The organism is Paraburkholderia bengalensis (assembly GCF_037126505.1).
Lineage (GTDB): Bacteria > Pseudomonadota > Gammaproteobacteria > Burkholderiales > Burkholderiaceae > Paraburkholderia > Paraburkholderia bengalensis.
The window spans coordinates 1-56488 of record NZ_JACFYJ010000036.1 but is presented as its reverse complement, the minus strand read 5'-3'; the positions used below and the strand labels follow the sequence as shown (position 1 = coordinate 56488).

51 protein-coding genes, 3 pseudogenes and 1 riboswitch (1 of these 55 cut by a window edge) are annotated in these 56488 nt (G+C 64.2%); of the genes and pseudogenes, 31 read left to right on the top strand and 23 right to left on the bottom strand.

Features of this window, described 5'->3' with window-relative positions; genetic code table 11:
- The 6 genes in view from H3V53_RS21355 to H3V53_RS21330 are tightly spaced (at most 51 nt apart) and all read left to right on the top strand, a layout consistent with a single transcriptional unit that may run on beyond the window.
- On the top strand, positions 1–479 hold the 3' portion of the coding sequence (locus H3V53_RS21355) for an IclR family transcriptional regulator (RefSeq protein WP_336599650.1). Its footprint begins 355 nt before the window's first position; the window shows 479 of its 834 coding nt (coding positions 356–834); its start codon lies off the left edge, out of view; the stop codon is at positions 477–479.
- Entirely contained in the window at positions 476–961 is a 486-nt protein-coding gene (locus H3V53_RS21350; RefSeq protein WP_336599649.1) for a MaoC family dehydratase, read from the top strand. The genes H3V53_RS21355 and H3V53_RS21350 overlap by 4 nt, the downstream gene beginning before the upstream one ends.
- A gap of 14 nt (positions 962–975) precedes the next feature.
- Positions 976–1839: a sugar phosphate isomerase/epimerase family protein gene (locus H3V53_RS21345; RefSeq protein ID WP_336599648.1), complete on the top strand. Its 864-nt coding sequence runs from the start codon at positions 976–978 to the stop codon at positions 1837–1839.
- A gap of 12 nt (positions 1840–1851) precedes the next feature.
- Positions 1852–2313 carry a MaoC family dehydratase gene (locus H3V53_RS21340; protein WP_336599647.1) on the top strand — a complete coding sequence of 154 codons (462 nt, stop codon included), beginning with the start codon at positions 1852–1854 and terminating at the stop codon, positions 2311–2313.
- Between the two features lie 51 nt (positions 2314–2364).
- Positions 2365–3981: an acyl CoA:acetate/3-ketoacid CoA transferase gene (locus tag H3V53_RS21335; protein ID WP_336599646.1), complete on the top strand. Its 1617-nt coding sequence runs from the start codon at positions 2365–2367 to the stop codon at positions 3979–3981.
- On the top strand, positions 3978–4883 hold the full coding sequence (locus H3V53_RS21330; RefSeq protein WP_336599645.1) for an aldo/keto reductase: 906 nt from the start codon (positions 3978–3980) through the stop codon (positions 4881–4883). The genes H3V53_RS21335 and H3V53_RS21330 overlap by 4 nt, the downstream gene beginning before the upstream one ends.
- Positions 4884–5305: 422 nt before the next feature.
- Here H3V53_RS21330 and H3V53_RS21325 read toward each other — a convergent pair whose 3' ends face one another.
- Both H3V53_RS21325 and H3V53_RS21320 read right to left on the bottom strand, forming a co-directional pair.
- Positions 5306–6217 (bottom strand): alpha/beta fold hydrolase, encoded by a 912-nt coding sequence (locus tag H3V53_RS21325; protein ID WP_336599644.1) that lies wholly within the window; start codon positions 6215–6217, stop codon positions 5306–5308.
- Positions 6218–6242: 25 nt separating this feature from the next.
- Positions 6243–6620: pseudogene (locus tag H3V53_RS21320) on the bottom strand (alpha/beta fold hydrolase); the annotation flags it as partial.
- On the opposite strand from H3V53_RS21320, the pseudogene H3V53_RS21315 reads away from it, so the two are divergent.
- Positions 6618–6907, top strand: a pseudogene (locus H3V53_RS21315) (MerR family DNA-binding protein); the annotation flags it as partial. The pseudogenes H3V53_RS21320 and H3V53_RS21315 overlap by 3 nt on opposite strands.
- Before the next feature lie 56 nt (positions 6908–6963).
- Here the strand turns inward: H3V53_RS21315 and H3V53_RS21310 are convergent.
- Both H3V53_RS21310 and H3V53_RS21305 read right to left on the bottom strand, forming a co-directional pair.
- Complete coding sequence (locus H3V53_RS21310; RefSeq protein WP_336599643.1) at positions 6964–8364, bottom strand: MFS transporter; 1401 nt, start codon at positions 8362–8364, stop codon at positions 6964–6966.
- Between the two features lie 49 nt (positions 8365–8413).
- On the bottom strand, positions 8414–9118 hold the full coding sequence (locus H3V53_RS21305) for an SDR family NAD(P)-dependent oxidoreductase (RefSeq protein ID WP_336599642.1): 705 nt from the start codon (positions 9116–9118) through the stop codon (positions 8414–8416).
- Positions 9119–9378: 260 nt separating this feature from the next.
- Between H3V53_RS21305 and H3V53_RS21300 the strand changes: the two genes are divergently transcribed.
- From H3V53_RS21300 to H3V53_RS21275, 7 genes are all read left to right on the top strand, one after another.
- Positions 9379–9966, top strand: coding sequence for a nuclear transport factor 2 family protein (locus H3V53_RS21300; RefSeq protein WP_336599641.1), 588 nt, complete (start codon positions 9379–9381; stop codon positions 9964–9966).
- On the top strand, positions 9966–11051 hold the full coding sequence (locus H3V53_RS21295; RefSeq protein WP_336599640.1) for a maleylacetate reductase: 1086 nt from the start codon (positions 9966–9968) through the stop codon (positions 11049–11051). Before H3V53_RS21300 ends, H3V53_RS21295 begins: the two co-directional genes overlap by 1 nt.
- An 11-nt stretch (positions 11052–11062) precedes the next feature.
- On the top strand, positions 11063–11929 hold the full coding sequence (locus tag H3V53_RS21290; protein WP_336599639.1) for an intradiol ring-cleavage dioxygenase: 867 nt from the start codon (positions 11063–11065) through the stop codon (positions 11927–11929).
- 44 nt (positions 11930–11973) lie between these two features.
- Entirely contained in the window at positions 11974–12783 is an 810-nt protein-coding gene (locus H3V53_RS21285; protein ID WP_336599638.1) for a sugar phosphate isomerase/epimerase family protein, read from the top strand.
- A 36-nt stretch (positions 12784–12819) separates the two neighbouring features.
- Positions 12820–13620, top strand: coding sequence for an IclR family transcriptional regulator (locus H3V53_RS21280; protein ID WP_336599637.1), 801 nt, complete (start codon positions 12820–12822; stop codon positions 13618–13620).
- 84 nt (positions 13621–13704) lie between these two features.
- Positions 13705–14034, top strand: a complete 330-nt coding sequence (locus tag H3V53_RS43680; RefSeq protein ID WP_419539531.1) for an aldo/keto reductase — start codon at positions 13705–13707, stop codon at positions 14032–14034.
- Positions 13955–14683 carry an aldo/keto reductase gene (locus tag H3V53_RS21275; RefSeq protein ID WP_419539533.1) on the top strand — a complete coding sequence of 243 codons (729 nt, stop codon included), beginning with the start codon at positions 13955–13957 and terminating at the stop codon, positions 14681–14683. Before H3V53_RS43680 ends, H3V53_RS21275 begins: the two co-directional genes overlap by 80 nt.
- Positions 14684–14735: 52 nt before the next feature.
- Here H3V53_RS21275 and H3V53_RS21270 read toward each other — a convergent pair whose 3' ends face one another.
- Both H3V53_RS21270 and H3V53_RS21265 read right to left on the bottom strand, forming a co-directional pair.
- Positions 14736–15005, bottom strand: a complete 270-nt coding sequence (locus H3V53_RS21270; RefSeq protein ID WP_336599635.1) for a hypothetical protein — start codon at positions 15003–15005, stop codon at positions 14736–14738.
- A gap of 393 nt (positions 15006–15398) precedes the next feature.
- Positions 15399–15803 carry a hypothetical protein gene (locus tag H3V53_RS21265; protein WP_336599667.1) on the bottom strand — a complete coding sequence of 135 codons (405 nt, stop codon included), beginning with the start codon at positions 15801–15803 and terminating at the stop codon, positions 15399–15401.
- Positions 15804–16067: 264 nt separating this feature from the next.
- Here H3V53_RS21265 and H3V53_RS21260 point away from each other — a divergent pair.
- A pseudogene (locus tag H3V53_RS21260) lies at positions 16068–17562 on the top strand (MFS transporter).
- A 588-nt stretch (positions 17563–18150) separates the two neighbouring features.
- Positions 18151–18429, top strand: coding sequence for a DUF2158 domain-containing protein (locus tag H3V53_RS21255; RefSeq protein WP_054925483.1), 279 nt, complete (start codon positions 18151–18153; stop codon positions 18427–18429).
- Between the two features lie 117 nt (positions 18430–18546).
- Here H3V53_RS21255 and H3V53_RS21250 read toward each other — a convergent pair whose 3' ends face one another.
- From H3V53_RS21250 to H3V53_RS21240, 3 genes are all read right to left on the bottom strand, one after another.
- Positions 18547–19179 (bottom strand): LysE family translocator, encoded by a 633-nt coding sequence (locus H3V53_RS21250; RefSeq protein ID WP_336599634.1) that lies wholly within the window; start codon positions 19177–19179, stop codon positions 18547–18549.
- Positions 19180–19218: 39 nt separating this feature from the next.
- Positions 19219–19316, bottom strand: a riboswitch (ZMP/ZTP riboswitch).
- 101 nt (positions 19317–19417) lie between these two features.
- Positions 19418–20572 carry an epoxide hydrolase family protein gene (locus tag H3V53_RS21245; RefSeq protein ID WP_336599633.1) on the bottom strand — a complete coding sequence of 385 codons (1155 nt, stop codon included), beginning with the start codon at positions 20570–20572 and terminating at the stop codon, positions 19418–19420.
- 81 nt (positions 20573–20653) lie between these two features.
- Positions 20654–20962 carry a superinfection immunity protein gene (locus H3V53_RS21240; protein ID WP_336599632.1) on the bottom strand — a complete coding sequence of 103 codons (309 nt, stop codon included), beginning with the start codon at positions 20960–20962 and terminating at the stop codon, positions 20654–20656.
- 196 nt (positions 20963–21158) lie between these two features.
- Here H3V53_RS21240 and H3V53_RS21235 point away from each other — a divergent pair, with 196 nt between their 5' ends.
- The 3 genes from H3V53_RS21235 (at position 21159) to H3V53_RS21225 (ending at position 25214) form a co-directional block, all read left to right on the top strand.
- A complete protein-coding gene (locus tag H3V53_RS21235) occupies positions 21159–22619 on the top strand; it encodes a M20 family metallopeptidase (RefSeq protein ID WP_336599631.1) in 1461 nt (486 codons plus the stop codon).
- 97 nt (positions 22620–22716) lie between these two features.
- A complete protein-coding gene (locus H3V53_RS21230) occupies positions 22717–23832 on the top strand; it encodes a malate/lactate/ureidoglycolate dehydrogenase (RefSeq protein ID WP_336599630.1) in 1116 nt (371 codons plus the stop codon).
- 503 nt (positions 23833–24335) lie between these two features.
- A complete protein-coding gene (locus tag H3V53_RS21225; RefSeq protein WP_054925493.1) occupies positions 24336–25214 on the top strand; it encodes a crotonase/enoyl-CoA hydratase family protein in 879 nt (292 codons plus the stop codon).
- A gap of 244 nt (positions 25215–25458) precedes the next feature.
- On the opposite strand, the gene pdeR is transcribed toward H3V53_RS21225, so the two are convergent.
- From pdeR to H3V53_RS43675, 3 genes are all read right to left on the bottom strand, one after another.
- A complete protein-coding gene (gene pdeR, locus H3V53_RS21220; protein WP_336599629.1) occupies positions 25459–27462 on the bottom strand; it encodes a cyclic di-GMP phosphodiesterase in 2004 nt (667 codons plus the stop codon).
- Between the two features lie 467 nt (positions 27463–27929).
- Positions 27930–31121, bottom strand: coding sequence for an Lhr family helicase (locus tag H3V53_RS21215; RefSeq protein WP_419539532.1), 3192 nt, complete (start codon positions 31119–31121; stop codon positions 27930–27932).
- Complete coding sequence (locus H3V53_RS43675; RefSeq protein WP_419539530.1) at positions 31024–32397, bottom strand: DEAD/DEAH box helicase; 1374 nt, start codon at positions 32395–32397, stop codon at positions 31024–31026. The genes H3V53_RS21215 and H3V53_RS43675 overlap by 98 nt, the downstream gene beginning before the upstream one ends.
- 455 nt (positions 32398–32852) lie before the next feature.
- On the opposite strand from H3V53_RS43675, the gene H3V53_RS21210 reads away from it, so the two are divergent.
- The gene (locus tag H3V53_RS21210) at positions 32853–33917 is read left to right on the top strand and encodes an aldo/keto reductase (RefSeq protein ID WP_336599628.1); all 1065 of its coding nucleotides are present in this window, start codon (positions 32853–32855) and stop codon (positions 33915–33917) included.
- A 117-nt stretch (positions 33918–34034) separates the two neighbouring features.
- On the opposite strand, the gene H3V53_RS21205 is transcribed toward H3V53_RS21210, so the two are convergent.
- The 5 genes from H3V53_RS21205 to H3V53_RS21185 form a co-directional block, all read right to left on the bottom strand.
- Positions 34035–35381 (bottom strand): cation:proton antiporter, encoded by a 1347-nt coding sequence (locus H3V53_RS21205; protein WP_336599627.1) that lies wholly within the window; start codon positions 35379–35381, stop codon positions 34035–34037.
- A 30-nt stretch (positions 35382–35411) separates the two neighbouring features.
- On the bottom strand, positions 35412–35861 hold the full coding sequence (locus H3V53_RS21200) for a DUF3175 domain-containing protein (protein WP_336599626.1): 450 nt from the start codon (positions 35859–35861) through the stop codon (positions 35412–35414).
- A 99-nt stretch (positions 35862–35960) separates the two neighbouring features.
- Positions 35961–36458 (bottom strand): PRC-barrel domain-containing protein, encoded by a 498-nt coding sequence (locus H3V53_RS21195; protein WP_054925517.1) that lies wholly within the window; start codon positions 36456–36458, stop codon positions 35961–35963.
- Between the two features lie 154 nt (positions 36459–36612).
- Complete coding sequence (locus H3V53_RS21190; protein WP_336599625.1) at positions 36613–36750, bottom strand: hypothetical protein; 138 nt, start codon at positions 36748–36750, stop codon at positions 36613–36615.
- A gap of 115 nt (positions 36751–36865) precedes the next feature.
- On the bottom strand, positions 36866–37540 hold the full coding sequence (locus tag H3V53_RS21185; protein WP_336599624.1) for an HAD family hydrolase: 675 nt from the start codon (positions 37538–37540) through the stop codon (positions 36866–36868).
- A gap of 355 nt (positions 37541–37895) precedes the next feature.
- On the opposite strand from H3V53_RS21185, the gene H3V53_RS21180 reads away from it, so the two are divergent.
- Both H3V53_RS21180 and H3V53_RS21175 read left to right on the top strand, forming a co-directional pair.
- Entirely contained in the window at positions 37896–38168 is a 273-nt protein-coding gene (locus H3V53_RS21180; RefSeq protein ID WP_336599623.1) for a hypothetical protein, read from the top strand.
- 291 nt (positions 38169–38459) lie between these two features.
- Complete coding sequence (locus H3V53_RS21175; protein ID WP_054925525.1) at positions 38460–38753, top strand: hypothetical protein; 294 nt, start codon at positions 38460–38462, stop codon at positions 38751–38753.
- A 12-nt stretch (positions 38754–38765) separates the two neighbouring features.
- Here the strand turns inward: H3V53_RS21175 and H3V53_RS21170 are convergent, their stop codons facing one another.
- A complete protein-coding gene (locus tag H3V53_RS21170; protein ID WP_336599622.1) occupies positions 38766–39977 on the bottom strand; it encodes a DNA topoisomerase IB in 1212 nt (403 codons plus the stop codon).
- A 220-nt stretch (positions 39978–40197) separates the two neighbouring features.
- On the opposite strand from H3V53_RS21170, the gene H3V53_RS21165 reads away from it, so the two are divergent.
- Genes H3V53_RS21165 through H3V53_RS21155 form a run of 3 tightly spaced genes read left to right on the top strand, consistent with a single transcriptional unit; the run spans position 40198 to position 41648 of the window.
- Positions 40198–40749 carry a type 1 glutamine amidotransferase domain-containing protein gene (locus H3V53_RS21165; protein ID WP_336599621.1) on the top strand — a complete coding sequence of 184 codons (552 nt, stop codon included), beginning with the start codon at positions 40198–40200 and terminating at the stop codon, positions 40747–40749.
- 21 nt (positions 40750–40770) lie between these two features.
- Positions 40771–41298, top strand: a complete 528-nt coding sequence (locus tag H3V53_RS21160) for a DUF4142 domain-containing protein (protein ID WP_336599620.1) — start codon at positions 40771–40773, stop codon at positions 41296–41298.
- A gap of 8 nt (positions 41299–41306) precedes the next feature.
- The gene (locus H3V53_RS21155) at positions 41307–41648 is read left to right on the top strand and encodes a DUF1488 family protein (RefSeq protein WP_054925544.1); all 342 of its coding nucleotides are present in this window, start codon (positions 41307–41309) and stop codon (positions 41646–41648) included.
- A 94-nt stretch (positions 41649–41742) separates the two neighbouring features.
- Here H3V53_RS21155 and H3V53_RS21150 read toward each other — a convergent pair whose 3' ends face one another.
- The gene (locus H3V53_RS21150) at positions 41743–42114 is read right to left on the bottom strand and encodes a hypothetical protein (RefSeq protein WP_336599619.1); all 372 of its coding nucleotides are present in this window, start codon (positions 42112–42114) and stop codon (positions 41743–41745) included.
- A gap of 206 nt (positions 42115–42320) precedes the next feature.
- Between H3V53_RS21150 and H3V53_RS21145 the strand changes: the two genes are divergently transcribed.
- Entirely contained in the window at positions 42321–42773 is a 453-nt protein-coding gene (locus H3V53_RS21145) for a PA2169 family four-helix-bundle protein (RefSeq protein WP_336599618.1), read from the top strand.
- A gap of 123 nt (positions 42774–42896) precedes the next feature.
- Here H3V53_RS21145 and H3V53_RS21140 read toward each other — a convergent pair whose 3' ends face one another.
- Complete coding sequence (locus tag H3V53_RS21140; protein ID WP_054925532.1) at positions 42897–43235, bottom strand: BON domain-containing protein; 339 nt, start codon at positions 43233–43235, stop codon at positions 42897–42899.
- Positions 43236–43718: 483 nt separating this feature from the next.
- On the opposite strand from H3V53_RS21140, the gene H3V53_RS21135 reads away from it, so the two are divergent.
- A complete protein-coding gene (locus H3V53_RS21135) occupies positions 43719–45191 on the top strand; it encodes an RNA polymerase factor sigma-54 (protein ID WP_336599617.1) in 1473 nt (490 codons plus the stop codon).
- Positions 45192–45299: 108 nt separating this feature from the next.
- Here H3V53_RS21135 and H3V53_RS21130 read toward each other — a convergent pair whose 3' ends face one another.
- Positions 45300–46463, bottom strand: a complete 1164-nt coding sequence (locus H3V53_RS21130) for a TIGR03118 family protein (protein ID WP_336599616.1) — start codon at positions 46461–46463, stop codon at positions 45300–45302.
- A 210-nt stretch (positions 46464–46673) separates the two neighbouring features.
- Positions 46674–47825 (bottom strand): FUSC family protein, encoded by a 1152-nt coding sequence (locus H3V53_RS21125; RefSeq protein WP_336599615.1) that lies wholly within the window; start codon positions 47823–47825, stop codon positions 46674–46676.
- Positions 47826–48145: 320 nt separating this feature from the next.
- Here H3V53_RS21125 and H3V53_RS21120 point away from each other — a divergent pair, with 320 nt between their 5' ends.
- From H3V53_RS21120 to H3V53_RS21105, 4 genes are all read left to right on the top strand, one after another.
- A complete protein-coding gene (locus H3V53_RS21120; protein ID WP_054925539.1) occupies positions 48146–49738 on the top strand; it encodes an MFS transporter in 1593 nt (530 codons plus the stop codon).
- An 84-nt stretch (positions 49739–49822) separates the two neighbouring features.
- Entirely contained in the window at positions 49823–51562 is a 1740-nt protein-coding gene (locus H3V53_RS21115) for a VRR-NUC domain-containing protein (RefSeq protein ID WP_336599614.1), read from the top strand.
- Entirely contained in the window at positions 51559–53823 is a 2265-nt protein-coding gene (locus tag H3V53_RS21110) for an ATP-dependent DNA helicase (protein ID WP_336599613.1), read from the top strand. The genes H3V53_RS21115 and H3V53_RS21110 overlap by 4 nt, the downstream gene beginning before the upstream one ends.
- A 166-nt stretch (positions 53824–53989) precedes the next feature.
- Positions 53990–54478, top strand: a complete 489-nt coding sequence (locus tag H3V53_RS21105; RefSeq protein ID WP_336599666.1) for an SRPBCC family protein — start codon at positions 53990–53992, stop codon at positions 54476–54478.
- Between the two features lie 72 nt (positions 54479–54550).
- On the opposite strand, the gene H3V53_RS21100 is transcribed toward H3V53_RS21105, so the two are convergent.
- Positions 54551–56488, bottom strand: a 1938-nt coding sequence (locus tag H3V53_RS21100; protein ID WP_419539529.1) for a mechanosensitive ion channel domain-containing protein, incomplete at its 5' end; no start/stop codon positions are given.

Below are 56488 nucleotides of genomic sequence, written 5' to 3'. Positions count from 1 at the left end.
CGGGCCTGCGTTATGACCCGGACAGCGGTGCGGAAGCCCCCTTGTTCTGCTCGGCATCCGGGCTGGTCTGGCTTGCCACCATGAGCGACGAGGAAGCGCTCGCCCGGGTGATGAAGACCGGCTTCGGACGCGATGAGGATTACGGCCCGAACGCACCGCGCACACCGGAGGAATTTCTCAAGCAATTGCGCCGCGCTCGCGCGAACGGCTACGCGACGGTCAGCAATAGTGTCGAAGTGGCAACGGCAGCAATGGCCGCGTTGATTCGCGGCAAGGATGGCGAGCCGATCGGCGTGCTGACCATCGCGGGTCCGATGTTCCGCATGACGACGAAGCGCATGCAGGAACTCGCGCCGCTGCTGATGCGCGCAACGGCGGCGCTTTCGGAAATCAACGTTTCCACGTTCGCAATGCCGCCGATGCATCTGCACGGTGAACGCGCTACCTATCCTCCAAACGGGAAGGAGATACGACAATGAGCGACTCTGTCGCAATTGACACGCGGCGCCTGCTGAAGCCGGGCCTTTACGGATTGAACGATATCGAGGCAGGCGACTATTACCTGACCGCGGGTGTCACCGTGACCGAGACGCACGTCGTCAATTTCGCGGGCGTGTCGGGCGATCACTACGACATTCATGTCGACGACGTCGCCGCACAGGAAGCGGGCTTTCCAGGGCGCATCGCGCACGGCCTGCTCGGCCTGTCGCTCGCCGACGGACTGAAGACGCGCTGCCCTGTGCTGCTCAAAGGGCTCGCGACCCTCGGCTGGAACTGGTCGTTTCGCGCGCCATTGATGATCGGCGATCGCATTCACGTCGATATCGAAGTCATTGGCAAGCGTCTTACAAAGCGGCCGGATCGCGGGATCGCAACGCTGCGCCTGAAGGTGCTGAATCAGCGCGGCGAAGTCGTGCAGGAAGGCGAGACACTGATGATGATGCCAACCAACGTCGCATGATAGAAGCGATAGTCATGCGCGATCTTTCACAACATCTGGAACACTTTGCCCTCAACACAGCGACGCTCAAACAATGGCCGCTGGAGCGCATCATCGATGGCTGCGCGCGTCGTGGCATTCGCGCGATCGCACCGTGGCACGCCGACGTCGAGCGCGTCGGCGTTGCGCAGACGAAGCGCCTGTTGCGCGAAGCACAGATCGAGTTGTGCGGTTATTGCCGTGGCGGCCTGTTTCCGGTCGCGCATGCAAGCGAACGCGATGCGGTCTTCGACCGCAACCGGCGCGTGCTTGATGCCGCGCGCGAACTTGACGCGCCCTGCGTGGTGCTGGTCGTCGGCGGCTTGCCGGGCGCGATGGAGGGCGAACCGCAGAGCCGCGATCTGGCCGGCGCGCGCGAGCAGGTGAAGGAGGGCATAGCCCGCCTGCTCGACTACGCGAAGTCACTGCACATGCCGCTCGCGATCGAGCCGCTGCATCCGATGTACGCCGCGGACCGCGCATGTGTGAATACGCTCGAACATGCACTCGATCTGTGCGACGCACTCGACCCTTCGATGCAAGGCGATCTCGGCGTCGCAGTGGATTGTTATCACGTGTGGTGGGACCCGAAAGTCGATGCGCAGATTGCCCGTGCCGGTAAACAGCGGCTGCTTGGTTTTCACGTATGCGACTGGCTCGTGCCGACCCGCGACATGCTCAATGATCGCGGCATGATGGGCGATGGCGTAATCGACATCGCGCGGCTGCGCCGTCAGGTCGAGCAGGCGGGTTTCAATGGTTTCATCGAAGTGGAAATTTTCTCCAGCGACAACTGGTGGAAGCGCGACGGCGACGACGTGCTGGACACCTGCGTCGCACGTTATCGAACTGTGGTGTAAAGGAGTGACAGCATGGAGCAATCCGGTCTCGACTTCGTCGAAGTGGGGCAACGCTATACCTTCGGCAAGACCGTGTCTGAAACCGATGTGATGCTGTTCGCCGGCATCACGGGTGATTTCAGCCCGACGCACGTCAACGAGCAGTACGCGCGCGAGAAGTCGAATCTCGGCGGACGCATCGCGCACGGCGCCCTCATGGTGGGCTACATGTCGACCGCCTCGACGCTGTCGATCGAACATGTGATTCACAAAGAGAATCTCACTGATTTCCCGGTCTCGTCGGGCTACGACAAGCTGCGATTCCTGAAGCCGGTCGCGCTCGGCGATACGATCACCGTCGTCTATGAAGTGATCAGGGTCGATAAGGAAAAAGGCCGCAGCATCGCGAAGAACGAAGTGTTCAACCAGCGCGGCGAACTCGTCGCTGTCGGCGAACACGTCATGCGCTGGGCGAAGAAACTGAAGGGTGAGTAAGCAGGGAGAGGGCAGATAAGATCGCATTGCAGCGGATCATCGGACAACATCATGCAGATCATTACAGCAGAAGAAGCGGCCTCGCTCGTGAGAGACGGCGACACGGTGCTCATCAGCGGGTCGGGCGGTGGGCACGCGGTGCCAGACGCGCTGGTGGCGGCGGTTGGAGAGCGGTTCAAACGGGAAGGGGCGCCGCGCGGCATCACGTCGATGAGCATCGTCGGCGTTGGCGATCGTGCGGCACTGGGCGCGAGCCATCTCGCGCATGAAGGCTTGCTACGACGCGCAATCACAAGTGCACTGGTCGATTCACCCGGTCTCGTGACGCTTGCGGCAGAGAACAAGATCGAGGCATACACGCTGCCGCAAGGCGTGATGTCGCAACTGATGCGCGAGATGGCGGCAGGGCGTCCCGGCCTGATTACGAAAACGGGCCTGCACACCTTTGTCGATCCGCGGCAGCAGGGGGCGCGGCAAAGCCCTTGTACGCCAGCTGATTTTGTCGAAGTGATCCAGCTGGACGGCGACGAATATCTGCGTTTCAAGCCCTTGCCGCTGAACGTGACCTTCATTCGCGGCACAACCGCGGACGAAGACGGCAACGTGACAATGGAAGAAGAAGCCGTGCTCGGTGAAATGCTGGCGATGGCCCAGGCGACGCGCCGTGCGGGCGGCGTCGTGATCGCGCAGGTCAAACGTGTCGCGCGGCGCGAGACGTTGCCGCCGAAACAGGTGAAAGTGCCGGGCATTCTGATCGACTTCGTCGTGGTAGTGCCGGATCAGCCGCAGACGTACGCGACCTCATACGATCCGAGTTACGCGGGTGAACTGCGCGTGCCGCTCTCGGCGATCAAGCCGTTGCCATTTGGGCCGCGCAAGGTGATCGTGCGACGGGCGGCGCTTGAACTCTATCCCGGCGCAGTGTGCAATCTCGGCGCAGGCGTTTCAACGGGACTGTCGACGATCGCCGCCGAAGAAGATCTGCTCGGCGCAGTCGTACTGACCAACGAGCAAGGCATTATCGGCGGCGCCCCGCTGACGGGACGCGATTCGGGCGGGGGCCAGAATTTCGCCGCGATGATCGAGCAACCGTCGCAATTCGACTTCTACGACGGAGGCGGCCTCGACCTGGCGTTTCTGTCGTTCGCCGAAGTCGACGCACAGGGCAACGTCAACATCAGCCGTTTCGGCGACAAGATCATCGGGGTCGGCGGTTTCATCAACATCAGCCAGAATGCGAAGTGCGTGATATTCAGCGGCACGCTGACGGCAGGCGGTCTCGATGTCGGGTGGGAAAGCGGCCGGACCGTCGTCCGCAGCGAGGGGCGGCATCGTAAATTCGTCGAATCGATCGAGCAGGTCAGCTACAGCGCGGCGTTCGCGCGCGAGCGCGGGCAGACTGCGCTGTACGTTACCGAGCGTGCCGTGTTCCGGCTCGCAGACGATGGCCTCGAGTTGATCGAGATCGCGCCAGGCGCCGATCTGGAGCGCGACGTAATCGGACAAATGGCGTTCCGCCCTCGGGTCGCAGCCGATCTCAAAACCATGGATACGCGTCTCTTCGATCCGAAACCGCTGCGCATTCGCGATGAAATTACAGCGCGTGGGCGGCGTTATCGCTCGGAACGTGTGGCGCAGTGGTATGCCGCGAGGGCCGAACGCGCATGATCGAACGCGTGCCGCCTGTCGCGCTCGCGCGAGACGTGGTGGTCTCGAAGGTCGTCGCAGGCATGTGGCGCGTCATGCGTTGGGACACGTCCCGCGAAGGGCTGGCGCGCTTTATCGGCGAGTGCGTTGCGCTGGGCGTGACGAGCTTTGATCTTGCCGATATCTATGGCGGGGGCGCGGCGCAAGCGTTTTTCGGCGAAGCGCTAGCTGCCCGTGGCGGCAGTCACGACATCCAGATCATCACGAAAGCAGGCATTCGTCTGCCGTCGATCGACGACGGCGCTACGCGCGTCAAATATTACGATAGCAGCGCTACGCATCTGCGACGAAGTGTCGACAACGCGTTATCGGTGCTCGGACGCGAGCGCATCGACGTGTTCCTGTTGCATCGTCCCGATCCGCTGCTCGATCGGGACGAACTCGCGGAGCTTGCCCAGCAGTTGGTCGCGCAGGGCAAGATCGGCGCGTTCGGCGTGTCGAATTTCTCCGCGCGCGAGTTCGACTGGCTCGGTTCGCGTGTCCCGCTGGCGAGCAATCAGATCGAGTTTTCGCCGTTCCATACTGCGCCGCTCGACGACGGCACGTTGACGGCGATCGATGCTGCGGATGTCGTGCCGATGATCTGGTCACCGCTTGGCGGAGGACGGCTGTTCGACGAATCCGATCCGACGGGCACGCGTGTGCGTGAAGTGTTGCAACGGATTCAACGCGATCGAGGGCTGTCGGACTGGGTCCCGCTCGCCTATGCGTGGGTATGCCGGTTGCCGACCCGTCCCATCGTGCTGACGGGAACAAGCCGCGTCGAGGGCATCCGCGATGCAACGTACGGCGCCGGCATCACGTTGACGCGTGAAGAATGGTTCAACATCCTCGAAGCAGCGCGGGGATACTCGGTAGCCTGACTATCCGCCAAGAAAGCGTCCGCATCCGTTGCGTCGCTCACGACCGACCGCCTTAAAGCCACTACTCGTTCGAAATCGTCGAGGCACTAGAGGAGGCCGGCTTCCGGTCTGCTCGTGACTGTCGGTGATCAATTGACTGCGAAAACGGACGCTATGACAGACAACGATAGCTTTGCTCGATCACGAGATGACTCGTTGCGTTGAGGCACGTGAGTTCTGTCGACAACTGTCGTCCAGGTGATTCCTCTGGCGAGTTCGTACATGACAACGTGCGAAATTGTGCGAAAAGCCCCGGACCTCTAGCGCGACGACGCGGACCTCAACAACTTTAATAAATCGCGCGATTTCGAGTTCAAAAGCGGCGTCGGCGTATCTTCGATCATCCTGCGCAGAAGCATTCGCGCGCCGCGTGCACGAGATGCCTAGAACTTGTCGCCTAAAAATCCACCGAGGGCCGACAATACCTCATTCGGCGCGTCCTCGGGTAACAGGTGACCTCCCGGCAATCCTGCGCCCCTGACATTCGTCGCCCAGCGAGCCCACGTATCGATAGGCGAGGTGTTTCTCGCCTTCTGTTCCTGTTCGCTCCAAAGCACCAGTACCGGACAGGCGAGCTTTCTTCCCGCGGCAAGGTCGGCGGCGTCATATTCCGCATCCTCTGCGGCAGCGGCGCGGTAGTCTTCACAGATCGCGTGACGCACGTCCGGATTTCGAAACGCGGTGCGATAAGCGTCGAGCGCTGAAGGATCGATGCGCGTGAGTCCTCCCGCCATCTTTGCCAACGCTGCGTCGATGTAAGCGTCCGGATCGGCAGCGAGCATCCGTTCCGGAAGGTCAGCGGGCTGCGCCAGGAAAAACCAGTGCCACGCGTTTAGCGCAAAGGCCTTGTCGATACCGGCGAAAGCGTCGAGGGTGGGGATGACGGTCAGCGATGCATAGGCGGCGACCCGTTCTGGATGGTCCAGTGCAAGCCGGTAGCCGGCACGCGCGCCCCGGTCATGTCCGACCACAGCGTACCGGTCGTGGCCGAGCCGGTCCATCAACGCGGCGAGCGCACCGGCGACGCGACGTTTGGTCCATCGCGGCTGATCGTTGCGGGTCCGGCTGGCGCCGTATCCCGGCAAATCCGGGACGATGACGGTGCGGTGCTTCGCAAGCTCGGGCGCAATCAATCGCCACGCGACGTGAGTTTGCGGATAGCCGTGCAAAAGGAGAACCGGCGATCCCGTGCCGCCGACTCTGCCGCGAAACGAGACATCATCCGTTTCGACATCAAGCGCGGCGAAGCCGGGGAAGAAGTCACTCGCCGCCGTTCGCGCGGTGCGGGTTGTCATCGTGTTCTCCTCGTGGAACGTGACGTCATTGCCCGGACACCGACCTGACGAACTCGGCCAGATCGTGGTTGAACCGGTCCGGCTCTTCGATGAACGGCGCGTGTCCTGACCCGGCGTACACCTTGCTGACGATACATGGATTGAGTTCGGCCGCGCGGTCCAGCGTCACGTGCGTGTCGACCAGTGCATCGTGCCCGCCGTAGATGAACAGCAATGGCACGCGCGCCTTGCTGATCCCGTCAGCGGCAAACACCGTCATGGTCGGGATTTCCTTTTGCATGTCCCACGAGGCCATCGCGGCGTTGGCGGCCAGCCGGCTAAAGGTGTCGACATCCGGCCGACGATTGAAGCACAGTCCAACGAACGTACGTTCCCCGTCGAGATGCGTCTTCAGATCCGGGGTTTGCTCGCATCGGTGCGCGCGAGCAATGGCTACCGCATGTTTCCCGAGAATGCGGTCACGCAGGTCAAGCAGATCCAGCGCATGATCGCGACCGGTTTCACCATCGACGACATTCGCAGCTTTCCGGATTGCATGCTTCTCATCGAAGGCGCGCGCTCGTGCGACCAGATTACCGAAGTCCAGCGGCAACGCCTCAAGCCATCGATCGTCAGATGGCGGATCTCGAACGGCGGCGCGCACGGCTCATCAAGACCTTGTCGGAAGGTACGTTTCCACCAGTCGACTGATGTGAACCTGTTCGGCTCGCCGAAATGCCGGCAATCGAAAACTCGAAGATCGACCCTTACACAGGCACATTCGACGCGGACTTTTTCTTGCGAATATCTGCGCGTAGCCGGTTGTACTCCTGTTTGCCGATTGGCGCGGCATCGCGTTTGCCCAGCGCGCTGACGGGCAGCCGGAACGTTTCCCGAGCGGTCCATGCGCCCAACGCACCGACTGCGCAAATCGCCAGCGTGATCGTTCCAACAATCAGCGGTATGTGCTGGGTTCCGGGCGGCACGGCAAGGGCGATGCATGCGGGCAAAACAGCGGTAATGGCGGTGCCGGCGTTCTGGCCGATAGCCATTGCCGTGACTCGGGTGCGTGTCGGAAACAGCTCCGGCATGAAGCTGGTGTACACGGCATTGAAGCACTGATAGACCACGCCCCACATCACGATTGCAACGGCAATTGCAACCGTCGCATTGTGCAGGCTGATCGCATACAGATACACATACGAGAGAAGTCCCGACGCGAGCGCGCCGAATATGATGAGCGGGCGGCGTCCCCATCGGTCGGAAAGGCTGCCTGCGAACGGAATGACGAATGTGGCAACGCCGTTCGCGAGTAGCGGGATCCACAGAAAAAGACCTTTAGGCAGGCCGATCCCATATGCGGGCTGCACTGCGTAGGCCGCTCCGAAGATCGACGTCACCGAAAGAATGATCGCAATCAGCGCGATTGCCGAGATGCGGACGATGTCGGGCCAACTGTCGCGCAGCGCTTCGGTGACTGGCGATGCAGGGATTTGCCGATTGTTTGCTTCATCGACGAATGCGGGCGTTTCCGATACCTTGCGGCGAATGACGTAACCAGCGACGAGCACGAGCAAACTGAGCAAGAACGGTACGCGCCATCCCCACGACAAGAACTGTTCCTCGGGCAGATACGAGGCAAGCGGCAAAAAGATGGCGGCGGCGAACACCTGACCCGCGGTCACGCCTTGCATCGCGAAACTCGCAAAATAACCGCGCCGCCCGAACGGTGCATGCTCTAGCACGAGAGAACTTGAGCCGGAAATCTCGCCTGCGACTGCGAAGCCTTGAATGAGCCGCAGAATCACAAGCATGACAGGCGCAGCGAAGCCGACTTGCGCAAAGGTCGGCAGAAGCCCGACCGCGAGCGTCGAGAATCCCATCATGAACATGCATGTGAGCAGCAAATTCTTGCGCCCATGTGTGTCGCCACGACGGCCGAGCAGGAATGCGCCAACCGGCCTCGCGAGGTAACCGACGCCGTATGTGGCCAGCGACGCGGCAATCGCAATGCGGCTGTCCCCGGTGGGAAAGAACAGCTGCGGAAACACCAGTGCGGCTGCTTGCGCGTAGATGAAGTAATCGTAGTACTCGAGCGCTGATCCAATCCAGGCGCTCGCCGTGGCAGTTCGGGCCTGAACGCTGCTGTGCTGAGGCTGTGCTTGCATGGTGTCTCCTGTCCGTGTCGTGTCTGTCATGGCTTCGGCTGCACAGGGCTCAATAAGTCGCGCGGCCACCTGACAGATCAAAGGTGAAGCCAGTCGTGAAGCTGCATTCGTCGCTTGCGATCCACGCCACCATCGCAGCGATTTCCGGGATGGTCAGAAAGCGGCCCATCGGGATGCGGGCCTTGCTGGCCTCGATGTGTTCCTTCGTCATCTCGCGGAACAGATCGGTTTCCGTAATGGCGGGTGCGATGCAGTTCGCGGTGACACCACTTCCGGCCAGCTCGCGCGCGATGGATTTGGTCAGACCGATGACACCCGCTTTTGCCGCGGCGTAGGCGCAAATGTTCGGGTGTCCCTCTTTGCCGACGATTGATGCCACGTTGACGATGCGTCCGTTGCCACGCTCGCGCATATGCGGTGCGACGAGGCGACAGGTATGGAACACGCTATTCAGATCGACTGCAAGAACACGGTTCCATGTGTCGACCGGATACTCCCAGATCGGCATCACCGGTCCGTTGATACCCGCGTTGTTCACCAGTAGGTCGACGTGGCCGAACGCTTCGAGCGTGGCGGCGAATGCTGCTTCCACAGAACTCGCATCGGCGACATCGACCGGTTGCACAAAGCCTGTGTGTAGGTCTCCCAGTGTGTCGAGTGGCGAACAATCGATATCCCAGCAGGCGATGCGGTAGCCTTCGCGCGCAAGACGTTCCGCGATACCGCGCCCGATGCCCCGACCAGCGCCCGTCACGATGGCAGTGCGTGTGTCAGATTTCAGTTGATTCATAGGTCGCTTCCCAGATCAATGTGTTCCTGTGGGTGATTCGGTTTCCATGCTAGAAACGCCAGCATGGCTCGTCAACGATCCCACTGGCGTTCATTCACATACGGGAACAAACCAGGGAATGCCCCGGTTCGCGCCAGAATTCGCTTGACCGTACGGAATCTTGCGTATCAGTATAGAAACAGATTCCTATACGTGAACAAGCGAGGTGTTGGATGGAACAGGCGATGATCGACAGGTTGATGATTCGGGAGGTGATTGAGAACTGGGCGCTATGGAGGGATGCAGGCGACTGGGAACGCTTCGCGACCGTCTGGCATCCGGATGGCCGCATGATGGCGACGTGGTTCCAGGGCAGCGGTTCCGAGTTCATCGAAGTCACGAAGGCGGGTTGGGCGAAGGGCGTAAGCATCCTGCACTTTCTGGGCGGCACGTCGGTCAACGTGAGCGGAACGCGTGCGGTCGCGCAAACCAAGATGACCATTTCCCAGCGCGGCGAAGTTGAAGGGACGTTGTGCGACGTCGTGTGCACCGGTCGCTTCTATGATTTCTTCGAGAAGGTTGGTGACCGGTGGCAGATGCTGCTGCGTCAGCCGATCTACGAAAAGGATCGTCTTGATCCCGTCAGACCGGATGCCCGTCCCGCTCTCGATGACGCCTTGCTGGCGGAATTTCCTGCGGGGTACCGGCATCTCGCGTATCTGCAGACTCGCATCGGCTACCAGGTCAAGCGCGACATGCCCACGCTGACCGGTCCTGCCGTCGAAGCGCTCTACGAGCGCGGCCGCCGGTTTCTGCAAGGCGGAGCACTGTGATGCCGTCTTCCCCGGTGAAGCGCTTCGACTACCGAGCGTTGCCGTCCCGCGTGCTGTTCGGTGCCGGCAGGCGCCACGACACGCCCGACGAAGTACGGCAACTAAACTGCGTGCGTCCTTTGATCGTCTCTACACCGGAACAGAGTGAACTCGCCGGAAACATTGCGGCGCTTTTCAATCCGCCGTCTGCGCAGCGCTTCTGCGAGGCTGCAATGCACACGCCGTGGGACGTCACGTCGCGGGCGCTGGCGGTCGTACAGGAAGCACACGCCGACTGTCTGATCGCCGTGGGCGGTGGGTCCGCGATAGGTCTTGCGAAAGCAATTGCGCTGCGCACCGGCCTGCCTCAGATCGCGATACCCACTACGTATGCCGGATCCGAAGTCACGCCGATCATCGGCGAAACGCGGGACGGTGAGAAGCATACGCGCCGCACGCTGGACGTGCTGCCGGAAGTGGTGATCTACGACGTCGAACTCACGCTGACATTGCCCGTACGTTTATCGGCGACGAGTGGTCTCAATGCAATTGCGCACGCAGTCGAAGCGCTGTATTCCGTCGATGCCAATCCCGTCACATCGATCATGGCGGAAGAGGGCATCGCGGCGCTTGCTGCCGCCTTGCCTGCGATTCTCGACGATCCTTCCGGTCTCGACGCGCGCAGCCGCGCCCAATATGGCGCCTGGCTGTGCGGAACCTGCCTCGGCTCGGTCGGGATGGCGCTGCATCACAAGGTGTGTCATGTGCTGGGCGGCACTTTCGATTTGCCTCATGCGGACACGCATGCCGTCATGCTGGCTCACGTCGTCGCTTATCAGGCCATCGCTGCGCCGCACGCGCTGCAGCGCGTCGCACGCGCGCTGCAGGCCGACGAGGCCTGGAGGGGACTGCATGCGCTCACGAGCCGATTGGGTGTGCCGCAGTCGCTCGCCGCGATCGGAATGCCGCGCGACGGTATCGCGCGCGCGGCCGAACTGGTGCTTGAGCAGACGTACGCGAATCCGCGCACGCCGGATCGGGAATCGGTCAAGGCGATGCTGGAACGAGCGTGGTGCGGGGCGCGGCCACAAACCGACTTGTCGTAACAGGAGCAGCAATGCGCAACTTTAGCGAGGACAACATTACGGCGGCGGTTATCGGGCGTCTGGCGGGATGCAGGGACGAGCGCGTGCGTGAAATCAGCGAAGCGCTGGTGCGTCATCTACATGCGTTCGTGAAAGAGATCGAACCGACGGAAGACGAGTGGGCCGCTGCGATCCGCTTTCTGACGCATACTGGGCAGATGTGTTCCGGTACCCGTCAGGAGTTCATCCTGCTGTCGGACACGCTCGGCGTGTCGATGCTGGTTGATGCGATCAATCATCGTCATCCTGGCGACGCCACGCAATCCACCGTGCTCGGACCGTTCTATGTCGAAGAAGCCGCTGCGTTGCCACTCGGCGCATCGATTGCAGACGGCATGGAGGGCGAGCCGTTGCTGGTGGAAGGGACGGTGCGCGATCTGCATGGCGAACCGATAACAGGTGCGTCGGTCGAGACGTGGCATGCGGACAGTCACGGCTTCTACGACGTGCAGAAGGCATCAGGCAGGACGGAACTCCATATGCGCGCGCGCTTTCGGACCGATCCGGGCGGCGCATTCTGGTATCGCTCGATCGTGCCCGCCGCGTATCCCATTCCGGACGACGGACCGGTCGGTCGCATGCTCGATGCGCAAGGAAGACATCCGTATCGCCCGGCTCACGTCCACTTCCGCGTCAGTGCGCCAGGTTTCAGGACGCTGGTCACGCACGTGTTCGTGAGCGGCGACGCCTATCTGGATTCGGATGTCGTGTTTGGCGTCAAGGATGCGTTGATTACGACGCTGTTGCCGCTTGCACCGGGACTCAGTCCAGGCGGGCATCGCGTCGATGTGCCAGGTTCGCTGCTGACGTATGACTTTGTGCTGCCGCCGCAAACTTGAACGCCGCGTGCCTGCACGCTGGTTTCTCTAATGGACCTATTCCCATGCATGAACTGTCGCTGCATCATCTGACTATGCTCGACGCGCATCCGCTGCAACTCGTCGACGCGGCCGCCGCCGCGGGCTTCGAATACTGCGGCTTGCGGCTGGTCGCGCCCACCGCTGCGGATCCGATCGTGGACGTCGCCGGCAATCCCGCGCTGATTCGCGCACTGCGCGAGCGACTGGATGCAACAGGCGTCGAACTGCTCGACATCGAAGCGATCTGGCTGGGTCCGCAAACGGACATGGCGGCATTGCTACCTGCGCTCGAAGCGGGCCGCGCGCTCGGTGCGCGACACGTGCTGAGTGTGGGCAACGATAGCGAACGCAACCGTCTGCTGGACAACTTCGGCCGGCTCTGTGAAGCGGCCAACGGTTTTGAACTTTTCGTGGGACTCGAATCGATCACGTACTGCGCGGTCAGCACACCCGCCGATGCGCGCGATCTCGTGCTCGCCAGCGGCCAACCAAATGCGCGGGTGCTCATCGACGCCTTGCAGTTCTTCCGCTCGGGCGCAACGTGCGAACAGATCGGTGCCATCGACCCGGCTCTCATCGAATACATCCAGATTTGCGATGCGCCATCCGCCGCGCCACAGACCATCGAGGAATTAAGAAAAGAAGCGAGAACGGCGCGTCTTCTGCCCGGCGATGGCGAGTTGCCGTTACGCGAGCTGCTATCGACATTGCGACACGATCTGCCGCTTGCGGTGGAGGCTCCCACCCTTGCGTTGCGTGGACTGCCGTTCGACGAGCAGGCGCGGCGAATCCATGCGCATATGCAGACGTTTCTCGCGGACCAGGTTGCCTGATGTTAGTATGTTTCCATATGTGAACAGGAGTCGGGCATGTTACTGGAAGACGAATCGAATGGCGTGGTCAAGTCGGCGGATCGCGTGCTAGATGTGATCGAGTTGCTCGCCAGGTGGGGACGGGAGATGTCACATACGGAAATCGCCGACACACTTGAAATACCGAAGAGCTCGCTCACCAAGCTGCTCAAGAATCTCACTGCGCGCGGCTTCGTCGAATTCGTGCCGCTAACCAAAGGCTACCGGCTCGGGGAAGCGCTAATCAGACTTTCGGAGCAATCGACGCATAGCCGTTCACTCATCAACTGCGCTCAACCCGTGCTAAGCGAGATCACGCAGCAGACGCTGGAATCGTGTGCACTCAACCAGCTTAAGGGAGATCAGGTAGAAGTCGTCGCGACGGTCACGAGTCCGCAACGGCTTGTTTCGCATTTACGCTTGGGCGATCTTGCACCGCTTTACGCCGTGTCGGGCGGTAAAGTGATCCTCGCGTTTCTTCCGGATCAGATGCGCAGCGAGTACATGAAGACGGTGAAAATGCAGGCCATCACGCCAGCGACGATGACCACCAAGAAGGTGCTGCTCGCTCAGATCGAGACTATCCGGCAAAGCGGCGTTGCCTATTCGATGGAGGAATACACGCCGGGGATCGTCGGCGTGGGTGTGCCGGTGCTGTCGTCATCGGGCTTTCCGCTTGGATCGCTGAACGTCGCGATTCCATCGGTGCGCTATTCCGAGAAAGTCGGCGCACGGGCTGCAGCAATACTGCGATCGTCCGCCGAACGCATACGACGTCGATACATTTCAGCCAATGGCGAGGGCGCGCGCGGCATTTGATATGCGCGTGGCGGCGATCGGGTGCGGGCTCGCTACGAAATGCAATCGCGCATTGTCAAGACAGATAGGTAGGATACAAATCATATGACTGAGCGAATCAACAAGGCAGAAAGAGCGGTTGAGTTTCCATCGGTCGGGGTCGGAGCGGGCAGTCTGGCGAACGCAGCAGGCGAGCAGGCATTCTTTGGAATGGTTCATGCCGCGTGGGCGAGCGGCGTTCGCTATTTCGACACCTCGGCGGCGTATCTGGGCGGCGAAAGCGAGCAACGGCTTGGCGCAGCGCTCGCGGATTTTCCTCGAGAAGAACTTTACCTATCGACAAAGCTCGGCAGATATTTGCGCGAGCGCGGCGCAAGCGCGATGCCCGGCGGGGGGGGACTATTTTCTGGACTACACCTACGATACGACGCTTAGATCGGTTGAACGCAGCTTGTCTCAGCTCAAGGTCGATCGGCTCGATGCCGTTTATATCCATGATCTCGATCCCGGCTTTGCCGGAACCACGTATCGCGACGAACTTGACTCCGCGGTCGAAGGCGCTTTCGCTGCGTTGCGGCGTATGAAGGAAGAGAAGGTGGTCGGAGCGATCGGTGTGGCCAGTATGGACTGGCGTGCCTGTCTGGACTTTGCCGAACGGGCAACTGTCGATGTTGTGATGCCTGCCGGAGAATACTCGTTGCTTCGCGCGGACAGTACTGCGCTACTGGACCACTGCGCGGAGAAGGGCATTGCGTGGATTGCCGCGTCGCCTTTCAATTCCGGCATTCTCGCGACGGGCGCGCGCGCTGATGCGTACTACAACATGCGGCCGGCGACGCCAGAGGTTTTGTCGCAAGTGGGAAAACTGGAGCGTATCTGTCAGCGTCATCATGTGTCTCTGGCGACGGCGGCCCTGCAGTTTCCTCTGAGGCACCCGGCTGTTACCACTATCGTATTCGGCGCGAAGACAGCAGTTGAATTCGACCAGTCCTTTGCACGGCTCTCCGACAAAGTATCCGATGAGTTCTGGCAGGAAATGGACGATTTCCTGGCGAAGTCAAAGGACTGGGGGAAACACACTTAAACATTATTTCGCGGGTTTCGCAGCGTGACTCGACGCATGCGCGCTTTTGCCTTTACCGGGACATGCGGCCAGTATTCACACGGGCATCCGGTTTCGCGTGGGCAAGCGTGGCGTCGACCAGTTCGCGAGTCCGGAGCCCGGTCGTGTAGCCGAAATCGAGCAGGAAGCGCAACCGCTGCGCGCCCACATTCGCCGTCCGTCGGGCGCGCGAGGCGTCGAACGGTGTTGGACTGCTGCCGCGAACATCGACGTCCGCGAACGGATTGATCGGCCAGCGCAACAGCGTGCCGAGGGCAGACAGCACGTGGGTCACCGAACGCATGCAGAGACTACCATTGAAGGGGCGAGCCAGGCGACGTGCATGGACGCACGGCGCACCGGCAGGTTCAACGATGGCTTCGCCAGGCACCGGCTCGCTGTCAATGGGGGCTTGGCCGCCCCGGTTGTAGCTGGCCCGATCGCATCAGAACCTGAAGGTCACATTCGGGCTCAGACCGTTGAAACGCAGCGTTTGTGCGAGTTGGCCGCGCGAGCCGTAGTGGGCGGGATACCGGTAGGTCAGGCTCATGTCGTCCCACTTCATCGCGTACCCGATGCCTGTGATCGCCTGCCACGTGAAGCTCGACGTGCCTGTGCGGGCGTCGAGATATAACGGGTGATGCAGTCAGAGCTCGAGTGCATCAATCGGCCTTGATCTCGTACCCGGAACGCTCGTTCAACGTTTCTGCAGCGCCCAGTCAGTCTTCCCTGTGCCACAAAAGACAGGATGCAGGTTCATCGACTGTCCCTTTGCGGAGAGGACGACGGCAACGTGACGGCACGTCTTCTTGCCGTCACGACTTGTGTCGGACGGGGTCATCATTGCATCGATCTTCACGCTATTGCCCGTGTCCGCGTTGGTCCATTGACTGGTTTCGCCATCGCTCTTCGTGTTGAGCACGTCGGTCAGCGCTCGCTTGAGCGAATCCATATCGCGCGGCTTCACGTATGACAAGGGCGTATCGTTAAGGAAGTTGAGATTGCTGGCCGGTGCGGCAACGACATGAAGCAGGAGCGCCGCAGCAGACGCGGCGCGCGCGCAGCGCATACGAACCACACGTTCCGGGCCGAGAAATGGCATACCAGCCTCCAATAGCTGTTTCGTAAAGCCATGCTTGCTATCTGGTGACACCGGCGCGATGACGAAGACGTCTGTTTGATGCGGGAGACATGATGAGCGTGGCGACGGCGTTCGGCCTCTGCGCTCGACGCTTCGCGCCCCTTGTTGCCCAGTTTAGTTGCTGCGTATTGCCGCCGGTATGGGACTTTGGTCCCATGTAACGCAGTCCCAGGCGATGTTGACCGCAAAAAATCGCCAACGCGATTAGTCATGAATGATAGATGCATGAAAGCGTCGGACGTGAGGGCACCGTCGGGCTCCCGCCCTAACGCACGGGACGCGGCGGCTGACGCGCCGCGCGGCCAGCGCACCGAGCGGCAAGGGCTGGCGTTGACCGTGCTGTTCATCGGTGCGTTTCTCGCGCCGCTCGACTATTTCATCGTCAATCTCGCGTTGCCCGCCATTCACACCGGCTTGAACGCCACCGACGCGCAGTTGCAGCTCATCGTCTCGGCGTACGCGTCGGCGTATGCGGTGCTGTTGATCACGGGCGGGCGGCTAGGCGACCTGTTCGGCCGGCGGCGCATGTTCATGACGGGAATGGCCGGCTTTGTCGTCGCGTCGGCGCTGTGCGGCTTCGCGCCCAACGGGCACGTGCTCGTGATCGCGCGGATCGTGCAGGGCATGGCTGCGTCCGTGATGGCGCCGCAAGTGCTCGCGACCGTGCGCGCCGTCGTGCCGCTGCATCAGCAGACGCGCGTGATGGGCTTTTACGGTTTTGTGTTCGGGCTTGCGTCGATCGTCGGACAGTTGGGCGGCGGCGCGCTGATCACCTATCAGCCGTTCGGCCTCGACTGGGCGCGCCATTTTCCTGATCAACATTCCCGTTGGCTTGCTCGCGTTCGTCGGCGCATGGAAATTCGTGCCCGAGAATCAGCCGGAAAAGCACGAGGGCGTCGATCTGAGGGGCGTCGCGCTGCTGTCGCTGGTGCTGATCCTGCTGATCTACCCGATGACGCACGGCCGCGAGGCCGGTTGGCCGTGGTGGACCTTCGCGATGTTCGCGCTCGCCGTTCCTGCGTTCGCCGCGTTCGTCGCCGTCGAGCGCGGGGTCGAACGCGCCGGCGGCAGTCCCCTCGTCGATCTGCAACTGTTCCGCAATCCCGCGTTTTCGACGGGGCTCGTGCTCGCGTTCCTGTTCTATTGCAACAGCGCGTTTTTCCTCACGTACGGCATTTATCTGCAGACGGGCTTGCACTGGACGCCGTTGCAGTCCGGCATCGCGATCATGCCGTTCGCGCTCGGCTTCGTCGCCGGGCCGCTGACGTCGCCCGCCGTCGTGCGGCGCATCGGCGCTCATGTGCTGACGCCCGGATTCTCGATGCTGACCGTTGGCTTCGGCGCGACCGGCTGGGCCGCGACGCACGCGCCACTCGGCACGCTGTTCTACCTCGGGCTCGTGATCGCGGGCGTCGGGCAAGGACTCGTGTTGCCGTCGATCATGCGCATCGTGCTCGGCGAAGTCGCGCCGGCGAAAGCAGGGCTCGCGTCGGGTGTCGTCACCTCGACGCTGCAGATCGGCTCGGCATTCGGGACGGCTGCCATCAGCGGCGCGTTCTTCGGCGCCTTGTCGGCGCCCGCTTCGGCGGCGGGCTATGCGTACGCATTCCAGCGCAGCCTCGCGATCAATGCGGTGCTGATGCTGATCTGTATTGCGCTCAGCGTGACGCTGGTGCGGCATCAGCAGGTTGCGCATCGGCGCGCCGTCAAGACAGCGTGACGCGAATCAGGCTGATATTGATAGCGGTCAAATAACCGGAATGACGCAGCGCAAATGCAGCGGCTAAGGGAAAATCCCGAGCCGCTGCATTTTTGTTTTTCGATTGGGCAAAAACGCAAAGCAAAAACTTTTTCGCGATCGATTGTCATACTTTTCACGCGGCGAGTATTGCGCAATGCAACGGTTTCCGGCGTTCAGCAGTGATGCGCTTATTCACAGATGGCGCCGATTATCACGCTGGGGCTTATTTGAGTGGCGTCCGACATATGGATGTCAACATCATGACAGCGAACGACCGGGCATATTTACGTTAACGTGCATCGACCGGCCTAAACGACCTGCGTCGAAGTGCTGCGCGACAACATGCCGCCGTTGCCAGAGGGTGATCGGCGCACTAAACAAAAACGCACGAGCGTTCGCGATATTGCGCCGTTTATATTCGGTTTTTCTGAAAACGCTTCCAATAAAAATGACTTGCTGACGAAATATTCAATTGTTAATCTGGCGCCACTCTTATTAATCTGCTGGACCGCGGTGCGTTATGGCAGTGAATCTTCAGCCAGTCTAATGCTTATAACGGGGACAACCATGCTGACTGCTACTCTCGACGCATTTGATACGGCGCAAACAGCGCAAATCAACATTGGGGACGTGGTGACGCTCAAGGCGGGCGGCTCGCGTATGACTGTGACGTATGTGGGGCCGGTCGCCCAGAAAACGGGCGAATGGCTTATTTGCCAATGGTTCGACGACCACGGCGAACTGCGTCAGGAAACCTTCGCGCCCGACGAAGTATGGCGCCAGCCGCGCTCCATTCCCGCCGGCTCGGTGCAGTTGCGCAAGTTCGTCCGCGTCGTGGCGCCTTGAACGGCGTGCAACGCGGCGCACCGCGCGCGGGCGCATCCTTCCTGTACGTTCAACGTCATCTTCGCGGGCGCCGGGCATGATGTCCGGCGTCGTAATGTTAACGGCGTCCCGTATTCATTATCGCCGCGCTTGCGTGGCCATGCGCACGGCGAGACCGGCGAGCACCGTACCCATCATCCAGCGCTGAACAACGAGCCACGTCGGCTTTCGCGCGAGAAACACGGCAATCGATCCCGCCGTCATCGCGACGATCGTATTGATGGAAATGCTCAGCACGATCTGAACTGCGCCGAATATCAGCGACTGCCCGAGCACGCTGCCCTGTTGCGGGTCGATGAATTGCGGCAGCAGCGACAGATACAGCACGGCGATTTTCGGATTCAGCAGGTTCGTGACGAAACCCATCGCGAACAGCTTGCGCGGACTGTCCACGGGCAGATCTCGGACCTGGAACGGCGAGCGTCCACCCGGCTTCACGGCTTGCCACGCGAGAAACAGCAGATAGAGCGCGCCGCCAAAGCGCAGCGCGTCGTATGCGAACGGCACGGCCAGCAGCAGCGCCGTGATGCCGAACGCGGCGCAGAACATATAGAACACGAAGCCGAGCGCGACGCCGCCAAGCGAGATCAGACCGGCCGTGCGGCCCTGGCAGATCGAGCGGGAGATCAGGTAGATCATGTTCGGCCCCGGCGTGAGCGCCATGCCGAGCGCGACGAGGGCGAATGCAAGCAGATGGCTGGTGTGAGGCATTGCGTGAGCTCCGGAGAAGGGAGGGCGATCAGGGGATCGAGGCAAGGCCCAGGCGCGCGGCGGAGCGCGACGTGCGTCGCGGTTCGCGTTTCCCGGTGGTGACCCACCTCGATTGAGCGCCAGTCGCGCGAACCGTCGTATTGTTGCGCGCGATCGGCGCGCGGGCCAGAGACACCTGGCGCAGCCGCCGTCGATACACTTGAGCGCCGTCGCCTCGCGATGCGTGCCCCGCCGCGCTTTAACGCCGCAGCGGGCGGAAGAAGCGGCGGATTTCTTCGGCGAGCAGCGCGGGCTGCTCCATCGCGGCGAAGTGGCCGCCGCGCGGCATGTCGGCGAATTGCGTGAGGTTGAAAACGCGCTCGATCCACGAGCGCGGCGGCTGACTGATCTCCTTCGGAAACCGCGCGAAGCCGAGCGGCGGCGCAACACGCTGCCCCGGCTCGAAGCGCAACGGCCGCGCGCGCGTTTCCGCGTAGAGCCGCATCGACGAGCCGATCGTCTGCGTGTGCCAGTACAACGAGAGATCGGTCAGCAACTGGTCTTTCGTGAACACGCGCCCGACATCGCCGTCGCAATCGCTCCACGCGCGGAATTTCTCGACGATCCACGCCGCGAGGCCCGCAGGCGAATCGTTCAGGCCGACGGCCGCCGTCTGCGGTTTCGTCGCGTGCAGGTGCGCGTAGGCGCCCTCGGCATCGGCGAATGCCGCTTTGGACGCGAGGAAATCCTGCTCCTCCTGCGTGATGGGCGGATCATCCGGCGCGATGCACGGCGCGTACGAACTCGGCAGAAAGTTGAGGTGAATGCCTTCGACATGCTGGGCGTGGTTCGCGGCCAGCGCGATCGAGACGGCCGCGCCGAGATCGCCGCCTTGCGCGCCGAACCGCTCATAGCCGAGGCCGCGCATCAACTCGACCCACAGGTCCGCGATCGCGAAGACCGACATGCCCGGCTTGGCGGGCCGTTCGGAAAAGCCGTAGCCGGGCATCGACGGCACGACGACATCGAACGCGTCGGCCGGGTCTGCGCCGACGGACGCGGGATCGCACAGATGCGGCAGCAGGTCGACGAACTCGATGAACGAACCGGGCCAGCCATGCGTGATCACGAGCGGATACGGCCTGGGACCGAGGCCGCGCCGATGCACGAAATGCACCGCAAGTCCGCCCGCGCGCGCGACGAACTGCGGCTGCTGGTTCAGGCGCGCTTCCACGGCGCGCCAGTCGAACGTATGCACCCAATAGTCGACGAGATCGCGCAGATAGTTCAATTCGATGCCGAGCGACCACGGCTCGCTATCGAACGGATCGGGCCAGCGCGTGTGCGCAAGACGTGTCCTGAGCGCGGCGAGTTCGGCGTCGGGAATGGAAATCTGGAACGGGGTGATCTGCATCGGCGGAAATCCTTGCTGGCGGATGGGCGGCTTGCTGGTAGAGGGGCGGCATGCTTGCGCGTGGGGTGCGGCCCTTAGGCGTCATTTCGGCGGACGCTCGCGCGATGCGCGCAGGTTCACGCGTTCGCTGAGCATCGTCGTGAACGAACGCATGCTGATGACGCGCCGCGAACGGACCACTTCGCCTTCCAGGTTCACGGGGGGATTCGGCTGAAACGCCCAGTACAGCGCGACCAGCCAGCCGAATACCGTCCACCCCATGCACGCGTTGAACAGCGCGATGGTCAGCACGTCATGGCGCTTGCGCCGGTCGGCGATGATGGACGGAAGAAAGTACAGCGCCAGCGCGGCGACGGCCGCGACGCCTTGAACCATCATGTCGCTGTTCATCGGGAGCCTCCGCAAGGCGCGGTTGATAATCCTTTCATTGTCGCGCGATCAGTCGCCTCGCGCTTGCGCCGTCGAAGGCCGATTACAAGCGAGGCGTAGGCGCCGTCTCGCCATGCCCAATGCGCCCCGGATGAATTCGGCAACGCCGCCCATAGGGTCTATCATGTGCGTTTCGACTGCACCGGATAGGGCCATCATGATCTCCGACGATACCCAGCACGCTAACCAGCTGAATCACGACACACTGCGCGAATTCGTCGATCGCAAGTGGAACGATGAGATCGTGCCGGCATTGACCGACTACATCGCCGTGCCCGCGAAGAGCCCGGCGTTCGACGCCGATTGGGAAAAGCATGGCTACATCGAGCGCGTGATCACGGAAGCTGCGAAGTGGGCCGAGCAGCAGCCCGTGCGCGGCCTGAAGCTCGAAATCGTCCGCTTGCCGGGCCGCACGCCCGTGATCTTCTTCGAGTCGCCCGCCACGCGCTCGGGCAGCACGGAAACCATCGTGCTGTACGGCCATCTCGACAAGCAGCCGGAGTTCGACGGCTGGCGCAACGACCTCGGTCCGTGGACGCCCAAGCTCGAAGACGGCAAGCTCTACGGCCGCGGCGGCGCCGATGACGGCTACGCGATCTACGCAAGCGTCACGGCGCTCGCGGCGCTCGACGCGCAAGGCATCGAACGGCCGCGCTGCGTCGGTCTGATTGAAACCTGCGAAGAGTCGGGCAGCTACGATCTGCTGCCGTACGTCGACGCATTGCGCGATCGTCTCGGCAAGGTCGGACTCGTCGTGTGTCTGGATTCGGGCGCGGGCAATTACGATCAGTTGTGGCTGACCACGTCGCTGCGCGGGCTCGTCTCGGGCGACCTCGAAGTGCAGGTGCTCGATGAAGGTATCCACTCGGGCGGCTACGGCGGCATTGCGCCGTCGAGCTTCCGCATCATGCGGCAACTGTTCGCGCGTCTCGAAGACGCCGCCGACGGCACGCTGCTGCCGAAGGGCTTCCATTGCCCGATCCCGCTCGATCGTCTGGATGAAGCGGAAGCGACCGCGAAGATTCTCGGTGACGACGTGTGGAAGAAGCTGCCGTGGGCTTGCGGCCAGGACGGCGGCCCCGTGCTGCCGACCACCACCGATCCGCAGGAAGCGCTGCTCAATTCGACGTGGCGTCCGTCGCTGTCGGTGACGGGCGCGGCGGGCTTGCCGTCGCTCGCCGACGCGGGCAACGTGCTGCGTCCGCGCACCGCGTTCAAGCTGTCGCTGCGCCTGCCGCCGCTTGTCGATGCGGAAACGGCCGTGCAGCAACTGAAGTCGCTGCTCGAATTCGATCCGCCGTACAACGCGAAGGTCACGTTCAAGCCGGATGAGGGCGCCGCGACGGGCTGGAACGCGCCGGAACTGGCGCCGTGGCTCGGCAGCGCGCTGAACGACGCGTCGCGCCAGCACTTCGGCGCGGACGTCGCGTTCATCGGGCAGGGCGGCACGATCCCGTTGATGAACGTGCTGAAAGCGGGCTTCCCGACTTCGCAGTTCATGGTCTGCGGCGTGCTTGGACCCAAGTCGAACGCGCACGGACCGAACGAGTTCCTGCATGTGCCGTACGGCAAGAAGCTGACGGCATCCGTCGCGCAGGTGATCGCCGCGGCGCCTTGATGCCTGCGTGCCCGTGCCGCGCCTGAGTCCATCGCGCGGGAGCGTCGCCAGGACGGTCCCGCGCTTCACGCTTCTTCCTTGACGAGCCACGCATCGAATGAACGACACGCCCGCTGCCCCGAAATCCGTTCCCCGCATCCCCGCCGATCAACTGCACGAATATGTCCGCGCCATATGGGAGCAGGCGGGCAGTTCGCCGCGCGAAGCCCAGCTCGTCGCCGATCACCTTGTGACGGCGAGTCTCACGGGGCATGACTCGCATGGTGTCGGCATGATCCCGCGTTATGTCGCATCGTTGCGCGAACACGAACTGAAGCTCAATGCGCACGCGAGCGTCGTGAAGGATGTCGGCGCCGTGCTGACGCTCGACGGCGGCAAGGGCTTCGGGCAGGTCGTCGCCTACGAGGCGATGGAACAGGGCATCGAGCGCGCGAGAAAACTCGGCGTGTGCGCCGTCGCGCTGCGCAATGCGCATCACATCGGCCGCATCGGCCATTGGGCAGAACAGTGCGCGAAGGCGGGCTTCGTGTCGTTTCACTTCGTCAACGTGGCGGGTGATCCCCTCGTTGCGCCGTTCGGCGGAGCGGACCGCCGCATCGGCACCAATCCGTTTTGCGCGGCGTTCCCGCGCGAAGGCAAGGCGCCGCTCGTGCTCGACTTCGCGACGAGCGCCGTCGCCTATGGCAAGACACGCGTCGCATACAACCAGGGCAAGCCGGTGCCGCCCGGTGCGCTGATCGATCACGAAGGCAAGCCGACCGTCGATCCCAAGGTGATGATGGAGCCGCCGTTCGGCGCGCTGATGCCAGTGGGCGGACAGGCGGGCGGCCACAAGGGTTTCGGGCTCGCGGCGATGTGCGAGATTTTCGGCGGCGCGCTCTCGGGCGGCTATACGACGCACGAGGACACGCTGCAAAAAACCAGCGCGATCGTCAACTGCATGTTGTCGGTAATCATCGATCCCGCCGCCTTCGACGCGCCCGATGCGCAAGCCGAGGCCGACGCGTTCGTCGAATGGGTCAAAGCGTCGCCGCTCGCGGCGGGCGCCGAACGCATCTACGCGCCGGGCGAACCGGAACGCGCGACGCGCGCCCAGCGCGAGGCGAACGGCGTTCCCGTCGATCCCGAAACGTGGCGCCAGATCCGCGAAGCGGCACTCGCGGCGGGTCTGTCGCTGGAGCGAACGGACAGCTGGGCCGCGCGCCTGAAATAACACGTCCTTCCGGCAACCTCTGCGGCCAGCGACGGCTTGCCGTCGCCACACAATGCAACGGGCAAGCCGTTGCATGCGCATCGACATGTGCGCGTCGGACGGTCGGAACACGCGTCAATCGAGCCGCTTCAAACGCTGGCGCGCCGTTCAAAAAACGGCCATGCCGATTTTCGCCACTTAACACCCTGAATTCACAAAAAATGCAATCCGAATATCTTTCGATTGCATGAAAGGGTGGTCATCCCATTCCTTCGAATTAAAAGAAATATTCTAATTGCCGCTTTACGCTCCATTCGAGAGCGGTCGCGAACGTGCGTTTGAACATTTATTCCAGAACGCAATCGTTTGCGAGAATGGCTCTGGTCAAGAGGCCCGCCCAGTGGGCGTCCGATTACTTATGACGAACTGCATGGTTCTGTTCGTTTGCCCGCCCCTGCGGATTCTGGTCTGTTTTAGGCTCGCAATGCTTCACCCGTTGTTCAACTCTAAAAGGACCGTTCAAAATGAATCTGCAAAACCATCACGCCTGCCGTCCGTTCCTCGAAGCTGGCAAACTGTCGCAAATCTCCGCTTATTACGAAGAAGAGCGCAACATTATGTGGATGATGTTGCGCGCACAACCGCGTCCGTGTTTCAACCTCGAACTGGTGCATGACATTCTCGAACTCGCGCGGGCCGCGCGCGATTCCGGCGTGCGCATCGATTTCTGGGTGACGGGCTCCATCATTCCGACCATGTTCAACGTCGGCGGCGACCTGAATTTCTTCGCCGACGCGATTCGCGGGGGCCGCCGCCAGGAGCTGATGGCGTACGCGCGCGCCTGCGTCGATTGTGTGCATGCGGCGGCGCGGGGATTCGATACGGGCGCGATTTCGATTGCGATGGTGGAGGGCACGGCGCTCGGCGGCGGTTTCGAAGCGGCGCTCGCGCATCATTTCGTGCTCGCGCAGACAGACGCGCGGATGGGTTTTCCGGAGATCGCGTTCAACCTGTTCCCCGGCATGGGCGGCTACTCGCTGGTGGCGCGCAAGGCGGGCATGCGTCTCGCGGAAGAGTTGATCGGCGGCGGCGAGTCGCACACGGCCGAGTGGTACGAAAGCCGTGGTCTCGTCGACCAGTTGTTCGAGCCAGGCGAGGCGTACATCGCAACGCGTACCTTCATCGACACGCTGCGTCCCAAGCTCAACGGCATCCGCGCGATGGTGCGCGCGCGCCAGCGGGTGCTGCAATTGTCGCGCGCCGAACTGATGGAGATTACGGAAGACTGGGTGCAGGCCGCGTTCACGATCGAGGAGAAAGACCTCGCGTTCATGGAACGGCTCGTGATGCTGCAGAACCGCCGCGCGAACAACCTGCGTCCCGCTGCGATGAATGTTGCGTAAGCAAGGTCTGGCCGTAGACAGGCTGGCAGAACGCCTCCGCGCATGGCAGCACACGCGCTCCGTTTGCACCCGTCAACCCATGACCAACCTGATCGACGCAATCTTTAATGCAGTGAGCAGGCAGTGAACAGGCAACACGCAGCATGCAACACCAGGTAGCCGAAGTAACCGACGTCAAATCCGCGCGGCACGGGCAGCCGCCAGGCAGGAGATCCTTACGGTCGAGCGAACTTTTCGGGGGGGGTCAGGCGATCAGCCGGATCTTCTGCCTGTCATGCAGCCAGCGCTCGAAATCGGCGGCGGGCATCGGCTTGCCGTAAAGAAACCCCTGGACGTACTCGACGCCCAATCCCTTCATGAACAGTTCTTCCTGTTCCGTCTCGATCCCTTCCGCGACCACCTTCAGCTGCAGCGCCTGCGCGACGGCCACCATCGAGCGCACCAGCGCCTGAGCTTTTCGGTCCGCGTTGATGGAGCTCACGAAGCTGCGGTCCAGCTTGATCACGTCGAGCGGAATGCGCCCGAGCTGCGACAGCGACGAATAACCCGTGCCGAAATCGTCCAGATGAACCTGCGCGCCAAGCTCGCGGAATTGCGTGATGACGTCGATGGCGGCCGCTTCGTCTTCGATCAGGCAGCTTTCCGTCAGTTCGACGTCGAGCAGGCAAGGGTCGAGTTGCGCGCGCTCCAGCGCCTCGCTGAAATGCGACACGATCGCCGTATCCACCAGCTGCCGCGCCGATACGTTGATCGCGACGCGCAGCGACAGTCCGCGCGCCCTCCATTGCGCGGCCTGTTCGGCCGCCGTCTGCATGACCCAGCGGCCGAGCGGCCCAATGAGCCCCGATTCCTCCGCATAGCGGATGAACGCGGCGGGCATGATCTGACCGCGCTCCGGCGAGTTCCAGCGCACCAGCGCCTCGACGCCGTAGACGGTGCCCGTCGCGAGCGAGATCTTGGGCTGATAGTGCAGTGTCAGCTGGCCCTCTTCGAGCCCGCGCCGCAGGTTCGTGTCGAGCCACATGTATTCGGCGACCTTGCGGTTCATTTCGGGCGAGAACACGCGATAGGTGCGCTTGCCATCGTCCTTCGCGACGTACATCGCCGTGTCGGCGCTGCGGATCAGCGCTTCGAGGCTGTCACCGTGCTCGGGGAACATCGCGATGCCGATGGAGCAGCCTGTGTACACCTCGACGAGGCCGAGGCTGAACGGCGTGCGCAGGCGCTCCAGAATGCGCTGCGCCATCGCTTCCATCGACGCGACGGAGGCGACGGGCGACAGCACGATGAACTCGTCGCCGCCCAGGCGCGCGAGCGTGTCGTCCGCGCCGAGGCACTCGCGCACCGCCGACGACACATCCTGGATCAGCCGGTCGCCGAACACGTGGCCGTAGTGGTCGTTGACCTTCTTGAAGTTGTCGAGATCGAGAAACAGAATGCCGACGGATTCGCCCGCCGCCGCGCCGGCGATCGCCGTGCGCGTGCGGTCGTGGATCGCGTTGCGATTGGGCAGGCCCGTGAGCGAATCCGTGTTCGCCAGTTCGGACAGGCGTTCCTGCGCGCGGCGTTCTTCGGTGATGTCGGTGCCCGAGCAGATCAGGAACTGCTCGTCGACGCCGCTGCCGCTCATCACGAACTTGTTGCGAAACAGAAAGAGCCGCTCGCCGTGCACAGTGCGCACGCGGCGCTCGACTTCATACGCGATGCCGCGATTGAAAAAACCCGAAATGTTCTGGCTCGATGCCGCGCCCGCTTCCGACGACATGAAGAGCGCCCACACGCTGCGCCCGACCACGTCTTCTTCCTTCATGCCCGTGAGTTCTTCGGCGAGGCGATTGAAGCGCTGGATGCGGCCGTTCTTGTCGACGATGACCACGACGGAATTGACTTCCGACACGACCTGTTCGGCGAACGACAGCCCATGCACGAGATCGCGCGCGACGGATTCCGTATCTTCGAACGCCGACGCCGTGCCCGCCCACGTGCTGCTGTTGAGTTTCTTGCCGACGAGATGCAGCCGCAAGGGCTCGCCGAACAGGCGCACGTCCATGGTGAGGTGCGACGTGACACCCGTCAGGCGGCGGATCTGCGCGGCTTGCGCGCCCGACAGCGCGATGGCGACGGTTGCCGCATCGTCTTCCGTTTCAGGCGTGAGTTCGAGCGCGTTGCTGTCGCTCGACAGGCGCCAGCACGGGCTGCTCGTTCCGAATCGCGCGAAAAGCACCTGATCGTGTTGGTCGTCGTTCATGAGGGGTCCCCGGGCAGAAACGTTGCCTCCAGTCGAGCTCTGAATACGAGTACAGCACGCGGGCGGCGAAAGTCTTATTGACTGACGGGCTTCATTGTAACGAAGCGGCCGGAGGTCCGGCTCCGTTTCTATTAACGACCTTAGAAAAGGCTTTCTTTAATCAGAATGCATCGAAAAAGTGACGTTTTTTGGGAATCGGTTTCGCAAACGTTCGCGTCCGATTGCCGAAGCAAATCATTCAGCCGCCGTTCCAGTTTCAGCCGGTTTATCGCGCGACGGCATTCGCCGAACGTTCGTGCCGCTCGCACGTCGAGCATCTTCAAGAGCGGCGTAGTCGCCGACGCGCGGCCTCGATCTCGTTGCGTCGACATGTTTCGTGCTGCTTGCCGGTTTGGCGCACGACGACGTGCGCGTCGCCGTGCCGCTCATTAATCTCGATATGCCGGGCGCGCGGCAACGTTGCGCGCTCAATAACGGCGCGCGAGCCGCATGCGCATCTGCTGTTTTGCTTCGCCGTCGGCGTCGTCGGGCAGATTGAATTCGCCCGACACGAGCGACGCAACGGGCACGCCATCGCGATACAGCACACGGTTGCCCGCTACGGCAGGCACCTTGGCGCCCGGCAGCAAGGTGCCGACGAGATTCAGCGGATCGCTGCCCGCGACGCACACATAGCTGCCGTCGTTTGCATGACGGCGCATGTCGCGCAGCAGAGGAATTGCCTCGGGCAGCGCGAACTGCTCGCCCGCGAGGCCGTTGACGAACCGCCCGCCGCGCACCTGGCCGCGCGCTTCGAGCCGCTGGTACACGCGCAGCAGATCGCGCCACGGCGGCAGCCACTCCGCTTCGCGTTCGAGCAGCCGCCAGAACACGACACCATAGCGGCGCAGCAGCGCCATCGCCACATGCTCGAGCACGTCCGGCGCGAACGCAGGCGAGCGGCGCGAGGGCGGCGCTGCCGTTGGTTCGTCGGGCGCCGCGAGCGGCTTGCGCCTGAGCAGCGCCCAGCGGCCGGCATCGTCCATGCCCCCGATCAGCGCCCCCGCGCCGCGCGGACGGCGGCTCGGAAAATACGACGCGTTGCGTTTCGCGACGGGTTTGAGCAGCGCGCGCAAGCCGGCGAAGCTATCCGAATTGACGAGTCCCGCCGCGACCAGTTCACCGAGTGCATTTTCGAGTTCGACGCGCAGCAGATGAACATCGCCCGATAGCTCGTCGAAGAACATCGCGCCATGCTGCGTCAGCGCATCGAACACCATCTGCGCTTTCGGCGACAGCTCCGGCTGCTTCGACATATCGAGCAATGCGCTCCACATGGGCAGCGCGCGGCGCGGCAGCAGCACGATGGGCGTACTGCGCACCGGGCCGCTCGCACCGCGCGCTCGCTCCGTGAGACGCGTCCAGACGATCTTTCCCGCGCGGCACAACGCGTCGAGCGCCGTGATCGAGTAGTCCTTTAAACGCGCGGGCAGGATGTCCTCTTCCCAGGCGCTCGCCGCTGCCTGAAAACCTTCCAGCTGATCGAGCACGGCGGCGAGCGCGTCGCGTCCTTCGCCGCGCGTGTCCGGCGTCAGGCGTTGCCACGCGAACAGAAAGCGCATGAAATCGTGCCGCTCGACGGGCTCGATCTCGCGCCGCAAACGCCGCACCGTATAGCGATGAATTCGCGCGAGCAGATGCCGCTCGCACCATTCCTCGCTGGCGGCGCCCGGCGTGAAGCGGCCGCGCATCACGTAGCCTTGCGTTTCGAGCAGTGTCAGCGCCTGCGCGACGACGGAAGCGGGCAGTGCAAGCGCGCGCGCAATCGCGGCAAGCGGCAGCGGCCCGAAACCCGTGAGACGCGCGCGCACCACATCGACGAGCGCGTCGTCTTCCGTCCACGTTTCGTCGAAGCCTTTGGGCGCGCGGACCGCCGGTGCGATCTGCGCATGCGGATAGATCGCGCGCAGACAGTTCAGGCGCTCGGCGGGCAGCCACAGCGCGTCGTGATGCGCGATCTGCATGCGCGTGGCGTGTCCTGTGCGCGCGAGTTGGGCGAGCCACGTCATCCAGCCTTCGTTGCGCTGCGCTTCGCTTTCCGCGATGCACGCGAGGCCCATCAGCGCTTCGTGCATTTCATCGCTGTCGCGCGCTTGCGGCCACGCTTCTTCGCCGACGCTCGCAATCGCGTCGGCATCGAGCGCGCCCAGATCGTCGGCGGATTCGGGGGCGCTCGTGTAGCGGCGATTCAGCACGGCCTGCGTGCGTCGCTCTTCGATGGGCGCATCGTCGAGATACGCGTAAGGCTTGGCCGTCAGAATCTCCGCGGCGAGCGGCGAGGGCGCGGGCAGGTCGCGGCTCACGAGCGCGATCGTGCCGCTTTCGATCCGCCGCAGCAGCGCGAGCCAGGCGTCGGTGTCCATCGCTTCGTGCAGACAGTCGTCGATGGTCTGATCGACGATGGGATGACGCGGCACCTCACGTTCGCCCGCGATGTTTTCGAGGCACGCGGCCTGATCGGGAAACACGGTGGCGAGCAGATCGTCGCGCAGATAGCGCTGCAGTTGCGGCGCGGTTTTACGTCCGCCCGTGTAGCGCGGCAGCGCCAGCGCCGTGGTCGCGTTCCAGCGCCAGCGCACGCCGAAGAGGGGCGCGTCGAGCAGCGCCTGGATCAGCACGTGCTCGGCCGTCGCCGTGCGCAGATAGCGCCACACTTCGTCGAGCGCGAAGCTGTGCGCGCCCGTCAGCGACAGCACGATGGCATCTTCCGTCGCGGCCGCCTGCAGTTCGAAATTGAATGTGCGGCAAAAGCGCTTGCGCAGCGCGAGCCCCCACGCGCGATTCACGCGGCTGCCGTACGGCGTGTGAATGACGAGTTGCGTGCCGCCCGATTCGTCGAAAAAGCGCTCCATCACGAGCGTGTCCTGCGTGGGCAGCGCGCCGAGCACCTGACGCGCCCGCGCAAGATATTCGACGATCTGCCGCGCGGCCGGCTCGCTCAGGCCGATTTCGTCGACGAGCCACGCGATCGCAGGTTCGAGATCGAGCGTGACGGACGTGTTGCGATCGACGAGTGTCGCGACGGCGTCTTGCGTGTCGTTTGATACGTCGGCGGCGGGCGATGCATGCGTCAGGGTGCCGGCATCCGCGAGGCGCCGCTCGATCTCCGTGCGCAGCCGCGCCACGCCCGCCGACAGTTCGTCGCTGCGTCCAGGCGCTTCGCCGAGCCAGAATGGGATGTTCGGCGGCTGTCCTTGCGCATCCTCGACACGCACGCGTCCGCTTTCCACACGCATGATCCGGTACGACGCATTGCCGAGCTGGAACACGTCGCCCGCGAGGCTTTCGACGGCGAAGTCTTCGTTGACGGTGCCGATGTTGAGCCCTTGCGGTTCGAGAATCACCGCATAGTCGGCGTTTTCGGGAATCGTGCCGCCCGAGGTCACGGCATAGAGCTTCGCGCCGCGGCGCCCGCGCAACGTGCCGTTAACGGCGTCGCGATGCACGTACGCGGCGCGCGGCCCGTGACGGCTCGTGTAGCCTTCCGCGAGCATGCGCAGCACGGCGTCGAATTGCTCGCGCTCAAGCGTCGCATACGGCGCGGCGTGGCGGAACGTGTCGAACAGCGCGTCCTCGCTCCACTCGGCATTGCAGACTTCGGCGACGATCTCGCGCAGCACGTCGAGCGGCGCGCGCGGAATGTGCAGCCGGTCCAGTTCGCCGCGCCGCACGCATCGAGCAGCGCGCGCATTCGATCAGGTCGTCGCGCGAAGCAGGGAAGAGCCGCCCCTTCGGCATGCCGCCCACATGGTGCCCCGAGCGCCCGACGCGTTGCAGAAACGGCGCAATGGCGCGCGGCGAGCCCATCTGGCAGACGAGATCGACGTCGCCGATATCGATGCCCAGTTCCAGCGAAGCCGTGGCGATCAGCACGCGCAACTCGCCGCGTTTCAGGCGCTGCTCGGCGTCGAAACGATGTTCCTTAGCAAGACTGCCGTGATGCGCGGCGACGGCTTCCCTGCCGAGCCGCTCCGTCAGATGCCGCGCGACGCGCTCGGCCATGCGGCGCGTGTTGACGAACACCAGCGTCGTGCGATGTTGCGCGACGAGTTCCGCGAGCCGGTTGTAGACGAGTTCCCACGCTTCGTTCGACATCACCGCTTCGAGCGGCACGGGCGGCATGTCGAGCGCGAGATCGCGCTCGCGCACGTGGCCGACATCGACGATCGCGCAATCGGCGGGCTTCGTATCGTCGGGGCTCGATCCGCCGACCAGAAAGCGCGCGACGGCGTCGACGGGCTTTTGCGTCGCCGACAGGCCGATGCGCGGCAGGCGCTTGCCGCACAACGCGTCGAGCCGTTCCAGCGACAGCGCCAGATGACTGCCGCGCTTGCTGCCCGCCATCGCATGAATTTCGTCGACGATCACCGTGCGCACCGTCGAGAGCATCTTGCGGCCCGATTCCGAGCCGAGCAGCACGTACAGCGATTCGGGCGTCGTGACGAGGATGTGCGGCGCGTGCTTTTTCATCGCGGCGCGTTCCTGCTGCGTCGTGTCGCCCGTGCGCACGGCAGTGCGGATCTCGGGCACGGGCAGGCCGCGCGCGGCCAGCTCGCTGGCGATGCCGGCGAGCGGCGTCTGCAGGTTGATGCGGATGTCGTTCGACAGCGCCTTCAGCGGCGACACGTAGACCACGAGCGTCTCGTCGGGCAGCGCGCCGTTGTGCGCGAGCCCGTCGCGCACCAGTTCGTCGAGCGCGGCGAGAAAGGCGGTAAGTGTCTTGCCGGAGCCCGTCGGCGCGGCGACGAGCGTATGCCGGCCGCTGCGGATCAGCGGCCATGCGGCGGCCTGCGCGTCGGTGGGCGCGGCGAACGTGTTGCGAAACCAGCCCGCGACAGCCGGATGAAAGGCGGCCAGCGGGGCGGCGTGCCCGCAGGCAGGAGAGGCGGAAGTCATGACGTCGAAGATGGGGGCGGCGCGCTGGATATCCAGTGCTTGTCGCAGTGATGCCCGGGAGCCCGGCGCGTTGCCGTTGAACGTTAGACCTGTGCAGTCTCGCAGGTTTCGCGCGGCAGCGCTGGCGTCTGCGTTGCGTTCGACGTCGCATTCGACATTGCGCGCCGCCAGGCCGTCCATAACGCAACTACCGGTCTGACATAGCCAGCCACCACAGCAGCGGCCAGCCGCCATCGAATGTCGGCAGCGCGAGGGTCCATTTTTGACCGCGATATCCGGCCCGGCAACGACGCGGGGCGGCGGGCTGTCCCGTTTGCTGGACAACGCAGCGTGCCTTGCTGCGCGGCCGCTTCGACAGCGTTTTGCGGCGATGGCAAGGCGTCAGCAGCATCGCGATGCTGCGAGTATCCTCATCGGCTGAAAACCGATTCATCACCCACGTGGAGTCTCGAACCATGCGATATAACCAGCTTGGGCGTACTGGCGTTTTTGTTTCGGAACTGTGCCTCGGCACGATGACGTTCGGCGGCACGGGCGGCATCTGGCAGCACATCGGCGATCTGCAGCAGAACGACGCCGAACGTCTGATCGGCCGGGCGATCGACGCGGGCATCAACTTTATCGACACGGCCGACGTCTATTCGGCGGGTCTCTCCGAGCAGATCACCGGCCAGGCGCTGAAGAACCTGAAGGTGCCGCGCGACAGCGTCGTCGTCGCGACGAAGGTGTTCGGGCAGACGGGCGATTTCGCGAACGCGCGCGGCGCGTCGCGCTACCACATCATGGACGGGATCAAGGCGAGCCTGCAGCGCTTGCAGCTCGATCACGTGGACCTGTATCAGATCCACGGCTTCGATCCCGTCACTCCCATCGAAGAAACGCTGCGCGCGCTCGACACGCTCGTGCAGCACGGCCACGTGCGCTATCTCGGCGTGTCGAACTGGGCGGCCTGGCAGATCGCGAAAGCGCTCGGTATTTCGGAGCGTCTGGGCCTCGCGCGCTTCGACACGCTGCAGGCGTACTACACGATCGCGGGCCGCGACCTCGAACGTGAACTGGTGCCGATGCTGCGAAGCGAAGGACTCGGGCTGATGGTATGGAGCCCGCTCGCAGGCGGCCTGTTGAGCGGCAAATACGGGCGCGATTCGCAGGGCGAAGCGGGCAGCCGTCGCACGACGTTTGACTTTCCGCCCGTGAACCGCGACCGCGCGTTCGATTGCGTCGATGCGATGCGTGTCATTGCCGACACGAAGGGCGTGTCCGTCGCGCAGATTGCACTTGCGTGGCTGCTGCATCAGCGCTCCGTGATGAGCGTGATCGTCGGCGCGAAGCGGGTCGAGCAGCTCGACGACAACATCGCCGCGACCACGGTCGAACTGAATGCGCAAGAGCTCGCGACGCTCGACGAAGTGAGCCGTCTGCCATCCGAGTACCCGGGATGGATGCTGGAGCGCCAGGGCGATCCGCGCCGGCAGCAGATCGCGCAGGCGCGGTTTGCGGGCGAGAAGCTCAACGGTTGATGGCGAGGCGCGGCGCAGCGGCCTGCGCCGCGTCGGGTGATTCGCGCATCGCACATGACATACCTGCGCCGGTGCATGCAAGCCGGTGCGAAAGCGAATGAAGCGCTGTAGGGGCGTTCAGTGCCGACCAGGCGGTTCCGCACGGCGAACGCGGCGATACCAGTTCATCAACGGCGTAGCCGTCACGCCGTGCACGACCACTGACGAGGTGACGACGGCAAGCGTCAACGGGATGAGCGCGAGTATGTCCTGCGCGTCACGGCCTTGCGTGGCTTGCAGCGCTAACGCAAGGTAGTAGAAAGATCCGATGCCGCGAATGCCGAACCAGCTCATCAGTCTGCGCTGCGCATGCGACGCGCTCGACCCGATCAGCGATGCTTCGACGGCCAAAGGCCGCACCATGAAGAACAGTGCCGCGATCAGGATGGCACTGTGCCACGTAAACAGCGATGCGCCCGACGTGGAGAGCACATTGCCGACGATCACCATCACCACCACTTCGGCAATGCGCTCGAGTTCGATCGTGAAGCCGAGTACGGATTCCGCCATGTAGGCATGCGCCTTTTGCGGATCGGAGGCCGTCGCGACGACGTCTTCGGAATCGACTGTGCCGATCGCTTCGCGCGGCGAGCGCTCGCCGCTCGCGCGATGCTCGACGCGCCGCATCGCGACGCCCGCCGCGAACACAGCGACGAAACCGTTGCAATACGCAAGCTGTGCCACGCCATAGGCGAGCGCGATCAAGCCTAGCGCGAAAAAGCCTTCCAGCCCGAGGGCCTGCGCGTGGCGCGTGCGCAGCCACGCCACCGACCATGTCGTGATCCATCCGAGTCCGCCGCCGAGCACGAGGCCGCCCGCGACGCCCGCGGCGCCTTCGAACGCGAGGCGCCACCCGCTTACGGCATGCGCGCCGGCCGCGCCCGACGCGCACCACGCGAGACCGAGCATCGCAAACGGGAGCGCAATGCCGTCGTTCAGTCCGCCTTCGCCCGATAGCGAGAAGCGCAGCAGATCCACGTCGTCGGAATCCTGCACCTGCACGTCGTGCGCGAGCACGGGGTCGGTCGGCGCGAGAATCGCGGCGAGCAGCAGCGACGGTCCCCACCCAAGGCCCAGCAGCAGCACACCGACGAGCGTGAGCAGCGGTATCGTCAGCAGCATCGCGACGAAACCGAGCCGCAGCGGCAGCCACCACATCGGCGCGACGAGCGGCAAGCGCAGGCGCAGCCCGATCGCGAACAGCGAAACGAGCAGCGCGACTTCCGTGATGGCGCGCAGAATACCCGCGTCGCGCACGAGGTCGAGTTGCAGCAGCGCAAGACCCGACGGGCCGAGCGCATAGCCGATTGCGAGGTAGAGCATCGCCGCCGACAACGGCAGGCGTTTGAATGACGTCGCGGCGATGCCCATGAAAATCAGCACGCCGCCGACGATCAGATACCACCAGACAGTTTCTTCATGCATCGGGACATGTATGCGTTCGCATGGCGCGCATCATGGTTCGCGGCCGAACGCTTCGCGCAGCTTGCGCTTGGCTTGCTGGAGCGTGCTTTTGCGTGTTTTTGGCAGGTTGCGGCCCGCGCGGTTGATATAGAAGTTGAGCATCGACATCGCCGACTGGAACGGCGTGCCCTTGCGCCGCTTGCTGCGCGTCGACGAGCGTTTCAACGACTGCGCGATTTCGTCGGCGGTGCCCGTCTTGAAGATGTCTTTCTCGATGTCCATCGCGTCACTGGTTTCCATCACGTGATGCGACCAGTACTTCGCGTTCGCGTTGGACCCCGATGCTGCCGATCGTTGACGATGCGCAGCCGCCGCATGCGTGTGACGCTGACGCGCCGGACGGCCGCTCTTCGCGCGCGTGGACGCGTGCGCCGTGGTCTTTCTCGGTTGCGATGTTCCGCTGCGTTTTTGCGGGCGGCCCTGCTTGCTGCGGGTAGCCATATTGGTCCCCATGACGGCAGCCGCCCGCTGTGCCGGCCGCTGTGCCGGCATCAGGTAGCGAGCGGACAAAAAAGGATAGCGTCGTGCGCGTGCAGCGCGCTACAGCTTGACGCCGCCTGCTTCGGGCGCGTCGGACGAGCCTGCGGGAACGTCGCCGACGCCGAACGCGTCACGGGCTCCGCTGCCCCAATAGGGCTCGCGTCCGTAGTATTGATGAATCGATGTGGCCCACGTCGCATCGGCCATCGACGGCCAGTGGTCCTTGTCGAAGCCGGGCGCATTCTCCACGCTTTCGGCGGGCATATCGAGCACGAAGCACTCGCGGTCGACATCGAGCGTGAGCGCGCTCCACGGGATCGCGAGCAGCTTGTCGCCGATGCCGAGCAGTCCGCCGCTCGACAACACCGCATATGCGATGCGGCCTGAACGCACGTCCAGCATGATGTCCTTGATCTTGCCGACGTCGTGCCCGTCGGCGCTGATGACCTTGTTGCCGTCAAGCGTATCGGCGGCCATCACTTCCGGGCCCGGGCCCGCGTGCGTGCCACCGCTTGCGCCGACGATGTCCGCGCCGCCTGTCTGCTTTTGCAACGTCATGGTGGTTCTCCCTTTTTGTCTTGCTGTTTGCGAGTATTACCCGAGTGCTGCTAGTACCGTCGCGCGCGGCCTTCACCGCGCGTGTCGCCGTACGCTATATCTGTCGCGGCGAACGCCAGTCGAGCAACTGCCGTTCCCTGTCCGCCGCGCGTCCTCAGCCGTCCTCGCCCACTTCGGCGGGGTCGGGCAAATCGGGCAATTCCTTTGTGGTGTCGGGCGGTTCGGGTTCGCCGCGCGGCGCGTCGTCCGGGCGGGGCGTGGAAGTGTTGCCGGTGTTGTCGCTGCTAGTCATCGTATGGCTCCTGTACTGGCCGTGATGGGTCATGACAGAAGCGCTGCACGTGGCGTGCCACGCGGCACGCCAGCCGAACTGATGCAGTGCAAACAGGCGGCGAGCGTGCGCGAACTCAGGGGCGCGCAGCGATTTCGTCGAGATGTTCGAGCAGATCGTGAGGATCTTCATAGACGCGCAGCGCGCCCGCGCGTTCGAGTTCTTCCTGGCCGTAGCCGCCCGACAGCAGGCCCACCCCCAGCGCGCGGCAGCGGCGCGCCGCCAGCATGTCCCAGATGCTGTCGCCGACCACGACGGCGTGCTCGATGGGTACCTTCAACCGGTGCGCCGCCGCGACGAACAGATCGGGGTCGGGCTTCGCGTACTTGACGTCGTCGCGGGTGACGACGACGGTTTGCGACGGATCGACGCCGAGCGCTTCGAGATTCACGGCGGCTGTCTCCATCCGGCCGCTGGTCGCGATTGCCCAAGGCGTGCCGCTTTCCGTCAGCGCGGCCAGCAAGGCTTGCGCGCCGGGCAGCGGCCGCACTTTTGCGTGCAGCCGCTTGTAGGCGCGGGCATGCGCGTGACGCAATCGCTCGACGCGTTCTACGCTCATGTCGCCGCCCGTTTCGCGCAGCAGCTGGTGCGTGAACAGTCCGCCGCTCATGCCGATCTTGCGATGGATGCGCCATACGGAAAGCTCGATGCCTTCTTCGTCCAGTGCCTCCTTCCAGGCGAGCACGTGCTGATACACGCTATCGACGAGCGTGCCATCGAGGTCGAACAGAAATGAGGTCGAAATGCGCATGAAGTGTTCTCCTTCGTTTGAATGGCAATCAGTTGAATACCAATGCGTTGCACTGCAGACAAAAGGTCGTGTCGTCGCGTCGCGCAACTGCGTCGTGCTGCGCCATGGCTTCATATTGCGCCATTTATCGCGCGAAAGATTTACGTCCCGGTTGTAACTAACCGCCACGGCGCGAGCGTCGCGCATGAGCTCATGCAACGCGACGTGCGCTTGCAAGCGCCGCTGCGCTGCCGCATTCCCATTCCCGGCGACGCCCGCGCGTATGGCGCGGGGCATAGCGCTTGCTGAAACGAGAGCGACAGTGACAGGATTTTTGCGGTCGTCAGCCGCTCTCTTTTCGATCAAGGAGAAACACATGAACAATCGTAAGGCATGGATCGGCGTAGCGTTGCTCGCGTTGTCGGGTGGAGTGTTTGCACAAGGCGGCGGCGCGGGTAGCGGCGGTGGGGGATCGGCGGGCGGCGGCGGCAATGGTGCCGGCATGAGTTCGTCGGATCAGACGGGCGCCGCATCGGGCACGCATGCAGCAACGAAGATGCAGCACAAGAAAACGACGCACAGGAAGCCCGCTACCGATACCACCAACATGCCGGGTGCTGACGCCAGCAGTGACACGAAGGGGCAGTGAAAGGAGCAATGGAGCAGGTGACAGCTCGAGGGCACTCGCCTGCTGAACGACAGGGTCAGGCGCCGCGCTGCTTCATCAAGGACTTGAAGCCGCGCGGCGCCACTGCGGCACGTGGCGATCCGCCATGCAGACGGCGATGATGCAGTTGCGTCTGTGTTGCGATCCAGCGTTGCACGGCATCCCAACCGGTCGGGCCGCGACGGGGCAGGCTGCAACAGGTCGTTGCGGCCGGTTCTGGCCGGTTGTGATGACGGGCGGCAACGGACATGGCGCTGCATGTGGAGGCGAATGATGCGATCGAAGATACATTTTCAAAGCAACATCTGCGGCGGCGATTTCCAGCATGTGAAGGATTGCTTCAACGCGTGGAAGCAGCAGCCGCTCGTATACCGGATCAATCAGTACATGTTCGAGGGCAAGGGCGAAGTGCGTCCGCTCGCCGATGACCGCGTGTTCGACAACGCCGAAATCGCGCAACGCACGCTTCTGAACACGTGCGGACCGAACGATTCGTACGCACTGGCTGCGCAAATCCGCAACGACGAGCGCGACATGTGGCTCGTCATGGCCGCCTACGAAGAATGATGAGGCACTGCATTACGCCGGATCGGCAACGCGTTTGCGCGCATTCTGTTGCTTGCGCAACGCACTCGATTTCCTGAGCAGTTTCGCGAGCCGCTCGCTTTCGACATCCGTCGAGGCGGGCGGCTTGCTTTTGGTGCGACCATTGCCCGCTTTGCGCCGTTCGAGCCGCGCGCGCTTTTCCGCTTGCGCAAGAAGCGCCGCGAACGCCGCTTCGTCGACCTTCATGTGGCGTTTTGCTGCGGGCGGCAGCAAGCGCTGCAATTCGCCCGCTTCGAACGCGGCGATCACTTCCGGATGGATGTAGCAACGCCTGCACACGGCGGGCGTATTGCGCAATAGCGCGGCCACATCCTTGACAGTCGTGACCACATGACGGCGCGCGTCGGCGGCGCTCTCGCAGACCAGTTGACGCAGCGCGGCGAGCGCGTACACGCTGCCCGCCCAAGTCCGATAGTCCTTCGCGGAGAATTCCGCGTTGCTCACGTCGCGAAGGTATTCGTTGATGTCGGCAGAACCGATCGTATGGCGCGTGCCGTCTTCGTCGAGGTACTGGAACAGATCGTGACCGGGCAATTCCGCGCACATCCGCACGATGCGCTTCACGCGCGGATTGTCGACGGTCACGTCGTGCTCGATGCCGCTCTTGCCCGCAAACCGGAACCGCACTTCACCAGCGCGTATCCGAACGTGCTTCTTGCGCAGCGTCGTGAGTCCATACGACTGATTCTCGCGCGCATATTCGACGCTGCCGATCCGGATCAGCGTCGTATCGAGCAGGTGAACAACAGCGGCGATCACTTTTTCGCGCGGCATGCCATCGCGCGCGAGGTCGCGTGCCACGCGCGCGCGGATCTTCGGCAACGCGCGGCCGAACGCGGCCATGCGCGCGAACTTGTCGGCGTCGCGCGTTTCGCGCCATTGCGGGTGATAGCGATACTGCTTGCGGCCGCGCGCGTCCCGCCCCGTTGCCTGAATGTGGCCGCGCGGGTCGGGGCATATCCACACATCGGTATAAGCGGGGGGAATCGCCAGCGCCTGAATGCGCGCGATCTGCGCTTCGTCATCGATGCGCTTGCCTGCGCAATCGAAATAGACGAATGCGTCCTTCAGCTTCCGGCGCGTGAAGCCGGGACGCGTGTCGTCCGCGTGCCGCAGGCCGGCAGGCATCGCGACGGACAAGCCATCTGCGATCGCGTCGATCGCGTTGCGGGTCATCGCTTTCATTCGCTTTGGTCCGGTCCGGTTGTGGTAAGCGTTCAACGGCGTTCGCCGCCTTGTGCGCAAGCGCAATGCAATAGCGATGCCCGACCACGCATATGTTGAAGACGAAATCGCACATGCATCGCGGTCGCCGCGGTTGGGCACCGAATTTGCTCGCCTCATCCCATCAGGAAACGCAAAGAGTGATTCCGCGAAAAGCCATCTAGCAAAGGAGGGCAGTCTCATGGCCAGCGCATTGACAGGATGCAAAGTCGCCGTACTCGCAGTGGACGGATTTGAACAGGCGGAGCTGATCGAGCCGCACCGTGCGCTCACGGAAGCGGGCGCGACGGTGCACGTAATTTCTTCCAAGGCGGGAAAGATCCAGGGCTTCAGGCACGTAGACAAAGGCGACAGCGTCGACGTCGACACCACGTTCGATCAGGCCGCGCCGAACGACTATGACGCGGTGGTATTGCCGGGCGGCGTCGTGAACGGCGACGCGATCCGCTTGCTGCCGCAGGCGCAGGCCTTCGTGAAGGCCGCCGATCAGGCGAACAAGCCGATCGCGGTGATCTGTCATGGCACCTGGCTGCCCGTTTCGGCGGGGATCATCAAGGGCCGCACGGTCACGAGCTGGCCTAGCCTGCAGGACGATATTCGCAATGCGGGCGGCACATGGGTCGATAAGGAAGTCGTCGAAGACGGCAACTTCATCACGAGCCGCAAGCCCGACGATCTGCCCGCTTTCAACAGGACGCTGATCGCGCAACTGTCGAAGAAGAAGGCGGCCTGATCGGCAGCATCGGAGAGACGCATGACCATTCGCCCATTCCGCCCGTTGGTTCGAGGCTTCGTTCTGCCTGCGTTGCTGGTGGTCGGCATCGCGGCGAACGCGGATACGACGCTCTCGCCAGGCGACACGCAATTCGTCGAGGACGCGTCGCGGGCAGGCGCGACGGAAATCGCGGCGAGCAAGCTCGCGCTTGCGAACGCGTCAGATCCGCAGGTCAAGAAGTTCGCGCAGCAGATGATCGCGGATCACACGAAGATCGCGCGCAGTCTCGATGTCGCCGCTTCGCACAAGGGCCTGGGCAAGCCGCCGGGCGCGGACTCGGCGCTGGTCGGCAAGCTGCAGGGCCTGAAGGGCGATGACTTCGACAAGTTGTACATCGACGAGGTCGCGGTGGTCGGCCACCAGAGAGCGGCCGAACTGTTCCAGAAGGAAAGCGAAAGCGGCAAGGACCCGCAATTGAAGAGCGCGGCGGCGCACGCGCTGCCGACTATCCGTCACCATCTTGCGATGGCGCAACAGCTTGCCAATGCGCACAAGGGTTCGTCATGAACGGGATCATGAAGGTGTTCATGCCGCGCGCGGCGTACGAGGACTCTCTCATGCACATCACATTCACCGATGATGCCCCCGTGTTCGATGGGTCGAGCCTGACCGTGCGCTTCAACGCGCGCGTGGACGGCGAGCCTGTCGGATGCGCGATCACGGCGGAAGCGCTCGAAGATCACTTCGGCGCGGACTCGCCACTAGAAGATGTATTGATCCGCGCGTACGAACGCGGGCGCGCCCGCATCCGCTCGGTATGCGCAGAAGCACTCGATCAGAACGGCGGCGAGAGCGTGATCCTGCATAGCGGCCTATTCCGCGTCGAAGGCATGGATCAGGACCGCAGAGCGCATTGACCTCAAGAACGTCGCTCAACGCCGCGGGCTGACGCACGAAAAAATACGGCGGCCCAGAGCGTGCGGCCGCCGTGCGCCAAACGGAATACGGTCGTTATACCCAGAGCTCGACGCTGCGCGGGGCATTCGCGCGATCGATCGAGCGGTCGTCGCCGTCCACGGACCGACGCTCGGCGTGCGTCGCGCAGGCCGCACGCAGCATGTCGCTCTGTGTGTCATCGCATGATTGCAGGCGCGCGGCGTGATTCGAGCGGGCCTGCGCTGCGGTGTCTTTTTGCCCTGGCTGCAGGGTATGGACGCGTATCGGCGCGACGACAGCCGCCGTGACGATCGCGACAGACAGCAGGCATTGCGCCCTTCGGATCTTCATGGTGTTCTCCCTTGTCGAAACCGGCCCCGTTCTATGCGGCCGCGCTGTCGTCGCGACGGTCCGTGACAGGGTCCGGCCTTTAATGGCCAGCAACATCTGTGCCGTGCTGGACGCGCGTCGCTTGATCGAAGCGCGGCGTGCAATCCGATGCGCACGCGCACGCCACCCGCTGCAGTCGGCTGGAAACAATTACGCGTTGCCGCGCCATAGGGACGAAAGACACGGCTACGGTCGCGCGCGGCGGCCGGGCATGACGAGTGCAAAGGTCGGTTACCACATGCATCCGTCAAGGGAGCGAACATATGACGACGAACTTCATTGCCGTGCTGAACGATCTGATCGAAACATCCAAAGACGGCGAACGCGGCTTCATGAAAGCGGCGGACGAGGTGAGCCACGCGGGCGTGCGACAGGCGTTGATCGAAAGCGCGGGCAACTGCACGCAGGGCGCGCGCGAACTGCAGGATCTCGTTCTGAAGCTGGGCGGCAAACCGGAAAGTGGCGGCAGCGTCGCTGGGGCGTTGCATCGAGGCTGGATGGACGTGAAGTCGGCCGTTGGCAAGCGGACGGATTATGCGGTACTCGCCGATTGCGAAAAGGGCGAGGACGCGGCCAGGCGGCACTTTTACGAAGCACTCGAAAAAGACTTGCCCGCCGACGTGCGTGCCGTGGTCGAACGTCTCTACCAGGGCGTGTTGCAGAATCACGACCGCATCCGGGCATTGCGGGAGCAGTACGCCGCAATGAAGACGTGATCGGTGGCGACAGACGCGCGCCCGCCAGGGCGAGTGTCTCTAAGAGCAAAAAAGAAGGCCGCCTGTCGAGGCGGCCTTCGTCGCTACAGCGGGCGATATCGAAACAGCGAAGCAACCCGCCGCTTAATCAGCCGCGATCTTCAAATGGTTCTTCACGCCCTTTACGCCGGACACGTTCTGCACGACGTCCTGCGCGGCTGTCTTGTCGTCGGCGGAAGGCACCGAGCCCGTGAGCCACACGATGCCCTTGCGCGTCTTGACGTGAATGTGCGTGGACTTCACGTTCTTCGCGCCGAGCAACTCGGCTTTGACCTTGGTCGTCACCGTGCTGTCGTCAATGTGCTGGCCGACGCTCTCGGACGTCGCGGGCGGCGCGGAGGCCGTCGTCTGAGCCGTTGCGTTCAGAGCGAATGCAACACATGCGATGCTGCCTGCGGCCTTGAGGAACTGGATAGTTTTCATGATTTCTCCTTCCCGGTTGATGAGATCAGGTTGCGGTCCTGTTGTCCGTGCGATCGATCGCGGCCCGTCGCCGCCGATGACCCGACCAAAGACCACTGCCGCCGCGGTTCCGTCTGGTCCGTCGCCGACACAGGACGCGGTGCGGGCGTGCACATGCGGGCTTCCGACGCGCGTCCTTATGAGCCCGACAGCAAGCGTCATGCCCGTTGTCCGCCGCGCTGCCGACAAATGCCGATGCGCGCCGACGGATGAGACGGACGCAGACGGACGCAGCCGCGCGCGTCGTTCCGCCCGCACGCGCAAACGATGCGCCGTGATTCGGTTCGTATTTCAGAGGCTTTGTAAATTCGCGGCGCGAGTTGGGCATACGGCATGCATCCGCAAATCGGAAATGCGAATCAAAACAGTCAGTTGCGACAACTGGTACGACAGTTGCGTACGTCATGCAAAAGCCCTGTTGAACCGTTCACTGGAAGAGTCTGTATGCCGCCTACAATCGAACTTCGCGCGAAGCAAACGTTCGCGCTCACACCGCGTCTGCAGCAGTCCGTGCGCCTGCTTCAACTGTCGTCGCTGGAGTTTCAGCAAGAACTGCGCAACGCACTCGACACCAATCCCTTCCTTGAATACGATCCGTCCGTCCCGGAAGATCTCGCGGGCACCAAACCGTCCGAAACGGCGGGCGCCGACGGCGAGACATTGCCTGCCGCCGAGCGCGATACGGCGCTCGAAGGAGCGGCGTCCGAGCCCGCCACGGAGAGCACGTCGTCGTCGGACGACGGCGGCGATTACGCGGGCGATGCATACGGCCGCGGTCCGTCGCGCTACAACGGCGATTCGGAAGCCACCGATCCCACCGAATGGGCGCGCGTGCAGCCCACGCTTCATGAGCAGCTGCACGATGCGCTGCGTCTCTACCGGCTCGACGATCGCGACCGCGAAGTCGCGCGCCTCGTGATCGAGGCACTGGACGACGACGGCTATCTTCGCCAGGATCTCGCCGATCTCACGGATGTCGTCGAGTTCGAACCGGCATTGACGGAAGACGAACTGCTGGTCGCATTGCGCCTCGTGCAGACGCTCGACCGGCCCGGACTCGCGGCGCGCTCGCTATCGGAGTGTCTCGTGCTGCAACTCGACGCGCTGCCCGCCGAGACGCCGGGACGCGACGTCGCGAAGCAGGTCGTCGCGCATCATCTCGATCGCCTCGCGCGGCGCGAGCATGCCGAATTGCAGAAGCAGATCGGTTGCGACGCGGAAGAACTGCGCGTAGCCTGCGCGCTCGTGCGCAAGCTCGATCCGAAGCCGGGCAACTCGTACGGCCGCGCCGACGATAACTACATCGTGCCCGACGTGATCGTGCGCAACGTGCGCAACAAGTGGGTCGTCACGGTGAACCCGGCCGTGCTGCCGCGCGCGCGCATTCACCGCATGTACGCGGAGCTGTTTGCGCAGTCGGCGGGCGCGAGCCGTTCACCCCTCGCGCAGCAGTTGCAGGAAGCGCGCTGGCTGATCCGCAACGCGCAGCAGCGCTTCGAAACGATCCAGCGCGTGGCCGAATGCATCGTCGCGCATCAGAAGCCGTTCTTCCAGTACGGCGAGATCGCGCTGAAGCCGCTCGTGCTGCGCGACGTAGCCGAGGAACTGGGCCTGCATGAATCGACGATCTCGCGCGCGACGGGTAACAAGTACATGGCGACGCCGCGCGGCATCTTCGAGTTCAAGCATTTCTTCCCGCGCGAGCTGGGCACCGAAAGCGGTGGAACCTGTTCGGCAGCCGCGGTGCGTGCGCTGCTCAAGGAGATGATCGCGGCGGAAAATACGCGTGATCCGCTATCGGACGTCGCGCTCGCGAAGATGCTCGCGGACCAGGGCGTGCTGGTCGCGCGTCGCACGGTCGCGAAGTATCGGCATCTGATGAAGGTGCCGCCCGCTGAATTGCGCCGGCAGGTTTGACGTTTCGGCTTGACGTTTCGGTTTGACGCTTCCAGTCGCTTGAAATTGAACGGCCGCCCTGTGCAAGAGCGGCCGTTCTGTTCTCCTCGCGAACGATGTATCGGCGCACTACATGCCGATGCTCGAGCCGCTATTTGTCCCCGTGCTCGATCCTGAGGTCGGGTTGGTTCCCGCACTCGATGCGGGATTCAGATCGATTCTTCCGTAGAGCCCATCCGCTTCGTCATTCGGTCCTGCCGCGAAGAACAGCGTGGTCGACGGCTGATTGCTCAAGTTGTTGCCGAACGCCAGGCCCCACAGCCCATGCTCGACGATGGCACTGCCGTGCGACATCAGCGGGCCCATCGACTTGCCGCTCGAAGCATCGAACGCGTTGATCGTGCCGTCGCCGAAATTGCCTATCAGGATCGCGCCGCTGAACGTGCCGAAGGCGCCCGGCGCCTGCGCGATGCCCCACGGTGCATTGAGCGGGCCGCCCGTCGCGAAGTGCTGCTTGAGATTGCCCGCCGTGTCGTAGACGTCGACCATGCCGAGTCCTGCGCCCGCGACATCGTCGTGCCTGTCCTCGTCCTGCTTCGCATACGTGACGAACAGGTTCGAGCCGATCAGCTGGATGCCGAACGGCGCGAAGCCGGCGGGAATGGCGGGATCGGTGAAGCCGCCGGGCATCGCGACTTTCTTGAAGCTGCCGTCGAACACGTCGATCTTGTTGTTGTGGAAGTCCGTCGCGTAGAGAAAGTTGTTGCCGTTGCTGGCCGCGAGCGCCAGCCCTTTGTAGACCGCGCCGCCTGCACCGTCGTCGTACATGGTGAACGCGTTGGTCGGACCGACGGCGGGCGCCCACGCGGTGATCGTGCCGCCTTCGCCCGCGAAGATGAACGCGGCGATACCCGTCTTGCCGTTCTGCGTGACGGAGAAGCTTTGCGTGCCGTTGAACACGATGCCCGTTGGCGAGGCGGTGCCGTTCGTGCCGTCCGGAATCGTGACGACCAGCGATTGCGGCACGCCGTTGCCGTCGTAGAGTGTGGCGACATTGGTCGCGTTGTCGGCGACCCAGACGAAGCCTTTGGGATTGAACGCGACGCCCCATGCGTTCTTCAGGTTCGGATCGGTATGAGGCGCGGCGATCGCGCCATCGGAGACGAGCGTCGTTGCGGTAAACGTCGACGGCGCAGGCGTGTTGTTCGAATTCGAATCGCCGCCGCACGACACGAGCGTTGCCAACACGGCACCGCAGGCTGCGATGCCACACACCTCGAATAAAGACTTCATGACCGCACTCCTTGCCAAGTCGAAAGGATGTGACGGTCATTGAACGAGCAGCGCTCGCGCTTTATTCCTTTTTTTCAGGCTGTTTTCGATCGAAGCTCGACGTGAATCGCGTGCAACGGATGAAGCGATGAAAATATTCCGTTGTTCTGATTAACATTTCGTGTGCTTCGATATTTGCAACAGCGACGCAACAGCGAGGCAACAGCGGCGTCATTCGTCGCGCAATCTGAGCGGAAAGATGAACATCGCCGCGAGCAGACCGAGCACGCCGCCAATCAACGTTTCCCATGCGCGCGCCGCGAGAAACGGGATCGAGTGCACGCCGCTCACGGCGAGCGTGACGATCAGCGTGAACGCGAATGCGCCGCATGCAATGTCGTAGCGCTCGGGCAGGGCCATCGCGTAGACGATCATCGCGAGCGCGGCGGCCATCCAGATGACGAGGGGCGCATGTTCGGCGATAGGCAGGCACGCCAGCCCGAGCGGCACGCCCACGAGCGTGCCGATGATCCGCCGCCGCACGCGTTGCACGGTGCCCGTCGCGGAGCCGGCGACGACATACGTGCATGCCGTGATCGCCCACGCGGACTCATCGATGGTGAGCCACGCATTCAACGCGACGACGACGAGCGCGCCGCTCGCGGCCTGCAATCCCATCACGAACTCGGGCGACGGCCGCCCCGCCACGGCCGCGGGCCCCGTCGACAGCGCCGCGACGATGGCGGGCCGCTCGGCGGGGCCGCTCAGCAGCCGCGGCACGATCGCGGCAAGCATCGCGATCAGTCCGGCGATCGCGATGGCGGGCAGATCCGCCGTCACGAGGCCGCCGCCATATGCCATCAATTGTCCGATGTAGATCTGCGAGCCGAGCCCCGCGCCCAGCACGCCGAATCGCTTCAGATATCCGACGAGAAACGCGCCCGTGACGAGCACGAGTTCGGGGCCGGCGTGGCCGAGGGCGAGCAACGGCTGCATCAGGCACACATACGTCGCCGCGCCGAACGCGGCCGCGGCGCACAGCAGCGCGAGATCGCGGCTCGATTCGGGGCGCGTGGTGCGGGCCTCCGACACGCTCGCCCACAACGCGAACCCGGCGGCGAACAGGCCGACCGACGCATTGCGCGGCAGTCCGTGCGCGACGTCCTGCAAGGTGCCGAGCGCCGCGCCGAGACCGTACGCCGTCACGAGCCGCAGCCCTTTGATGCGGCGGTGCGTGCCGGGATCGACGCGCGCGAGCCACGCGCCGATCGCGGCGAGTGGGCGCTTCGCGATATCGCCGCGACGCACGGGATCGGCGGGCGGGCGAGGGGCGGCGGAATCAGCGGAATGGGGCGAATCGGCAGGATCGACGGACGGTTCCATAGGACGCGCGAGGTTCGAGGTGGCGACGGGCGACGAGAGGCGGTCGCGATGTCGAGGACAAGCGGACAGAATACGTCTCGCGCCCGCGCTGGGTTCATATGAAATGGCAGTGCAAGTATAGGCATGATCGGGCCGCATCACGCGCCGCGCGGCACCGTCGACAAACCATCGGAAACGGCGTCGACGCTGCGCGCAGTCAAAACCACGCGTACGGTAGCGGCGTGCCGCGCGCCTTGCTATTTTCGAAGGCGCGTATCACTCTCGTAGACTGACATGGCCGGTCGCGCGTCTGCAGCCGGCACGGACCTCCCGCGGAGCCCATGATGTCCGCCATCGCCTTTCATGATCCCGGCCGCCAGCTTCTGCCGTTTCGCGAGTCGCTGCTCGCCATGCTCGGCGTCGCCTTCGTCACGATGCTCGTCGCGCTTGACCAGACGATCGTCGGCACCGCGCTGCCGCGCATCGTCGCTGACCTGAAGGGCTTCGACTTCTACGCGTGGGTCGCGACGTCGTACATGCTGGCCTCCGTGATCACCATTCCAATCTTCGGCCGGCTCGGCGACCTGTACGGCCGCAAGCCGTTCCTGCTCGCGGCGATCCTGCTGTTCACACTTGCGTCCGTGCTGTGCGGGCTCGCGAATAGCATGCTGTTCCTGATCGCCGCGCGCGGTTTGCAGGGCATCGGCGGCGGCATCCTGATCGGCACCGTGTTCGCCACGGTCGCCGACCTGTTTCCCGATCCGAGGCTGCGGCTGCGCTGGCTCGTGTTCGTCACGTCGTCGTTCGGTATCGCGAACGTCGTCGGGCCGACGCTCGGCGGCATGCTCACGCAGATGCAGGGCTGGCGGCTCGTGTTCTTTGTCAACGTGCCCGTCGGCATCGTGTCGCTGATCTTTGTTCAGATGTTTGTGCCGAAGCTGCGCCATCTGAAGGCGAGCGGTCCGATCCAGCTCGACTGGCTGGGTGCGTTCGTCGTCGCGGTGACGTTCGGCGCGCTGCAGCTGCTGATCGAACTGCTGCCGCGCGAGGGCCTGAACCGCACGACGGCGCTGCTGTTCGCGATCACGACGCTGTGCGGACTGACGCTCTACTTCTGGGAAAAGCGCATGGGCTATCCCGTCGTGCCCGTCGACGTGCTGCTGGACCGCAAGCTCGCGCCGCTGTTCGCGATGTCGGTGCTCGGCGGCTTTGCGCTTTTTTCGATGGTGTTCTACGTGCCGCTGCTGTTTCAGGGCGGCTACGCGATGTCGCCGCACGACTCCGGCATGCTCATCACGCCGCTGCTGCTCGGCACGACGGTCGGCAGCGTCGTGAACAACCGCATCGTCACGCGGATACGGCGCGCGAACGGGCTGATGTTCATCGGCTTCGCGCTGTTCGTGATCGGCTGCACCGTGCTGGTCGTGCTCAAGGGTCACGAGCCTCACGCCGTCTGGATGGCCTGCATGGGCGTAAGCGGCCTGGGCCTCGGCCTCGTCGCGACGAACCTGACGATCTGCTCGCAGCAGATCGTCGCGCGCGATCACCTGGGCGCGGTGACGGCACTGCTGCAATCGCTGCGGATTTTCGGCGGCATGCTGGGCACCGCGATCACGGGCGCGCTGCTTGGGCATCTGTACACGCAGGGCGTGAACCGATCGCTCGATTCGTATCAGGCGACGCAGTGGCTCAAGTCGTTTGCGAGTCCCGATCTGCTGGTCGATCGCGGCGAACAGTCGGCCCTGATCGAGCATCTGGTGGCAGCCGGCCATTCCAGCGACCCGATGATGCACATGGCGCGCGAGGCACTCATCGCGTCGATTCACATCGGTCTTGCCGTCGCGGCACTGGCTGCGCTGATCGGGTTGTGCCTCGCGTGGTTCGTGCCCGCCGTGCAGGTTACGTATCTGGAAAACGAGGCGCGCAGCGCATGATTTCGCACGGTTTTCCGGCTGCGCGCCGCGCGGGGTTTGCTATGATGGCTGTATAAATATACAGCCCATGCGCCCCCGACCGCCGTGCCGACCGACGCTCCCGATCCTTTTTATTACCTGCTGAATTTCGAGCGCGCGCTCGCGTGGATCACCGGGCGCTACGACGACTGGCTCGACGCCAGCGAGCGCGCCTTCATCGGCGCCTTCCTGAACGACGACACGCGCCTGCCCAAAGCGTCGCGCGCGCTGCTCGTGCGCATGCTGATGCGCAAGGGCACGCTGTTCCGCACCGGGCGGCTCGCGTATGCGGAGATCGGCTGTCCCGTCGAGGCAGCGGCACCGCTCGCGGCGTCGGGCTGGGTCGATGCCGATGCCGCCTTGTCGCTCGACGAACTGTTCGCGCTCGCCACGCGCCCCGAACTACAGCGCATGTTCTCCGCATCGCCCGCGCCGAAGGGCGCGCGCAAGGGCGAATGGCTGGAAGCGCTGCGCGTCGCCGAAGCGGGGTGCACGGCGCCGAAACGCTATCGCGAGTGGGACGCGGCGGCAGACGAAACCGCGCTGCGCGTGCTGGTCGCGCCGCTGTGCGAGCGCTTGCGCCTGATGTTTTTCGGCAATCTGCATCAGGACTGGTCGGAGTTCGTGCTGGCCGACCTCGGCGTCTATCAGTACGAGCGCGTGGCGTTTGCGCGTTCGTCGCGGGCATTCCAGCAGCGCGGCGACGTCGATTGCTATCTGGCGCTGCACGCATGCCGCGAGGCGCTCGAACTGATGGACGGCGAACCGGCGGACGGCGAGGGGCTCGCGCCGCTGCTCGAAGCCGTCGATGTCATCGATACCCAACACAACGCGTGGCTCGCGTTGCGCCGCGCGAAGCTGCAGTTTGCGATCGGTCATCATGCCGAGCGTCGGCACGATTGGGACACGGCGTTGCGTGTGTACGAGGGCTGCGCGTGGCCGGGCGCGCGGCATCGGCGCATGCGCGTGCTCGAACGCGCGGGCCGCGATAGCGAGGCGCTCGCGCTGGCGCTGCAAGCGGCCGCCGCACCCGAGAGCGAAGAGGAATCGCAGCGCATCGCGCGCATCGTGCCGCGCCTGCAACGCCGCCTCGGTCTTGCCGGAGCGAGGCGCGCGAGCGCGCGCGAGGCGCAGCGCGCGGTGCTGGAACTCGCCCGACCGCTCGTGCCCGTCGCCGTCGAATATGCGGTGCGCGATCATCTGTCGACGCCCGATGCGCCCGTCCATTACGTCGAAAACGCGCTGATCAACTCGCTGTTCGGCTTGTTGTGCTGGGAGCCCGTGTTCGCGGCCGTTCCGGGCGCGTTCTTTCACCCGTTCCAGCGCGGCCCCGCCGATCTGCACGCACCCGACTTTCGCGCGCGCCGCGCCGCGCAGTTCGACGCCTGCTTTGCGCAGCTCGACAGCGGCGCCTATCGCGCGACGATCCTGCGCCATTTCGAAACGAAAGCGGGACTGCAATCGCCGTTCGTGTTCTGGGGCGCGCTCACCCCGGCGTTGCTGACGCTCGCGCTCGAATGCCTGCCCGCCGCACACCTGAAGCTCTGGTTCGCGCGGCTCCTCGCCGACATCCGCGCGAACCGCTCGGGCTTGCCGGACCTGATCCGCTTCTGGCCGGGCGAGCGCCGCTACGAACTAATCGAGGTGAAAGGGCCGGGCGACCGGCTGCAGGACAACCAGATCCGCTGGCTCGCGTACTGCGTGCAGCATGACATGCCGGTGCGCGTGCTCGACGTCCGTTGGAGCGACGGCGCGGATCGCGATGCCGCCGCACTGGCCAGCGCGGCGGGCGCGGAGGCGGCATGACGTACGTCGTCGCCGTGCGCGCGCTGTGCGAATTCACCGCGCGGCGCGGCGATCTCGACCTGCGCTTCACGCCCGCGCCGTCGGCGCTCGAAGGCATCGCCGGACATCAGGCCGTGACGGCGCGGCGCGCGAGCGGCTACGAAGCCGAGATCACGTTGACGGGCACGCACGGCGGACTGACCGTGCGCGGCCGCGCCGACGGCTACGACCCGGCGCGTAACCGGCTCGAAGAGATCAAGACCCATCGCGGCGACCTCGAACGGATGCCGGCGAATCATCGCGTGTTGCATTGGGCGCAGGCGCTCGTGTATGGGCATCTGCTGTGCGAGGCGCGCGCGTTTGCGGAACTGACGGTCGCGCTCGTCTACTTCGATATCGGCGAACAGAAAGAAACCGTGCTGACGCAGCAGCATACGGCTGCGTCGCTGCGCGCGTTCTTCGAGGCGCAGTGCGAGCGGTTCGTCGCATGGGCCGCGCGCGAAGAGGCGCATCGCGACGCGCGCAACGCCGCGCTGAACGCGCTGCCGTTTCCGCATGGCGAGTTTCGCAGCGGGCAGCGCGAGCTGTCGGTGGCGGCGTTTCGCGCGGCACGCGACGGACGCTGCCTGATGGCGCAGGCGCCGACGGGCATCGGCAAGACGCTCGGCACGATTTTCCCGTTGCTCAAGGCGTGCGGCGCGGATCATCTGGATCGCGTGTTCTTCCTGACGGCAAAAACGCCGGGCCGCGCGCTCGCGCTCGAAGCTGTCGACACCCTGCACGGCGGCACCGGCGCGTTGCCGCTGCGCACGCTCGAACTCGTTGCGCGCGACAAGGCCTGCGAACATCCCGACAAGAGCTGCGACGGCGAATCGTGTCCGCTCGCGCGCGGCTTCTACGACCGTCTGCCCGACGCGCGCGACACGGCGCTGCAGGCGCGCACGCTCGATCGCGCGGCCCTGCGCGAAGCGGCGCTCGCGCACGGCATCTGTCCGTACTACCTGGCGCAGGAAATGGCGCGCTGGTGCGACGTCGTGATCGGCGACTACAACTACTACTACGACAGCAGCGCCATGCTGTACGCCCTCACGCAGATGAACGGCTGGCGCGTCGCGGTGCTTGCGGATGAGGCGCACAACCTGCCCGAACGCGCGCGCCGCATGTACAGCGCGACGGTCGATCAACTGGCGTTTCGCGGCGCGCGCCACGCCGCGCCCGTCGCGCTGAAAAAGCCGTTCGACCGCGTCAATCGCGAATGGAATGCGCTCAGCCGCGAGCGCAACAACACGTACGAGGTGCTCGCCGACGTGCCGCCGAAGCTGCACGCGGCGGTGCAGAACCTGATCGCAGCGATTGGCGATCAACTGGCGGAGGCGCCGCAAGGCGTCGACGAAAGCGTGCAGCGTTTCTATTTCGACGCGCTGCATTTCACGTCGCTCGTCGAGCAGTTCGGCGCTCACTCCATCTTCGACGTGACGCTCGAATCGCGCGAAGGCGGCTCGCGCGCCAAGCCGGCCACGACACTCTGCGTGCGCAACGTGGTGCCCGCGTCGTTCCTCAAGCCGCGCCACGCCGCCGCGCGCGCGACCATCGTGTTCTCCGGCACGCTCAGCCCGCAGCACTTCTATCGCGACATGCTCGGTTTGCCGGGCGACACGGCCTGGCTCGACGTCGACGGTCCGTTCCGCGCGGAGCAGCTGGACGTGCGCGTCGCGCGTCGGGTGTCGACGCGCTGGCGCGACCGGGAGCGTTCGCTCGCGCCCATCGCCGATCTCATCGCGCACCAGTACGGCGAGCGGCCCGGCAACTATCTGGGCTTTCTGAGCAGCTTCGATTATCTGCAGCGCATCGTCGATGCGATGCGCGAGCGGCATCCGCAGGTGCCCATCTGGATGCAGGCGCCGCGCATGGACGAAGCTGCGCGCGACGCGTTCCTCGCGCGCTTCACGACGGGCGGTGCGGGCGTCGGCTTCGCCGTGCTGGGCGGTGCGTTTTCGGAGGGCGTGGATCTCGTCGGCGACCGGCTGATCGGCGCATTCATCGCGACGCTCGGCTTGCCGCAGATGAACGACGTCAACGAGCAGATGCGCCGCACATTCGACGCACAATTCGGCAATGGATACGACTACGCGTATCTGTTTCCGGGGCTGCAGAAGGTCGTGCAGGCGGCCGGGCGCGTGATACGGACGGAGCGCGACGTGGGCGTCGTGCATCTGATCGACGACCGGTATGCACGCGCCGATGTCAGGCGCTTGCTGCCGCGCTGGTGGAAGCTGGCTTAGCGGCGGCGCGTCGCTGGACGGCGCGGCACGTGCCTGGGCTGGCATGAAGCAAGGCTGCGTGGCGGGATGCAGCGGCCATTCGAAAGCAACGAAGATGTCCGACCTTGAAACGCGGCTGCGCCAGCAAGGCGTGCCGGCTTGCGCTGCCTCGAACGGGAGACGAACCATGCGCTCGAGCGAATACCGCTTCACGACGACATGGCGCGTCGATGCCCCGTTGCAGTCCGTATGGGACGCGATTCATGATCCGGCGCGCTGGCCGCAATGGTGGACGTGCGTCGAACGCGTGACGGAGGTGGAGAAGGGCGCGAGCGACGGCGTCGGCGCGTTGCATCGGTATACGTGGAAGGGGCGCCTGCCGTACCGCGTCGCGTTCGACATGCGCGTGACCCGCGTCGAGCCGCTCTCGGCGCTGGAGGGCGAGGCATGCGGCGACGTCGAGGGCACAGGGCGCTGGCAGTTCTCGACGCGAGACGCGGTGACGGTGGTGCGCTACGAATGGCGCGTGCGCACGAAGCGCGGCTGGATGAACCTGCTTGCGCCGCTCGCGCGGCCGTTCTTCAAATGGAATCACGATTACGTGATGCAGCAGGGCGGCGAAGCGCTGGCGCGCGTGCTCAATGCGAGGCTGGTCGGCATCGAGCATTCGTCGTGACGCATGTGTCGTGACGCATTGGTCACAAGCCTGCGCGACGGACCGTAGCGCTCCGCGCAGGCCGCGCCACGTTCAGTGCCGCGCCACTTTCGGTGCGGGCTTGTCCGCTCGCGAGCGCTCCGGGGTGTTCTCGGGCCGTGGCGGTCCCTGGGTGTCTTCGTCGCTGGAAGCGGAAGCGGGGTCCGTATGCTCGCCCGGCGCGGCGCCGCTCGGAATCAGCACGCTGCGCTGCGGATTGGCGATCTCGATGTGCTTCGCGCGGAACGCGTCGAAGATGCGCCGGTTGAACTCGCGCTGCACCGGCCAGCGCGCCGTGTCGCGGCACTGCACCTGGCCGGCGAGCGTGACGGACGCGCCGTCGACGGCATCGACGCCCCAGAAGCTGAAGTCCGACAGAATGCCGTCCTTGAACTGCTCGTCCTCGCGCAGCGCGGCGCCGATTTCCTTCAGCGTGTCGATCGCGAGATCCACGTCCTCGCCATACGCGATGCTCACGCGCACCGCCGCATTGCCGAGCCCGCGGTTGGTGTTGTTCACGGTCGACACGGAACTGAACGGCACCGTGTACAGGGAGCCGTCGCCGCCGCGCAGCCGCACCGTGCGGATCGACAGATATTCGACGGTGCCCGACACACCCGCGAGCGTCACCCAGTCGCCGACCTGCATCGCGTTTTCCATCAGCAGGAAAATGCCCGTGATGAAATCCTGCACGAGCTTTTGCGAGCCAAAGCCGAGCGCGACGCCGAAAATACTCGCGCTCGCGAGCAGCGGCGCCGTGTTCACGCCAAGTTCGCTCAAGCCCGTCATCACGACAACCAGCGCAATCACGACGAAGAGCGCCGTGCGCAGCATCGGCACCAGCGTGCGCAGCCGCGCGGCACGCATCAGATCGCCGCTTTTCGTCCAGTTCTGAAGGCGCTTTTCGACCGCGACGTTTGCGAGCTCCCAGACGATCAGCGCGATCACGGCCGCCACGCCGATTGTCACGAGCGCGGACGTCAGCCGGTGGCCGATCGCGCCCGGACGGAAGAACTGCCAGACGTCGAGGCCCCACACCTGCAGCAGCACCAGCGCGGTGACGGCCGTCACGAGCGCCTGCACGACGCGCCGGATCAACGGGTAGTAGCGATACGCGTGCTGATGGAGCAACGAGCGCTGCTCGCCTTCGTCGACGTGAAAAAGCCGCCCCAGCGCGCCGAACAGCACGATCGACACCACGCGCGCCGCCACCAGCACGGCGAGCGACACGCCGCCCAGATGCAGCAGCGTGCGGTAGCCGTTGTGCACGTCGAGCGCCCACACGAACCACAGCGCCATCACGATGAACACGGCGACCCAGGCCCACATGTCGATCAGGCCGTGCGCGAGCAGCGTGACGGGGCGCTGCGTTTGCGCCGTGCGCTCGCGCAGCAGCGCGGAAATCGGCTCGCGGCACTGCAGGATCATGATCGACAGCATGACGTGCGCGACGAGCGCGAGCAGTTTGACGAGGGGCAGATGCGCGGCGTCGCTCAGACCGAGCGCGGTGGCGGTCTCGATCAGTGCGCCGCCGCCGCCGACCACGCTGACGATGCGGATCACCCAGCGCTGCATGAACAACGCCCAGTTGTCGGGCAGGCGCAACAGGCGCAGTCCGGGCGCGTCGGGCTGAAGGAAGAAACCCGCCGCGATCACGATGGCGCGGCAGATCACGTACAGGTCGATGAGGCCGTTGAGGGCGGCGTCCTGCGCGGTGCCGTCGTCGGTGAACATCGGCATCAGCGCGCTCGCCGCGCCGACGAACACGACGAGGGGCAGCATGCGCAACAGCAGCTGCAGCGCCGCCATCGGCAGACGCTGCAGCGTGGTCCAGTGATGCTCCGCCTGGCGCTGGCTGCGCGCGACTTTTTGCTGGTCGTCCGGCTTGGCGGCGTCGGACGCGGACGCCTGCGCCGCACCCGTTGACCTGGGCGGCGTCGACATCGATTGCGCGGGGGGGCGCCGGCACCGCGGCTGCGGCCTCGCCGGTCG

Coding starts and splice junctions, on each gene's coding strand:
- H3V53_RS21350 (WP_336599649.1), top strand. CDS start 476: ATGAGCGACTCTGTCGCAATTGACACGCGGCGCCTGCTGAAGCCGGGC.
- H3V53_RS21345 (WP_336599648.1), top strand. CDS start 976: ATGCGCGATCTTTCACAACATCTGGAACACTTTGCCCTCAACACAGCG.
- H3V53_RS21340 (WP_336599647.1), top strand. CDS start 1,852: ATGGAGCAATCCGGTCTCGACTTCGTCGAAGTGGGGCAACGCTATACC.
- H3V53_RS21335 (WP_336599646.1), top strand. CDS start 2,365: ATGCAGATCATTACAGCAGAAGAAGCGGCCTCGCTCGTGAGAGACGGC.
- H3V53_RS21330 (WP_336599645.1), top strand. CDS start 3,978: ATGATCGAACGCGTGCCGCCTGTCGCGCTCGCGCGAGACGTGGTGGTC.
- H3V53_RS21325 (WP_336599644.1), bottom strand. CDS start 6,217: ATGACAACCCGCACCGCGCGAACGGCGGCGAGTGACTTCTTCCCCGGC.
- H3V53_RS21310 (WP_336599643.1), bottom strand. CDS start 8,364: ATGCAAGCACAGCCTCAGCACAGCAGCGTTCAGGCCCGAACTGCCACG.
- H3V53_RS21300 (WP_336599641.1), top strand. CDS start 9,379: ATGATCGACAGGTTGATGATTCGGGAGGTGATTGAGAACTGGGCGCTA.
- H3V53_RS21295 (WP_336599640.1), top strand. CDS start 9,966: ATGCCGTCTTCCCCGGTGAAGCGCTTCGACTACCGAGCGTTGCCGTCC.
- H3V53_RS21290 (WP_336599639.1), top strand. CDS start 11,063: ATGCGCAACTTTAGCGAGGACAACATTACGGCGGCGGTTATCGGGCGT.
- H3V53_RS21285 (WP_336599638.1), top strand. CDS start 11,974: ATGCATGAACTGTCGCTGCATCATCTGACTATGCTCGACGCGCATCCG.
- H3V53_RS21280 (WP_336599637.1), top strand. CDS start 12,820: ATGTTACTGGAAGACGAATCGAATGGCGTGGTCAAGTCGGCGGATCGC.
- H3V53_RS43680 (WP_419539531.1), top strand. CDS start 13,705: ATGACTGAGCGAATCAACAAGGCAGAAAGAGCGGTTGAGTTTCCATCG.
- H3V53_RS21270 (WP_336599635.1), bottom strand. CDS start 15,005: ATGCGTTCGGTGACCCACGTGCTGTCTGCCCTCGGCACGCTGTTGCGC.
- H3V53_RS21265 (WP_336599667.1), bottom strand. CDS start 15,803: ATGCCATTTCTCGGCCCGGAACGTGTGGTTCGTATGCGCTGCGCGCGC.
- H3V53_RS21255 (WP_054925483.1), top strand. CDS start 18,151: ATGCTGACTGCTACTCTCGACGCATTTGATACGGCGCAAACAGCGCAA.
- H3V53_RS21250 (WP_336599634.1), bottom strand. CDS start 19,179: ATGCCTCACACCAGCCATCTGCTTGCATTCGCCCTCGTCGCGCTCGGC.
- H3V53_RS21245 (WP_336599633.1), bottom strand. CDS start 20,572: ATGCAGATCACCCCGTTCCAGATTTCCATTCCCGACGCCGAACTCGCC.
- H3V53_RS21240 (WP_336599632.1), bottom strand. CDS start 20,962: ATGAACAGCGACATGATGGTTCAAGGCGTCGCGGCCGTCGCCGCGCTG.
- H3V53_RS21235 (WP_336599631.1), top strand. CDS start 21,159: ATGATCTCCGACGATACCCAGCACGCTAACCAGCTGAATCACGACACA.
- H3V53_RS21230 (WP_336599630.1), top strand. CDS start 22,717: ATGAACGACACGCCCGCTGCCCCGAAATCCGTTCCCCGCATCCCCGCC.
- H3V53_RS21225 (WP_054925493.1), top strand. CDS start 24,336: ATGAATCTGCAAAACCATCACGCCTGCCGTCCGTTCCTCGAAGCTGGC.
- pdeR (WP_336599629.1), bottom strand. CDS start 27,462: ATGAACGACGACCAACACGATCAGGTGCTTTTCGCGCGATTCGGAACG.
- H3V53_RS43675 (WP_419539530.1), bottom strand. CDS start 32,397: ATGACTTCCGCCTCTCCTGCCTGCGGGCACGCCGCCCCGCTGGCCGCC.
- H3V53_RS21210 (WP_336599628.1), top strand. CDS start 32,853: ATGCGATATAACCAGCTTGGGCGTACTGGCGTTTTTGTTTCGGAACTG.
- H3V53_RS21205 (WP_336599627.1), bottom strand. CDS start 35,381: ATGCATGAAGAAACTGTCTGGTGGTATCTGATCGTCGGCGGCGTGCTG.
- H3V53_RS21200 (WP_336599626.1), bottom strand. CDS start 35,861: ATGGCTACCCGCAGCAAGCAGGGCCGCCCGCAAAAACGCAGCGGAACA.
- H3V53_RS21195 (WP_054925517.1), bottom strand. CDS start 36,458: ATGACGTTGCAAAAGCAGACAGGCGGCGCGGACATCGTCGGCGCAAGC.
- H3V53_RS21190 (WP_336599625.1), bottom strand. CDS start 36,750: ATGACTAGCAGCGACAACACCGGCAACACTTCCACGCCCCGCCCGGAC.
- H3V53_RS21185 (WP_336599624.1), bottom strand. CDS start 37,540: ATGCGCATTTCGACCTCATTTCTGTTCGACCTCGATGGCACGCTCGTC.
- H3V53_RS21180 (WP_336599623.1), top strand. CDS start 37,896: ATGAACAATCGTAAGGCATGGATCGGCGTAGCGTTGCTCGCGTTGTCG.
- H3V53_RS21175 (WP_054925525.1), top strand. CDS start 38,460: ATGCGATCGAAGATACATTTTCAAAGCAACATCTGCGGCGGCGATTTC.
- H3V53_RS21170 (WP_336599622.1), bottom strand. CDS start 39,977: ATGAAAGCGATGACCCGCAACGCGATCGACGCGATCGCAGATGGCTTG.
- H3V53_RS21165 (WP_336599621.1), top strand. CDS start 40,198: ATGGCCAGCGCATTGACAGGATGCAAAGTCGCCGTACTCGCAGTGGAC.
- H3V53_RS21160 (WP_336599620.1), top strand. CDS start 40,771: ATGACCATTCGCCCATTCCGCCCGTTGGTTCGAGGCTTCGTTCTGCCT.
- H3V53_RS21155 (WP_054925544.1), top strand. CDS start 41,307: ATGAAGGTGTTCATGCCGCGCGCGGCGTACGAGGACTCTCTCATGCAC.
- H3V53_RS21150 (WP_336599619.1), bottom strand. CDS start 42,114: ATGTTGCTGGCCATTAAAGGCCGGACCCTGTCACGGACCGTCGCGACG.
- H3V53_RS21145 (WP_336599618.1), top strand. CDS start 42,321: ATGACGACGAACTTCATTGCCGTGCTGAACGATCTGATCGAAACATCC.
- H3V53_RS21140 (WP_054925532.1), bottom strand. CDS start 43,235: ATGAAAACTATCCAGTTCCTCAAGGCCGCAGGCAGCATCGCATGTGTT.
- H3V53_RS21135 (WP_336599617.1), top strand. CDS start 43,719: ATGCCGCCTACAATCGAACTTCGCGCGAAGCAAACGTTCGCGCTCACA.
- H3V53_RS21130 (WP_336599616.1), bottom strand. CDS start 46,463: ATGAAGTCTTTATTCGAGGTGTGTGGCATCGCAGCCTGCGGTGCCGTG.
- H3V53_RS21125 (WP_336599615.1), bottom strand. CDS start 47,825: ATGGAACCGTCCGTCGATCCTGCCGATTCGCCCCATTCCGCTGATTCC.
- H3V53_RS21120 (WP_054925539.1), top strand. CDS start 48,146: ATGATGTCCGCCATCGCCTTTCATGATCCCGGCCGCCAGCTTCTGCCG.
- H3V53_RS21110 (WP_336599613.1), top strand. CDS start 51,559: ATGACGTACGTCGTCGCCGTGCGCGCGCTGTGCGAATTCACCGCGCGG.
- H3V53_RS21105 (WP_336599666.1), top strand. CDS start 53,990: ATGCGCTCGAGCGAATACCGCTTCACGACGACATGGCGCGTCGATGCC.